At 53.1% G+C, this 57,671-nt stretch carries 52 protein-coding genes and 5 tRNA genes (1 of these 57 running past the window's edge); 42 read left to right on the top strand and 15 right to left on the bottom strand.

The window, feature by feature from the left end; translation table 11 throughout:
- The first annotated feature begins 125 nt into the window (after positions 1 to 125).
- Positions 126 to 201: transfer RNA gene (locus OGY09_RS01130), tRNA-Trp, on the top strand.
- 99 nt (positions 202 to 300) lie between these two features.
- On the opposite strand, the gene hdfR is transcribed toward OGY09_RS01130, so the two are convergent.
- The gene (hdfR, locus tag OGY09_RS01135; protein ID WP_095533172.1) at positions 301 to 1,146 is read right to left on the bottom strand and encodes an HTH-type transcriptional regulator HdfR; all 846 of its coding nucleotides are present in this window, start codon (positions 1,144 to 1,146) and stop codon (positions 301 to 303) included.
- Positions 1,147 to 1,252: 106 nt separating this feature from the next.
- Between hdfR and maoP the strand changes: the two genes are divergently transcribed.
- A complete protein-coding gene (maoP, locus tag OGY09_RS01140) occupies positions 1,253 to 1,591 on the top strand; it encodes a macrodomain Ori organization protein MaoP (RefSeq protein WP_003018025.1) in 339 nt (112 codons plus the stop codon).
- 24 nt (positions 1,592 to 1,615) lie between these two features.
- Here the strand turns inward: maoP and OGY09_RS01145 are convergent, their stop codons facing one another.
- Positions 1,616 to 3,136 (bottom strand): YifB family Mg chelatase-like AAA ATPase, encoded by a 1,521-nt coding sequence (locus tag OGY09_RS01145; RefSeq protein ID WP_032945675.1) that lies wholly within the window; start codon positions 3,134 to 3,136, stop codon positions 1,616 to 1,618.
- 352 nt (positions 3,137 to 3,488) lie between these two features.
- Between OGY09_RS01145 and ilvL the strand changes: the two genes are divergently transcribed.
- The 6 genes from ilvL (at position 3,489) to ilvA (ending at position 10,139) form a co-directional block, all read left to right on the top strand.
- Positions 3,489 to 3,587, top strand: a complete 99-nt coding sequence (ilvL, locus tag OGY09_RS01150; RefSeq protein ID WP_001311244.1) for an ilv operon leader peptide — start codon at positions 3,489 to 3,491, stop codon at positions 3,585 to 3,587.
- Between the two features lie 139 nt (positions 3,588 to 3,726).
- Positions 3,727 to 5,373, top strand: a complete 1,647-nt coding sequence (gene ilvG, locus OGY09_RS01155) for an acetolactate synthase 2 catalytic subunit (RefSeq protein WP_032945677.1) — start codon at positions 3,727 to 3,729, stop codon at positions 5,371 to 5,373.
- A complete protein-coding gene (gene ilvM, locus OGY09_RS01160; RefSeq protein ID WP_003018017.1) occupies positions 5,370 to 5,633 on the top strand; it encodes an acetolactate synthase 2 small subunit in 264 nt (87 codons plus the stop codon). The genes ilvG and ilvM overlap by 4 nt, the downstream gene beginning before the upstream one ends.
- Before the next feature lie 17 nt (positions 5,634 to 5,650).
- The gene (locus OGY09_RS01165; protein WP_003829030.1) at positions 5,651 to 6,580 is read left to right on the top strand and encodes a branched-chain amino acid transaminase; all 930 of its coding nucleotides are present in this window, start codon (positions 5,651 to 5,653) and stop codon (positions 6,578 to 6,580) included.
- 158 nt (positions 6,581 to 6,738) lie between these two features.
- Entirely contained in the window at positions 6,739 to 8,589 is a 1,851-nt protein-coding gene (gene ilvD / locus OGY09_RS01170) for a dihydroxy-acid dehydratase (RefSeq protein ID WP_003829028.1), read from the top strand.
- 5 nt (positions 8,590 to 8,594) lie between these two features.
- Positions 8,595 to 10,139, top strand: a complete 1,545-nt coding sequence (ilvA, locus tag OGY09_RS01175) for a threonine ammonia-lyase, biosynthetic (protein WP_032945726.1) — start codon at positions 8,595 to 8,597, stop codon at positions 10,137 to 10,139.
- Positions 10,140 to 10,202: 63 nt separating this feature from the next.
- Here ilvA and fabV read toward each other — a convergent pair whose 3' ends face one another.
- Positions 10,203 to 11,396 carry an enoyl-ACP reductase FabV gene (gene fabV / locus OGY09_RS01180; protein ID WP_008787067.1) on the bottom strand — a complete coding sequence of 398 codons (1,194 nt, stop codon included), beginning with the start codon at positions 11,394 to 11,396 and terminating at the stop codon, positions 10,203 to 10,205.
- A gap of 172 nt (positions 11,397 to 11,568) precedes the next feature.
- Complete coding sequence (ilvY, locus tag OGY09_RS01185; protein ID WP_003829023.1) at positions 11,569 to 12,471, bottom strand: HTH-type transcriptional activator IlvY; 903 nt, start codon at positions 12,469 to 12,471, stop codon at positions 11,569 to 11,571.
- Between the two features lie 164 nt (positions 12,472 to 12,635).
- On the opposite strand from ilvY, the gene ilvC reads away from it, so the two are divergent.
- Positions 12,636 to 14,111 (top strand): ketol-acid reductoisomerase, encoded by a 1,476-nt coding sequence (gene ilvC, locus OGY09_RS01190; protein WP_003829020.1) that lies wholly within the window; start codon positions 12,636 to 12,638, stop codon positions 14,109 to 14,111.
- 100 nt (positions 14,112 to 14,211) lie between these two features.
- Here the strand turns inward: ilvC and ppiC are convergent, their stop codons facing one another.
- Positions 14,212 to 14,493 (bottom strand): peptidylprolyl isomerase PpiC, encoded by a 282-nt coding sequence (ppiC, locus tag OGY09_RS01195; RefSeq protein ID WP_003017999.1) that lies wholly within the window; start codon positions 14,491 to 14,493, stop codon positions 14,212 to 14,214.
- Positions 14,494 to 14,577: 84 nt separating this feature from the next.
- Between ppiC and rep the strand changes: the two genes are divergently transcribed.
- Entirely contained in the window at positions 14,578 to 16,599 is a 2,022-nt protein-coding gene (gene rep / locus OGY09_RS01200; RefSeq protein WP_003829018.1) for a DNA helicase Rep, read from the top strand.
- A 51-nt stretch (positions 16,600 to 16,650) separates the two neighbouring features.
- Here the strand turns inward: rep and gppA are convergent, their stop codons facing one another.
- Complete coding sequence (gene gppA / locus OGY09_RS01205; protein WP_003829016.1) at positions 16,651 to 18,132, bottom strand: guanosine-5'-triphosphate,3'-diphosphate diphosphatase; 1,482 nt, start codon at positions 18,130 to 18,132, stop codon at positions 16,651 to 16,653.
- A 136-nt stretch (positions 18,133 to 18,268) separates the two neighbouring features.
- On the bottom strand, positions 18,269 to 19,537 hold the full coding sequence (rhlB, locus tag OGY09_RS01210; protein WP_003829013.1) for an ATP-dependent RNA helicase RhlB: 1,269 nt from the start codon (positions 19,535 to 19,537) through the stop codon (positions 18,269 to 18,271).
- 143 nt (positions 19,538 to 19,680) lie between these two features.
- Between rhlB and trxA the strand changes: the two genes are divergently transcribed.
- From trxA to OGY09_RS01310, 20 genes are all read left to right on the top strand, one after another.
- Positions 19,681 to 20,010 carry a thioredoxin TrxA gene (gene trxA / locus OGY09_RS01215; RefSeq protein ID WP_001280776.1) on the top strand — a complete coding sequence of 110 codons (330 nt, stop codon included), beginning with the start codon at positions 19,681 to 19,683 and terminating at the stop codon, positions 20,008 to 20,010.
- Positions 20,011 to 20,140: 130 nt separating this feature from the next.
- On the top strand, positions 20,141 to 20,260 hold the full coding sequence (locus OGY09_RS01220; RefSeq protein WP_049259789.1) for a rho operon leader peptide: 120 nt from the start codon (positions 20,141 to 20,143) through the stop codon (positions 20,258 to 20,260).
- Between the two features lie 87 nt (positions 20,261 to 20,347).
- Positions 20,348 to 21,607, top strand: a complete 1,260-nt coding sequence (gene rho, locus OGY09_RS01225; RefSeq protein WP_002437993.1) for a transcription termination factor Rho — start codon at positions 20,348 to 20,350, stop codon at positions 21,605 to 21,607.
- 238 nt (positions 21,608 to 21,845) lie between these two features.
- A complete protein-coding gene (gene wecA, locus OGY09_RS01230) occupies positions 21,846 to 22,949 on the top strand; it encodes a UDP-N-acetylglucosamine--undecaprenyl-phosphate N-acetylglucosaminephosphotransferase (protein ID WP_032945680.1) in 1,104 nt (367 codons plus the stop codon).
- A 12-nt stretch (positions 22,950 to 22,961) separates the two neighbouring features.
- Positions 22,962 to 24,008, top strand: a complete 1,047-nt coding sequence (gene wzzE / locus OGY09_RS01235; RefSeq protein ID WP_003829003.1) for an ECA polysaccharide chain length modulation protein — start codon at positions 22,962 to 22,964, stop codon at positions 24,006 to 24,008.
- A 55-nt stretch (positions 24,009 to 24,063) separates the two neighbouring features.
- A complete protein-coding gene (gene wecB / locus OGY09_RS01240; RefSeq protein ID WP_032934208.1) occupies positions 24,064 to 25,194 on the top strand; it encodes a non-hydrolyzing UDP-N-acetylglucosamine 2-epimerase in 1,131 nt (376 codons plus the stop codon).
- Entirely contained in the window at positions 25,191 to 26,453 is a 1,263-nt protein-coding gene (gene wecC, locus OGY09_RS01245; RefSeq protein WP_032945682.1) for a UDP-N-acetyl-D-mannosamine dehydrogenase, read from the top strand. The genes wecB and wecC overlap by 4 nt, the downstream gene beginning before the upstream one ends.
- Positions 26,453 to 27,520: a dTDP-glucose 4,6-dehydratase gene (gene rffG, locus OGY09_RS01250; protein WP_032945684.1), complete on the top strand. Its 1,068-nt coding sequence runs from the start codon at positions 26,453 to 26,455 to the stop codon at positions 27,518 to 27,520. The genes wecC and rffG overlap by 1 nt, the downstream gene beginning before the upstream one ends.
- 33 nt (positions 27,521 to 27,553) lie before the next feature.
- Positions 27,554 to 28,435 carry a glucose-1-phosphate thymidylyltransferase RfbA gene (gene rfbA, locus OGY09_RS01255; protein WP_032945685.1) on the top strand — a complete coding sequence of 294 codons (882 nt, stop codon included), beginning with the start codon at positions 27,554 to 27,556 and terminating at the stop codon, positions 28,433 to 28,435.
- Positions 28,413 to 29,090, top strand: coding sequence for a dTDP-4-amino-4,6-dideoxy-D-galactose acyltransferase (rffC, locus tag OGY09_RS01260; RefSeq protein WP_032945688.1), 678 nt, complete (start codon positions 28,413 to 28,415; stop codon positions 29,088 to 29,090). Before rfbA ends, rffC begins: the two co-directional genes overlap by 23 nt.
- A gap of 4 nt (positions 29,091 to 29,094) precedes the next feature.
- Positions 29,095 to 30,225 (top strand): dTDP-4-amino-4,6-dideoxygalactose transaminase, encoded by a 1,131-nt coding sequence (rffA, locus tag OGY09_RS01265; RefSeq protein ID WP_032945690.1) that lies wholly within the window; start codon positions 29,095 to 29,097, stop codon positions 30,223 to 30,225.
- Position 30,226: 1 nt separating this feature from the next.
- Positions 30,227 to 31,477 carry a lipid III flippase WzxE gene (wzxE, locus tag OGY09_RS01270; protein ID WP_003017971.1) on the top strand — a complete coding sequence of 417 codons (1,251 nt, stop codon included), beginning with the start codon at positions 30,227 to 30,229 and terminating at the stop codon, positions 31,475 to 31,477.
- A complete protein-coding gene (locus OGY09_RS01275; RefSeq protein WP_008787076.1) occupies positions 31,474 to 32,553 on the top strand; it encodes a TDP-N-acetylfucosamine:lipid II N-acetylfucosaminyltransferase in 1,080 nt (359 codons plus the stop codon). Before wzxE ends, OGY09_RS01275 begins: the two co-directional genes overlap by 4 nt.
- Complete coding sequence (gene wzyE / locus OGY09_RS01280) at positions 32,550 to 33,905, top strand: ECA oligosaccharide polymerase (protein ID WP_020996101.1); 1,356 nt, start codon at positions 32,550 to 32,552, stop codon at positions 33,903 to 33,905. The genes OGY09_RS01275 and wzyE overlap by 4 nt, the downstream gene beginning before the upstream one ends.
- Positions 33,905 to 34,645 carry a lipopolysaccharide N-acetylmannosaminouronosyltransferase gene (gene wecG, locus OGY09_RS01285; protein ID WP_032945695.1) on the top strand — a complete coding sequence of 247 codons (741 nt, stop codon included), beginning with the start codon at positions 33,905 to 33,907 and terminating at the stop codon, positions 34,643 to 34,645. The genes wzyE and wecG overlap by 1 nt, the downstream gene beginning before the upstream one ends.
- Before the next feature lie 278 nt (positions 34,646 to 34,923).
- A complete protein-coding gene (gene thrP / locus OGY09_RS01290; protein WP_003828980.1) occupies positions 34,924 to 36,309 on the top strand; it encodes a bifunctional threonine/serine APC transporter ThrP in 1,386 nt (461 codons plus the stop codon).
- 102 nt (positions 36,310 to 36,411) lie between these two features.
- A tRNA-Arg gene (locus OGY09_RS01295) sits at positions 36,412 to 36,488 on the top strand.
- 56 nt (positions 36,489 to 36,544) lie between these two features.
- A tRNA-His gene (locus OGY09_RS01300) sits at positions 36,545 to 36,620 on the top strand.
- Positions 36,621 to 36,640: 20 nt separating this feature from the next.
- Positions 36,641 to 36,726, top strand: a tRNA-Leu gene (locus tag OGY09_RS01305).
- A gap of 41 nt (positions 36,727 to 36,767) precedes the next feature.
- Positions 36,768 to 36,844: transfer RNA gene (locus tag OGY09_RS01310), tRNA-Pro, on the top strand.
- A 455-nt stretch (positions 36,845 to 37,299) separates the two neighbouring features.
- Here the strand turns inward: OGY09_RS01310 and hemY are convergent.
- The 4 genes from hemY to hemC are packed head-to-tail and all read right to left on the bottom strand — an operon-like array spanning position 37,300 to position 41,383.
- Positions 37,300 to 38,499 carry a protoheme IX biogenesis protein HemY gene (hemY, locus tag OGY09_RS01315; protein ID WP_008787079.1) on the bottom strand — a complete coding sequence of 400 codons (1,200 nt, stop codon included), beginning with the start codon at positions 38,497 to 38,499 and terminating at the stop codon, positions 37,300 to 37,302.
- 2 nt (positions 38,500 to 38,501) lie between these two features.
- A complete protein-coding gene (gene hemX / locus OGY09_RS01320) occupies positions 38,502 to 39,683 on the bottom strand; it encodes a uroporphyrinogen-III C-methyltransferase (protein WP_008787080.1) in 1,182 nt (393 codons plus the stop codon).
- 21 nt (positions 39,684 to 39,704) lie between these two features.
- A complete protein-coding gene (gene hemD / locus OGY09_RS01325) occupies positions 39,705 to 40,445 on the bottom strand; it encodes a uroporphyrinogen-III synthase (RefSeq protein WP_003828974.1) in 741 nt (246 codons plus the stop codon).
- Positions 40,442 to 41,383, bottom strand: coding sequence for a hydroxymethylbilane synthase (gene hemC / locus OGY09_RS01330; RefSeq protein WP_003828972.1), 942 nt, complete (start codon positions 41,381 to 41,383; stop codon positions 40,442 to 40,444). The genes hemD and hemC overlap by 4 nt, the downstream gene beginning before the upstream one ends.
- Before the next feature lie 394 nt (positions 41,384 to 41,777).
- On the opposite strand from hemC, the gene cyaA reads away from it, so the two are divergent.
- Positions 41,778 to 44,324 (top strand): class I adenylate cyclase, encoded by a 2,547-nt coding sequence (gene cyaA / locus OGY09_RS01335; protein WP_275399198.1) that lies wholly within the window; start codon positions 41,778 to 41,780, stop codon positions 44,322 to 44,324.
- A 76-nt stretch (positions 44,325 to 44,400) separates the two neighbouring features.
- Here cyaA and cyaY read toward each other — a convergent pair whose 3' ends face one another.
- A complete protein-coding gene (cyaY, locus tag OGY09_RS01340; RefSeq protein ID WP_032945697.1) occupies positions 44,401 to 44,721 on the bottom strand; it encodes an iron donor protein CyaY in 321 nt (106 codons plus the stop codon).
- A gap of 138 nt (positions 44,722 to 44,859) precedes the next feature.
- Between cyaY and lptM the strand changes: the two genes are divergently transcribed.
- From lptM to corA, 8 genes are all read left to right on the top strand, one after another.
- The gene (gene lptM / locus OGY09_RS01345) at positions 44,860 to 45,063 is read left to right on the top strand and encodes an LPS translocon maturation chaperone LptM (protein WP_003017937.1); all 204 of its coding nucleotides are present in this window, start codon (positions 44,860 to 44,862) and stop codon (positions 45,061 to 45,063) included.
- 49 nt (positions 45,064 to 45,112) lie between these two features.
- A complete protein-coding gene (dapF, locus tag OGY09_RS01350) occupies positions 45,113 to 45,937 on the top strand; it encodes a diaminopimelate epimerase (RefSeq protein WP_003017933.1) in 825 nt (274 codons plus the stop codon).
- On the top strand, positions 45,934 to 46,641 hold the full coding sequence (locus OGY09_RS01355; RefSeq protein ID WP_008787084.1) for a DUF484 domain-containing protein: 708 nt from the start codon (positions 45,934 to 45,936) through the stop codon (positions 46,639 to 46,641). Before dapF ends, OGY09_RS01355 begins: the two co-directional genes overlap by 4 nt.
- On the top strand, positions 46,638 to 47,540 hold the full coding sequence (xerC, locus tag OGY09_RS01360) for a tyrosine recombinase XerC (protein ID WP_032945700.1): 903 nt from the start codon (positions 46,638 to 46,640) through the stop codon (positions 47,538 to 47,540). Before OGY09_RS01355 ends, xerC begins: the two co-directional genes overlap by 4 nt.
- The gene (gene yigB / locus OGY09_RS01365; RefSeq protein WP_032945701.1) at positions 47,540 to 48,256 is read left to right on the top strand and encodes a 5-amino-6-(5-phospho-D-ribitylamino)uracil phosphatase YigB; all 717 of its coding nucleotides are present in this window, start codon (positions 47,540 to 47,542) and stop codon (positions 48,254 to 48,256) included. Before xerC ends, yigB begins: the two co-directional genes overlap by 1 nt.
- A gap of 88 nt (positions 48,257 to 48,344) precedes the next feature.
- Complete coding sequence (gene uvrD, locus OGY09_RS01370; RefSeq protein WP_003828957.1) at positions 48,345 to 50,507, top strand: DNA helicase II; 2,163 nt, start codon at positions 48,345 to 48,347, stop codon at positions 50,505 to 50,507.
- Positions 50,508 to 50,754: 247 nt separating this feature from the next.
- The gene (ysgD, locus tag OGY09_RS01375; RefSeq protein ID WP_212723238.1) at positions 50,755 to 50,811 is read left to right on the top strand and encodes a YsgD/CorL family protein; all 57 of its coding nucleotides are present in this window, start codon (positions 50,755 to 50,757) and stop codon (positions 50,809 to 50,811) included.
- 154 nt (positions 50,812 to 50,965) lie between these two features.
- On the top strand, positions 50,966 to 51,916 hold the full coding sequence (corA, locus tag OGY09_RS01380; RefSeq protein WP_003017920.1) for a magnesium/cobalt transporter CorA: 951 nt from the start codon (positions 50,966 to 50,968) through the stop codon (positions 51,914 to 51,916).
- Between the two features lie 73 nt (positions 51,917 to 51,989).
- On the opposite strand, the gene rarD is transcribed toward corA, so the two are convergent.
- Together rarD and yigI are read right to left on the bottom strand one after the other, a co-directional pair.
- Positions 51,990 to 52,883 (bottom strand): EamA family transporter RarD, encoded by an 894-nt coding sequence (rarD, locus tag OGY09_RS01385; RefSeq protein WP_003828953.1) that lies wholly within the window; start codon positions 52,881 to 52,883, stop codon positions 51,990 to 51,992.
- Positions 52,884 to 52,934: 51 nt separating this feature from the next.
- Positions 52,935 to 53,402 carry an acyl-CoA thioesterase YigI gene (yigI, locus tag OGY09_RS01390; RefSeq protein ID WP_003017917.1) on the bottom strand — a complete coding sequence of 156 codons (468 nt, stop codon included), beginning with the start codon at positions 53,400 to 53,402 and terminating at the stop codon, positions 52,935 to 52,937.
- A gap of 165 nt (positions 53,403 to 53,567) precedes the next feature.
- Here yigI and pldA point away from each other — a divergent pair, with 165 nt between their 5' ends.
- The 3 genes from pldA (at position 53,568) to rhtC (ending at position 57,039) form a co-directional block, all read left to right on the top strand.
- Positions 53,568 to 54,437, top strand: coding sequence for a phospholipase A (gene pldA, locus OGY09_RS01395; RefSeq protein WP_003828947.1), 870 nt, complete (start codon positions 53,568 to 53,570; stop codon positions 54,435 to 54,437).
- An 88-nt stretch (positions 54,438 to 54,525) separates the two neighbouring features.
- Positions 54,526 to 56,355, top strand: a complete 1,830-nt coding sequence (gene recQ, locus OGY09_RS01400; RefSeq protein WP_032945703.1) for an ATP-dependent DNA helicase RecQ — start codon at positions 54,526 to 54,528, stop codon at positions 56,353 to 56,355.
- Between the two features lie 63 nt (positions 56,356 to 56,418).
- Positions 56,419 to 57,039 carry a threonine export protein RhtC gene (gene rhtC, locus OGY09_RS01405; RefSeq protein ID WP_032945705.1) on the top strand — a complete coding sequence of 207 codons (621 nt, stop codon included), beginning with the start codon at positions 56,419 to 56,421 and terminating at the stop codon, positions 57,037 to 57,039.
- Between the two features lie 38 nt (positions 57,040 to 57,077).
- On the opposite strand, the gene OGY09_RS01410 is transcribed toward rhtC, so the two are convergent.
- Positions 57,078 to 57,671 carry the 3' portion of an Rpn family recombination-promoting nuclease/putative transposase gene (locus OGY09_RS01410; RefSeq protein ID WP_032945707.1) on the bottom strand. 291 nt of this gene lie beyond the right edge of the window, so 594 of the gene's 885 nt are visible here — the last part of the coding sequence; its start codon lies beyond the right edge, outside the window; its stop codon occupies positions 57,078 to 57,080.

Genomic DNA, 57,671 nt, shown 5'->3' on the forward strand with positions numbered 1-57,671 from the left:
CGGTAGTTCAGTTGGTTAGAATACCTGCCTGTCACGCAGGGGGTCGCGGGTTCGAGTCCCGTCCGTTCCGCCACTTATTAGAAAATTAAGCCTGCTACTAAGCAGGCTTAATGATAAGAAGATTTAGGGGCGTAGCTCAGTTGGTAGAGCACCGGTCTCCAAAACCGGGTGTCGCGAGTTCGAGTCTCTCCGCCCCTGCCAGAAACAATCCTTAGCATTCTTGCTAAGGATTTTTTTTACCTGTAATTTGAGTTTTTCCTTCTTTCTATTTTACTCCCGGCATCCTTGCCAGCGTTTTCCTTAATCTTCCAGAATATTCGTTCTCAGCAGATCGCAAATCAGCGCATGTTTATCGCTATTTTGCAGCCAAACTGCATATAACGGGCGTGAAAGCGTTGTACTGTCGGTAACCGTATGGAGATCGCTTTTACCTTTAGCCCAGTTGACCGGCAGCCAGCTAAAACCTTTGAGGACTGAAAGTTGCTGCCTGGCTAATTCTGCCGAACTGGTGGTAAGTACCGGCACTTCATCTCCCGCAATCAATCCAGCCTCGTGTTGCTGAAAGTCAGGTCCCCATTCCAGACGCAGATAATTCAGTTCATCTTTGGTTTGTGAAGGAGAACTGCAATAGAGCGCCAGCGTGAAATATCCCAACAGTTGGCTGCTAAATTCGTCCATTTTGGGCGTTTCGGTAGTAATCAATAGATCAAGCTGTCGTTCATGAAGCTGTTTTACTAACGACTGTCGCTGCGCGATCCTCGCTTCAAATTGCAGGCTGGATTGTGGCTCCTGGGATTGGTACAAACGCCCCAGCCAGCCATTAAGCATGCATTCCCAGAGGGATGCGCTGGCACCAATAGAAAACTCGTTATGCCGCGAGGTATTCGCAACCTCCTTACGTGCTGCTTGCCACGTATTCATCAGCGTTTCAGCGTAAGGTAATAATTTTTCACCTGCAGCGGTTAAACGGATATTGTTTCTGTGTCGGGTGAACAGGTTTACACCCAATTGATTTTCCAGTTGTCTGATCCGAAAACTAACCGCTGATTGGGTCAGATAGAGCGCTTCAGCAGCCCTGCCAAAGTGGCGTGTCCGGCTAACTTCCAGGAAAGTTTTTAACAATTCCGTATCCACAACTCGCTCCATAAAATTATTTGTCGTTATGATTTAAATCTTTTGTTTGACGCTCTGTCAAGCGTAACTAATACTCCGCGCCATAAATAGCTCGGCCAAAGAATTAGGAGCGTGCAGGATGGCGGAAAGCTTTACGACGACTAATCGATATTTCGATAATAAATATTATCCCCGCGGATTCTCCCGTCATGGTGATTTCACCATTAAAGAAGCACAACTGCTTGAGCGTCACGGTTATGCTTTCAACGAGCTGGATCTGGGCAAGCGTGAGCCGGTAACGGAAGAAGAAAAACTGTTTGTTGCGGTATGCCGTGGTGAGCGCGAACCGGTTACCGAAGCTGAACGTGTGTGGTCAAAATACATGACGCGCATTAAGCGTCCAAAACGCTTCCACACGCTGTCTGGCGGGAAACCTCAGGTGGAAGGTGCGGAAGACTACACCGAATCTGATGATTAATAAAAAAGGGCGAAAGCCCTTTTTTTATGCCAGTAGTTTCTGCAAATGAATGAGTAATCTGTCTATCGCCCGATACCCAACAGCTTCCTGTAAGTGCTGGCGAGAGATATGGTCAGATTGTTCTATATCCGCGATCGTTCGAGCGACCTTTATCAGGCGTAACCAGGCGCGGATGGATAATCCGAGATGCGCGAGCGTTTCTTCAAGCCACTGCGCATCGTCGCTACACAATGGACAGTATTTATGGATATCCTGACTGTCCAGGTGCGCATTTAACTTATTCTGCCGCCGATACTGACGCTCTCGTGCTGCCATAACGCGTTGCTTCACCGTTGCGCTATCTTCCCCTTTTACCTGGCTCTGGCTGAGTATGCCGGGAGGCGGTAAGGGGATTTCGAGGGAGAGATCGAAGCGGTCAAGAAATGGACCTGATAATCGATTGAGGTAGCGTAGCGTCTGCTCTGGGGTACAGCGGTTATGGTTCCCCTGATAATGTCCTGTTGGGCTGGGATTCATGGCAGCAATAAGCTGAAAACGCGCGGGGTAAGTTATTTTTGCCCGAGTGCGGGATAAATGAATCTGCCCGGACTCAATGGGCTCTCGCAGTGCATCCAGCGTGCGCCGCTCAAACTCGGGAAGTTCATCCAGAAACAGTATGCCGTTATGCGCCAGAGATATCTCGCCTGGCGCAGGAATAGAGCCGCCACCGACCATGGCAGTTAATGAAGCACTGTGATGCGGCGAACGAAAAGGGCGTTGTTTCCACTGTTTTTGTAGCGTGTCGGAATTGACCAGACTTAGAATCGCGGCGCTTTCCAGTGCTTCATCATTGCTTAGTGGCGGAAGCAATCCTCTCAGGCGACTGGCCAGCATGGTCTTACCCGTTCCCGGCGGCCCGATGAGTAAGAGGTTATGACCGCCAGCTGCGGTAAGTTCCAGTCCGCGTTTACCCTGTTCCTGGCCGATAACATCGCTCAGATCATCTGCTAATGCGCAGGGGGTAAAATCTGCCGATGATGGTCTGTCTAAATCATGCTTACCTTCGAGAAATGCGCATACGGCCTGTAGATGATCGGCTATCAGGCACCCTTCACCGTGTATCAGTCCCACTTCAGCTGCATTCTCTTTTGCGACAATAATTCTCCTGCCTGCGCGAATAGCTTCAGTTGCACTTGATATCGCACCGGGAACGCCGCGTAACGCGCCTGTAAGCGCTAATTCGCCTACCAGCTCATATGTATCGAGGTTATGGGTTGTAAGCTGCTCAGACGCTGCCAGAAGCGCAACTGCGATAGGTAAATCATATCGTCCCCCTTCTTTCGGGAGATCGGCCGGAGCGAGGTTTATGGTTATCTTCTTTGCCGGGAATTCATAACCGCTATTAATAATCGCACTGCGAACTCGATCGCGAGCCTCTTTTACCGTTGTTTCGGGTAATCCCACCATGGTTAAACCAGGCAAACCATTGCTGATATGTACCTCGATGGTAATGGCTGGCGCATTCACGCCCAGCGCAGCGCGTGTGTGAACAATCGATAGTGACATAAGCCCTCCTGATGAAAGCATTATGTCGCAATACATCGCGGCAAGATTTCACATAATTACGGTTTTTAGAGGCTTATTCCTGTGTTTTTATGTAGCTCAATACTGCTTGCATAAAGCCTGGAATAGCGCTCGCAAACGCTTTTGAATAACGTTTTTAGTAGGAAACGGGTTGCCGAGAATCACCTGAAACGTGAAATATTTTCACTTTTGATTTTTTGTATAAAAAACAACGATATTTATCTAATCCGTTAACGGCGTCAGAAAAACGAATAAAAAAATATCTTGTGTCATTTGCAAATTCTATGGTAACTCTTTAGGTATTCCTTCGAACAAGATGCAAGAAAATACAAAAATGACAGCCCTTCTACGAGTGATTAGCCTGGTCGTGATTAGCGTGGTGGTGATTATTATCCCACCGTGCGGGGCTGCACTTGGACGAGGAAAGGCTTAGAAAACAAGCCTTAACGAACTAAGACCCCCGCACCGAAAGGTCCGGGGGTTTTTTTTGACCTTAAAAACATACATGAGGAGCAGAAAGTGAACGGTAGCATAAAATTCTGTTTCTCAAGATTTACGGCGGGGATGTAACTATGAATGGGGCACAGTGGGTGGTACATGCGTTGCGTGCACAAGGGGTTCAAACCGTCTTTGGTTATCCTGGTGGCGCAATTATGCCGGTTTACGATGCGTTGTATGACGGCGGCGTAGAACACCTGTTGTGCCGACACGAGCAGGGTGCGGCAATGGCGGCAATTGGCTATGCCCGTGCGACCAGTAAAACCGGCGTGTGTATCGCCACTTCAGGTCCTGGCGCTACCAACCTGATCACCGGCCTTGCCGATGCGCTGTTAGATTCTGTTCCTGTTGTGGCGATCACCGGTCAGGTGGCCTCACCTTTCATCGGAACGGATGCGTTCCAGGAAGTGGACGTTCTGGGTATGTCTTTGTCCTGCACCAAACACAGTTTCCTGGTGCAGTCACTGGAAGAGCTGCCGCGCATCATGGCAGAGGCTTTCGCTGTGGCGAACTCCGGTCGTCCGGGTCCGGTTCTGGTTGATATCCCGAAAGACATCCAGCTGGCCAGCGGTACGCTGGAGCCGTATTTTACGACTGTCGAAAACGTAGAGGTTTTCCCGCACGCTGACGTTGAGCAGGCGCGTAAAATGCTGGCGCAGGCGCAAAAGCCGATCCTGTACGTTGGTGGCGGCGTTGGTATGGCGCAGGCGGTCCCGGCCCTGCGTGAATTTATCGCGGTAACCCAGATGCCGGTCGCCTGCACGCTGAAAGGTCTGGGCGCAGTAGAAGCTGACTACCCATACTATTTGGGCATGTTGGGGATGCACGGCACTAAAGCGGCAAATTTCGCAGTGCAAGAATGTGATTTATTGATTGCAGTGGGCGCGCGTTTTGATGACCGGGTGACCGGCAAGCTGAATACCTTCGCACCGAACGCCAGCGTGATCCACATGGATATCGACCCGGCGGAAATGAACAAACTGCGCCAGGCGCACGTTGCCCTGCAGGGTGATTTAAATTCTCTGCTGCCGGCATTGCAGCAATCTCTGAAGATTGACGCATGGCGTCAGCATAGCGCTGAACTGCGCACAGAGCATACCTGGCGCTATGATCATCCCGGTGAGGCTATCTACGCGCCACTGTTGTTGAAGCAGTTGTCCGATCGCAAACCCGCGGACAGCGTAGTGACAACGGATGTTGGTCAGCATCAGATGTGGTCGGCGCAGCATATGACCTACACCCGCCCGGAAAATTTCATCACCTCGAGCGGCCTGGGTACGATGGGCTTTGGCCTGCCAGCAGCGGTTGGCGCGCAGGTTGCTCGCCCGAACGATACGGTAATCTGTATCTCCGGTGACGGTTCCTTCATGATGAATGTACAGGAGCTGGGCACCGTAAAACGCAAGCAGTTGCCGCTGAAAATAGTCTTACTCGACAACCAGCGGTTAGGCATGGTGCGACAATGGCAGCAGCTGTTTTTCCAGGAACGTTATAGCGAAACCACCCTTACCGATAACCCCGATTTCCTCATGTTGGCCAGCGCCTTCGGCATACCAGGTCAACACATCACCCGTAAAGACCAGGTTGAAGCGGCACTCGACACCATGCTGAACAGCGAGGGGCCATACCTGCTTCATGTCTCAATCGACGAACTTGAGAATGTCTGGCCTCTGGTACCGCCAGGTGCCAGTAACTCAGAAATGCTGGAGAAATTATCATGATGCAACATCAGGTCGCCGTTGAGGCTCGTTTCAATCCGGAAACGTTAGAACGTGTTTTACGCGTGGTACGCCATCGTGGTTTTCAGGTGTGCTCCATGAATATGGAAGCCGCCAGCGATGCGCAAAATATAAATATCGAATTGACCGTTGCCAGCCCCCGGTCGGTCGACTTACTGTTTAGTCAGTTAAGTAAACTGGTAGACGTTGCACATGTTGCTATCTGCCAGAGCACAACCACATCACAACAAATCCGCGCCTGAGCGCAAAAGGAAGAAAAATGACGACGAAAAAAGCTGATTACATTTGGTCTAATGGCGAGATGATTCGTTGGGAAGACGCGAAGGTCCACGTGATGTCCCACGCGCTGCACTACGGTACTTCAGTATTCGAAGGCATCCGTTGCTACGATTCTCACAAAGGGCCGGTGGTGTTCCGTCATCGCGAACATATGCAGCGTCTGCGTGATTCAGCCAAGATCTATCGTTTTCCGGTTTCTCAGAGCGTTGATGAGCTGATGGAAGCTTGTCGCGAGGTGATTCGTAAAAACAATCTGACCAGCGCCTATATCCGTCCGCTGGTGTTTGTTGGCGACGTGGGGATGGGCGTTAACCCGCCAGCGGGATACACCACTGACGTGATCATCGCCGCGTTCCCGTGGGGCGCTTACCTCGGTGCTGAAGCACTGGAGCAGGGGATCGACGCGATGGTTTCTTCCTGGAACCGCGTTGCGCCGAACACCATCCCTACTGCTGCTAAAGCGGGCGGTAACTATCTGTCTTCGCTGCTGGTGGGTAGCGAAGCGCGTCGTCATGGCTATCAGGAAGGCATTGCGCTGGATGTGAATGGTTACATCTCCGAAGGTGCGGGCGAAAACCTGTTTGAAGTAAAAGACGGCATTCTGTTTACCCCGCCGTTTACCTCTTCTGCACTGCCGGGTATTACCCGTGACGCGATCATTAAGCTGGCGAAAGATCTCGATATCGAAGTACGTGAGCAGGTGTTGTCCCGTGAATCACTGTACCTGGCTGACGAAGTGTTCATGTCCGGTACCGCGGCTGAAATCACCCCAGTACGCAGTGTCGATGGTATTCAGGTGGGCGAAGGCCGCTGCGGTCCGGTCACCAAACGCATCCAGCAGGCCTTCTTTGGGCTCTTCACCGGTGAAACGGAAGATAAATACGGCTGGTTGGATTCAGTAAACCAATAACAAAATTAATATTTCCCCAAAATAATTCACGTTGCAGGAAGACGGCAACGCAGCAAGTCCCAGGAACTTACTGTAGTAAGTGACTGGGGTGAGCGAGGCGGCCAACGCACCTGCGGCGTGAAGTATGCAGGGGAAAGACAGACGGGAGTTAATCAAGCATGCCTAAGTATCGTTCTGCTACCACCACCCACGGCCGCAATATGGCGGGTGCCCGCGCACTGTGGCGCGCCACCGGGATGACCGATGATGACTTCGGTAAACCGATTATCGCTGTGGTGAACTCCTTTACCCAGTTTGTGCCGGGTCACGTCCACCTGCGCGATCTCGGTAAGCTGGTTGCCGAACAAATCGAAGCCTCAGGCGGCGTGGCGAAAGAGTTCAACACCATTGCTGTGGATGATGGTATCGCCATGGGTCATGGCGGCATGCTGTATTCACTGCCGTCGCGTGAGCTGATCGCTGACTCCGTTGAGTACATGGTTAACGCCCACTGCGCCGATGCGATGGTCTGCATCTCCAACTGCGACAAAATCACCCCCGGGATGTTAATGGCCTCTTTGCGCCTGAATATTCCGGTGATCTTTGTTTCCGGCGGTCCGATGGAAGCCGGGAAAACCAAGCTCTCTGACCAAATCATCAAGCTCGACCTGGTTGATGCGATGATTCAGGGTGCTGACCCGAAAGTTTCCGACTCACAAAGCGAGCAGGTTGAACGTTCCGCCTGTCCGACCTGTGGCTCTTGTTCCGGTATGTTCACCGCTAACTCGATGAACTGCCTGACTGAAGCGCTGGGCCTGTCGCAGCCGGGTAACGGTTCACTGCTGGCGACTCACGCCGACCGTAAAGAACTGTTCCTCAACGCAGGTAAGCGCATCGTCGAGCTGACCAAACGCTATTACGAGCAGGATGATGCCTCCGCCCTGCCGCGCAACATTGCCAGCAAGGCAGCGTTTGAGAACGCCATGACGCTGGATATCGCCATGGGCGGCTCCACCAATACCGTTCTGCACCTGCTGGCAGCCGCGCAGGAAGCGGAAATCGACTTCACCATGAGTGATATCGACAAGCTGTCCCGCAAAGTCCCGCAACTGTGTAAAGTGGCACCGAGCACGCAGAAATACCATATGGAAGATGTGCACCGCGCAGGCGGCGTACTGGGTATTTTAGGCGAACTGGATCGTGCTGGACTGCTGAACCGCGACGTGAAAAACGTGCTGGGGCTGACTCTGCCGCAAACGCTCGATCGGTATGACGTGATGTTGACCAAAGACGACGCGGTAAAAAAAATGTTCCGTGCTGGCCCGGCCGGCATTCGTACAACCCAGGCATTCTCACAGGATTGCCGTTGGGATACGCTGGATGACGACCGCGCTGAAGGCTGCATTCGCTCGCTGGAGCACGCTTACAGCAAAGACGGCGGTCTGGCAGTTCTGTACGGTAACTTCGCGGAAAACGGCTGTATTGTAAAAACCGCAGGCGTGGATGACAGCATCCTGAAATTCACCGGCCCGGCAAAAGTGTATGAAAGCCAGGACGATGCGGTTGAAGCCATCCTCGGCGGTAAAGTGGTGGCTGGCGACGTGGTTGTCATTCGCTACGAAGGGCCGAAAGGCGGGCCAGGCATGCAGGAAATGCTCTACCCAACCACTTTCCTTAAATCGATGGGCCTCGGTAAGGCTTGCGCGCTGATTACCGACGGTCGTTTCTCCGGCGGTACTTCGGGGCTTTCCATTGGTCACGTTTCTCCGGAAGCGGCCAGCGGCGGTAATATCGCGATTATCGAAGATGGAGACATGATTGCCATCGATATCCCGAATCGTGGTATTCAACTTCAACTGAGTGATGCGGAAATCGCTGCGCGCCGTGAAGCGCAGGAAGCTCGCGGTGACAAAGCCTGGACGCCAAAAGATCGTCAGCGTCAGGTCTCCTTTGCACTGCGCGCCTACGCCAGCCTGGCAACCAGTGCCGACAAAGGTGCGGTGCGCGATAAGTCGAAGCTCGGGGGATAATGACCATGGCGGATTCACAACCTCTATCCGGCGCTCCTGAGGGCGCCGAGTATCTCAGAGCGGTACTGCGTGCGCCGGTATACGAAGCGGCACAGGTAACGCCGCTACAGAAAATGGAAAAACTCTCTTCGCGCCTCGACAATGTCATTCTGGTGAAGCGCGAAGACCGTCAACCTGTTCACAGCTTCAAGCTACGCGGTGCCTATGCCATGATGGCGGGCTTGACCGAAGAGCAAAAAGCGCATGGCGTCATTACCGCATCGGCTGGTAATCATGCTCAGGGCGTCGCTTTCTCTTCTGCGCGATTAGGCGTGAAGGCGCTGATTGTCATGCCAACGGCTACCGCCGATATCAAAGTCGACGCCGTTCGCGGCTTCGGCGGAGAAGTGCTGCTGCACGGCGCGAACTTTGATGAAGCCAAAGCCAAAGCGATTGAATTGTCGCAGCAGCAGGGGTTTACCTGGGTGCCGCCGTTCGATCATCCGATGGTGATTGCCGGGCAGGGCACGCTGGCGCTGGAGCTGCTCCAGCAGGACGCGCATCTCGATCGCGTCTTTGTGCCAGTTGGCGGCGGTGGTCTGGCGGCAGGTGTTGCGGTGCTAATTAAACAGCTGATGCCGCAAATCAAAGTGATTGCCGTGGAAGCCGAAGATTCGGCCTGTCTGAAAGCGGCGCTGGATGCCGGTCATCCGGTGGATCTGCCGCGAGTGGGTCTCTTTGCCGAAGGCGTGGCGGTCAAACGTATTGGCGATGAAACCTTCCGTCTGTGCCAGGAATACCTCGACGATATTATTACCGTGGATAGCGATGCTATTTGCGCGGCAATGAAAGACCTGTTCGAGGATGTACGTGCGGTGGCGGAGCCTTCCGGGGCGCTGGCGCTGGCGGGGATGAAAAAATACATCGCCCAGCATAATATTCGCGGTGAGCGTCTGGCGCATGTTCTTTCCGGCGCTAACGTTAACTTCCACGGCCTGCGCTACGTTTCCGAACGTTGCGAGCTGGGGGAACAGCGCGAAGCCTTGCTGGCCGTGACCATCCCGGAAGAAAAGGGCAGCTTCCTGAAGTTTTGCCAACTGCTGGGCGGGCGCTCGGTGACCGAGTTTAACTACCGCTTTGCTGATGCGAAAGACGCCTGCATTTTTGTCGGCGTACGTCTGAGCCGTGGGCTGGAAGAGCGTAAGGAAATCCTGCAACTGCTCAATGAGGGCGGCTATAGCGTGGTGGATCTGTCTGATGACGAGATGGCGAAGCTACACGTGCGCTATATGGTCGGTGGACGTCCGTCGAAACCCTTACAGGAACGTCTTTATAGCTTCGAATTTCCGGAGTCGCCGGGGGCGTTGCTCAAATTCCTGCATACCCTGGGGACGCACTGGAATATTTCATTGTTCCACTATCGCAGTCACGGCACTGACTATGGTCGTGTGCTGGCGGCGTTTGAGTTGGGTGAACACGAGCCTGATTTCGAAACGCGGCTGAATGAACTGGGTTATGACTGTCATGATGAAACATATAACCCGGCGTTCAGGTTCTTCCTGGCGGGTTAACGACAGCCATTAAAAAAGGGTTCATGTAAAAACATGAACCCTTTTTGCTACTGTATCAGCAGATTACAGAGTGATAACGTCGAATTCGACTTCGGTATTCACGTCAGCATCGTAATCCACACCGTCGAGGGCAAAACCGAACAGGTTCAGGAATTCCTGCTTGTATCCTGCATAGTCAGTTTCTTGCGCCAGGTTTTCGGTAGTGATCAGCGGCCACAGATCGCGACATGCCTGCTGAATGTCGTCACGCAGTTCCCAGTCATCCATACGGATACGCTGGTTGTCATCAAGCGCCACTTTATCGCCGTACAGGCTGGTGGTCATCAGACGGTTGATCTGCTCAATACAACCTTCGTGAATCCCTTGCGCTTTCATCAGCTTGAAGACCATGGAGATGTACAGTGGCATTACCGGAATCGCAGAAGATGCCTGGGTGATGACGGACTTCAGTACGGCAACGTTAGCGGAACCGTTCAGCGGTGCCAGCTGGTTACGCAGTTCTCCCGCCGCGCGATCGAGGTCTTCTTTCGCTTTGCCCAGCGCGCCGTGCCAGTAGATTGGCCAGGTCAGGTCGGTACCGATGTAGGAGTAGGCTACGGTTTTCACGCCATCAGCCAGCACGCCCGCTTCGCTCAGCGCGCCCATCCACAGTTCCCAGTCTTCGCCGCCCATGACGGTGACGGTGTTCTGAACTTCTTCTTCGGTTGCCGGCTCAATGCTGGCGGTGATGATCTGATCTTTGTTGGTATCGATCGCTTTAGAGGTGTAAACCTCACCGATTGGCTTCAGCGCTGAACGGACGATTTCACCGGTTTTCGGCATTTTACGCACTGGGGAAGCCAGTGAGTAAACCACCAGGTCAATCTGACCCAGGTCTTCTTTGATCAGTTTGATCACTTCATCACGGCATTCGTCAGAGAACGCATCGCCGTTGATGCTTTTGGAGTACAGACCTTCACGCTTGGCCGCTTCGTCGAAAGCTGCAGAGTTATACCAGCCTGCGGAACCTGGTTTGGTATCCGTGCCCGGTTTTTCGAAAAATACGCCGATAGTGGCGGCACCGCTGCCAAAGGCGGCGGAAATTCTGGAAGCCAGACCGTAACCGGTGGAAGCACCGATCACCAGCACGCGAGACGGGCCGTTCTCGATTTTCCCGTTCTGCTTAACATACTCGATCTGCTTTTCCACGTTGACTTTGCAGCCAGTCGGATGGGTCGTTGTACAGATGAATCCACGAATTTTTGGTTTGATTATCATAATGATGGCTAATTAAGTTTGTATTTTCGCTGTCAAGTGCGCAATGACACCGTCTGTTCTGGCCTGCTTAACGCGATGGTTAACAAGCCCCCCACTACAATGGATCACGACATTATACAGAAAAGGAGCGCCAATACTGAATCTACCACTGATTTTAGACCTGACGCTGGTGCTACTCTGCGGATTTACGTTCCAGAACAATCTTCCAAAACGCGTCGATCAGTGGTTCATGCAGCCGCTTTTTCGGCGCGCAGACGCCAAGCTCGAACGGTGTTTTTTCGTCACTTCGCTCTAAAATCATCACGCGATTACGCACCGGCTCCGGGCTGTTTTCTAGCACCACTTCCGGCAGCAGCGCCACGCCGCAGCCCAGCGCCACCATTGAGACCATCGCTTCGTGGCCACCCACCGTGGCGTAAATCGATGGGTTGCTGATTTTGTGACGGCGGAACCACAGCTCGATACGGCGGCGTACTGGACCCTGATCGGCCATGATAAACGGCACCGTCGACCAGTCCGGCTTATCGACCGATACCTGATTACGCACCGGGCAGGGCAGCGCCGGAGCGATCAACACAACCGTCAGATTCTCCAGCATCGAGAACGCCACCGCGCCAGGCAGCGTTTCGGGCTTACCGGCAATTGCCAGATCGGCTTCACCAGTGACCACTTTATCCATCGCATCGGCGGCGTCGCCGGTGGTGAGCTTAATTTCCACTGACGGATGCTCGGCGCGGAAACGGTCAAGGATTGGCGGCAGATGGCTGTAGGCGGCAGTTACCGAACAGAAGATATGCAGTTCGCCCGACAGCGACGGCCCTTGTTGATCTAAGGTGTGGCGTAACTGCTGGTACTGCAACAGCGTCTGTTGGGCAAACACGCGCAGCTCTTCACCTGCTTCGGTCAGCGTAACCGTACGGTTATCGCGCACAAACAGCGGCTGGCCGAGGTCTTCTTCGAGGCGCTGAATCTGCCGGGAAAGCGTGGATGGGCTGACGTGCATTGCCCGCGCGCTGCGGCCAAAGTGACGACTTTCAGCCAAATGCAGGAACATTTTCAGATCGCGTAAATCCACAGACGAGCCTCCGATTTTCTACGTTGCATAAATTGCAATGTGACGTTGTGAATATATCAATTTCCGCAATAAATTTCCTGTTGTAATGTGGATTCAATCTCGCAAATACAAATCTGCGAACCGAATAATAAGCACCACAACACAACATCACGGAGTACACCATCATGGCTAACTACTTTAATACACTGAACCTGCGCCAGCAGCTGGCACAGCTGGGTAAATGTCGCTTTATGGGTCGCGACGAATTCGCCGATGGTGCGAGCTACCTTCAGGGTAAAAAAGTGGTCATCGTCGGCTGTGGCGCCCAGGGTCTGAACCAGGGCCTGAACATGCGTGACTCCGGTCTGGATATCTCCTACGCACTGCGTAAAGAAGCCATTGCTGAGAAGCGTGCTTCCTGGCGTAAAGCGACCGAAAACGGCTTCAAAGTGGGTACCTACGAAGAGCTGATCCCGCAGGCTGATCTGGTGGTTAACCTGACTCCGGACAAGCAGCACTCCGACGTTGTGCGTTCTGTACAGCCGCTGATGAAAGACGGTGCAGCGCTGGGTTACTCCCACGGCTTCAACATCGTGGAAGTTGGCGAGCAGATCCGTAAAGACATCACTGTTGTGATGGTGGCACCGAAATGTCCGGGTACAGAAGTGCGTGAAGAGTACAAACGTGGTTTCGGCGTACCGACCCTGATCGCCGTTCACCCGGAAAACGATCCGAAAGGCGAAGGCATGGCGATTGCTAAAGCCTGGGCTGCGGCCACCGGCGGTCACCGTGCTGGCGTACTGGAGTCCTCCTTCGTTGCGGAAGTGAAATCTGACCTGATGGGTGAGCAGACTATCCTGTGCGGTATGCTGCAGGCCGGTTCTCTGCTGTGCTTCGATAAGCTGGTGGAAGAGGGTACTGACCCGGCATATGCTGAAAAACTGATTCAGTTCGGCTGGGAAACCATCACCGAAGCGCTGAAGCAGGGCGGCATCACTCTGATGATGGACCGTCTTTCTAACCCGGCGAAACTGCGTGCTTACGCGCTGTCTGAACAGCTGAAAGAGATCATGGCACCGCTGTTCCAGAAACACATGGACGACATCATCTCCGGTGAATTCTCTTCCGGCATGATGGCTGACTGGGCCAACGACGATAAGAAACTGCTGACCTGGCGTGAAGAGACCGGCAAAACCGCGTTCGAAACCGCTGCCCAGTTCGACGGTAAAATCGGCGAGCAGGAATACTTTGATAAAGGCGTTCTGATGATTGCGATGGTGAAAGCGGGCGTTGAGCTGGCGTTCGAAACCATGGTGGATTCCGGCATCATCGAAGAATCTGCTTACTACGAATCACTGCACGAACTGCCGCTGATCGCCAACACTATTGCCCGTAAGCGTCTGTACGAAATGAACGTGGTTATCTCTGATACCGCAGAATACGGCAACTACCTGTTCTCTTACGCTTGCGTACCGCTGCTGAAAGAGTTCATGACCACCCTGCAGACCGGCGACCTGGGCAAAGCGATTGCTGAAGGCGCGGTAGACAACGCGCAGCTGCGTGACGTGAACGATGCGATTCGCGGCCATGCTATCGAGAAAGTGGGCCAGAAACTGCGTGGCTACATGACCGATATGAAGCGCATTGCGGTCGCAGGATAATTCCTCATAGAGGAATGGCATATCAACAGCGCTTCGTAGGCCGGATAAGCGAAGCGCTATCCGGCAAAAAAAGCCCGGTGTTTAAACACCGGGCTTTCTATTAGTTACGGTACAGCACTTTAATGATGTGGTAACCGAACTGAGTGTGCAGCGGGCCGGTTGGCTCCAGCACAGGGCAGGAAAAGACCACTTTATCGAACGCCGGAACCATCTGGCCCTGACGGAATTCGCCTAAATCACCGCCGCGTTTGCCTGATGGGCAGATGGAGTGTTTCTTCGCCAGTTTGCCGAAGTCGGCGCCGTTTTTAATCTGTTCCAGAAGATCCAGTGCCAGTTTCTCTTCTTTAACAAGGATATGCACTGCTGCTGCTGTTTTTGCCATGATCGTGCCTTGAGTGGGGTGGTTAAGGCTGGCTATACTACCACGCTGTTATTCTCCCCTCCCGACTTTCATGAGTGACCCTTTATGCGTTTGAACCCCGGACAACAACAAGCCGTCGAATTCGTCACCGGACCTTGCCTGGTGCTGGCGGGAGCGGGTTCCGGCAAGACGCGTGTTATCACCAACAAAATAGCCCATCTGATCCGTGAATGTGGCTATCAGGCACGACATATTGCGGCAGTGACCTTTACCAATAAGGCTGCGCGCGAGATGAAAGAGCGCGTGGCGCAAACGCTGGGTCGTAAAGAGGCGCGTGGGTTGATGATCTCCACCTTCCACACCCTGGGACTGGATATCATTAAGCGTGAATACGCGGCGCTGGGGATGAAATCTAACTTCTCGTTGTTTGACGATACTGACCAGGTGGCCTTGCTTAAGGAACTGACCGAAGGGCTAATCGAAGACGATAAGCTTATTCTCCAGCAGCTGATCTCGACGATCTCCAACTGGAAAAACGATCTGATGACTCCGGCGCAGGCGGCAGCCAGCGCAAAGGGCGAGCGCGATCGTATTTTTGCCCACTGCTATGGTCTGTATGACGCGCATATGAAGGCGTGTAACGTCCTCGATTTTGACGATCTTATCCTGCTGCCCACTCTGCTGCTACAGCGCAATGAAGAAGTGCGTGAGCGCTGGCAAAACAGAATCCGCTACCTGCTGGTGGATGAATATCAGGATACCAACACCAGCCAGTACGAGCTGGTGAAGTTGCTGGTAGGGAAACGTGCGCGCTTTACCGTCGTGGGCGATGACGATCAGTCGATCTACTCCTGGCGCGGCGCCCGTCCGCAGAACCTGGTACTGTTGAGCAAAGATTTTCCGGCTTTGCAGGTGGTGAAGCTGGAGCAAAACTACCGTTCATCAGGTCGCATCCTGAAAGCGGCGAACATCCTCATTGCGAACAATCCACACGTCTTTGAAAAGCGGCTCTTTTCCGAGTTGGGTTACGGTGCTGAGCTGAAGGTACTAAGTGCCAATAATGAAGAGCACGAAGCCGAACGTGTGACCGGGGAATTAATTGCCCATCACTTTGTGAACAAGACGCAATATAAAGACTACGCCATCCTTTATCGCGGTAATCATCAGTCGCGCGTGTTCGAAAAGTTTCTGATGCAGAACCGTATCCCGTACAAAATTTCCGGCGGAACATCGTTCTTCTCGCGTCCGGAGATTAAAGATCTGCTGGCCTACCTGCGCGTGCTGAGCAACCCGGATGACGACAGCGCATTTTTGCGCATCGTAAACACGCCAAAGCGTGAAATCGGTCCGGCCACGCTGCAAAAGTTGGGTGAATGGGCGATGACGCGTAATAAAAGCCTGTTTACCGCCAGCTTTGATATGGGGCTTAGCCAGACACTGACCGGGCGCGGGTATGACTCTCTGACCCGCTTTACGCACTGGCTGGGTGAAATTCAGCGCCTGGCGGAGCGCGAACCGGTTGCCGCTGTGCGCGATCTGATCCACGGTATTGATTACGAATCCTGGCTGTATGAAACCTCGCCGAGCCCGAAAGCGGCTGAAATGCGTATGAAAAACGTCAATACGTTGTTCAGCTGGATGACGGAGATGCTGGAAGGCAGTGAGCTGGAAGAGCCGATGACCCTGACCCAGGTCGTTACCCGCTTTACTCTGCGCGACATGATGGAGCGTGGAGAGAGTGAAGAAGAGCTGGATCAGGTGCAGTTGATGACGCTGCATGCCTCAAAAGGGCTGGAGTTCCCTTACGTGTTTATGGTGGGAATGGAAGAAGGATTTTTGCCGCACCAGAGCAGTATCGATGAAGACAATATCGACGAAGAACGTCGTCTGGCTTACGTAGGGATTACGCGTGCACAGAAAGAACTCATCTTCACTCTGTGCAAAGAGCGTCGTCAGTATGGTGAGCTGGTGCGTCCGGAACCGAGTCGTTTCCTGCTGGAGCTGCCACAGGATGACGTTATCTGGGAACAAGAGCGTAAAGTGGTGAGCGCTGAGGAGCGGATGCAAAAAGGGCAGGCCAGCATTGCTAATATTCGGGCAATGATGGCGAAAGCCAAAGCGAAGTAGGTATTTTGTAGGCCGGATACGTGTAAACGCGCGCTATCCGGCAACCAACATCTAATGAACGTCCAGCGGCCAGTGGACATAGCTTTGCCACTGACTTTCCTGATCGATTAACTCTTTACCCAGCGGATGATGTTCCAGCCAGCCTTCTGGTAGCGTGACCGTCAGGTGCTCGTTTCTTGCATCCATTTGAATTTCCGGCACAAGATCGTCACGGCGACGGCTGGCGAAGATGATCGCCAAACGTAGCAAACGGCAAAGATGCTCCGCGATGCGCGGTGGCACTGCGTTTTGCTGGTGGAGCGAAGAGAGATCGACGGGGTTGGTCTGGTTGAGTAACAGCGTTGCTAGCAGTTTCTTTTGCGCAGGGGTAAAACCCGGGAGATCGAGATTGCGCACCAGATAAGCGGCATGCTGTGGTGCCTGTTTAAAATCAACGCTCAGGCCAATTTCATGCAGCTGACAGGCACTAATCAGTAGTTCGCGGCTAATCGGTTCAAGATGCCACTTTTTTTCTACCTGATCGAGAAATTTAGTCGCTAAATTGGCAACGCGATGTGCTTGCTCTGTATCGACCATAAAGCGACGCTGGATATTGCGTAATGTGCGGCTACGAATATCCTGATCCACCGCCAGATGCAGCATGCCGTAGACCAGACCTTCACGTAATGCGCCGCCGGCCAGGGTCATGCATTGAATGTTCAGTTCGGTGAAAATAGCAATCAGAATGGCCAGCCCGCTGGGGAATACCAGCGCACGTTCCAGCGTTAACCCTTCGATTTCCAGCTCTTCCAGACGACCGCAGTGAATGGCGCGCTGCTTAAGCTGCTGCAGTTTGGCCAACGTAATGCGCTCATCCATACCCTGCGCCATCATGATTTCCTGCAACGCCTGGACGGTACCAGAGGCACCAACGCAAACTTTCCAGCCATGAAAACGCAGTTTGTCGGCGACCGGGCGCAGAACTTCACGTGCGGCCTTCTCTGCCTCGTCAAAGTTTTCCTGTGCCAGATTACGATCGGTAAAATAACGTTCGAGCCAGGTGACGCAGCCCATCGACAGGCTGAACAGAGAGGTGGTTTGTGCGCCGGAACCGGTGACTAATTCAGTGCTGGCGCCACCAATATCCACAACCAGACGCTGATCGGCACCGCCGGTTGTGTGGGCCACACCTTGATAAATCAGTCGCGCTTCTTCTTCACCGCTAATTACCTGGACAGGGCAGCCAAGGATCTCTTGCGCTTTAGCAATAAACACATCGGCATTTACGGCGATGCGTAATGTTGCCGTGGCGACCACGCGGATTTGAGGATGCGGAATATCCTGCAGACGTTCTGCAAACAAGCGCAAGCATTGCCAGCCGCGCTCCATCGCTTCAACAGAGAGCTCGTTGTCACCGTTGAGTCCAGCGGCCAGACGCACTTTGCGTTTGATACGCGTGAGCGTCTGGATGCTTCCTGCCACCTCGCGTACAACCAGCATATGAAAACTATTCGAGCCGAGATCGATTGCCGCATACAGCGAAGTAGAATTCATACACTTCATCCTTCAACCTGTATCTGTGTTGGCTGCGTTCTCTCACCCGAATCATTTACTATAATAAGCTCATCGGGATTCGTTTTCTTGCCGCCTTGATACAGGCTGAATGATTTTGTGTATGGCATAACTTTTCTTAACCTGAACGACGACGATTACGCGGAGCACCACCGGTACGGCGTGGGCCATTGCCTGTACGCGGGCGCGTTAAGCGCAACGGCTTCGGCAGATCGGTCATCAGCGCATCCGGGTTATATTTGCTGACCGGAATCGAATGGCCGATATAGGTCTCGATTGCGGGTAAATTCAGCGCGTACTCTTCACAAGCCAGGCTGATAGAGTGACCGCTTGCGCCAGCACGTCCGGTACGACCGATTCGGTGAACGTAATCTTCACAGTCATCCGGCAGGTCATAGTTAAATACGTGCGTTACTGCTGGGATATGCAGGCCACGCGCAGCGACATCCGTCGCAACGAGAATGTCGAGATCGCCACGGGTGAACTCATCAAGAATACGCAGACGTTTTTTCTGTGCTACGTCACCGGTCAGCAGACCGACGCGATGACCGTCCGCAGCAAGGCTGCCCCAGATATCTTCACAACGATGCTTGGTGTTAGCAAAAACAATGGCGCGATCTGGCCACTCTTCTTCAATCAGCGTTTGCAGCAAACGCATTTTCTCTTCGTTGGAAGGGTAGAAGAGCTCTTCTTTAATGCGGTGGCCAGTTTTCTGTTCCGGTTCGACTTCAACGTACTCAGCGTTATTCATCTGTTCGAACGCCAGTTCGCGAACGCGGTAAGAGAGGGTTGCAGAAAACAGCATGTTCAGACGTTGGGTGGTTGGCGGCATACGACGGAACAGCCAACGGATATCTTTAATAAAGCCCAGATCGTACATACGATCGGCTTCATCCAGCACCACGACCTGAATCGCGCCCAGATTAATGTGGTTCTGTTTTGCATAGTCGATGAGACGACCGGTCGTGCCGATAAGAATATCGACGCCGCTTTCCAGCACTTTCAGCTGTTTATCGTAACCGTCGCCGCCATACGCCAGGCCTAATTTCAGACCAGTGGTCTGTGCCAGCGGCTCGGCATCGGCGTGGATCTGCACGGCTAACTCACGCGTTGGCGCCATAATTAACGCACGCGGTTGGTTCACCTTGCGATCGGCAATCGCGGGATGAGAGAGAAGATAATGAAACGTTGACGTCAGGAACGCCATCGTTTTTCCGGTACCGGTTTGCGCCTGCCCGGCAACATCACGACCAGCCAGCGTTAGCGGCAGCGCGAGGGCCTGAATGGGCGTACAGTTATGAAAGCCTTTATTTTCAAGGGCTTCTATCACCTTTGGGTGCAGGGCGAAGTCGGAAAACTTCTGTTCTGTTAAATGTGTTTTGCTCATAGTGTGGTAGAATATCAGCTTACTATTGCTTTACGAAAGCGTATCCGGTGAAATAAAGTCAACCTTTAGTTGGTTAATGCTACATCAACACGTCGTTGATTAATGCTACACCAATGCACCAGGCTTATTCCTGTGGAGTTATTATGAGCGATAAAATTATTCACCTGACTGACGACAGTTTTGACACGGATGTACTCAAAGCGGACGGAGCAATCCTCGTTGATTTCTGGGCAGAGTGGTGCGGTCCGTGCAAAATGATCGCTCCGATTCTGGATGAAATCGCTGACGAATATCAGGGCAAACTGACGGTTGCTAAACTGAACATTGACCAAAACCCAGGCACCGCGCCGAAGTATGGTATCCGTGGCATCCCGACCCTGCTGCTGTTTAAAAACGGCGAAGTTGCGGCGACGAAAGTCGGCGCGCTGTCCAAAGGTCAGTTGAAAGAATTCCTCGACGCTAATTTAGCGTAAGGAAGTCTCATGATCGGGCGACCCTACTTCGAAATGATTCGGATGACTGGACGCCCGACTTGAGTCGTGCTAAGTTAGTGTTGACTTCGTATTAAACATACCTTATTAAGTTTGAATCTAGTTATATCCAATACTTCCCGTTGTTTCTCGCGCGAGAAGTGGACAGATTCCTGGCTTGTCACTCAATCCGTCTTGTCGTTTCAGTTCTGCGTACTTTCCTGTGACCAGACAGCGAACAGACATGAGTTGATGGCCGTAAACAGGCATGGATGACCCTGCCATACCATTCACAACATTAAGTTCGAGATTTACCCCAAGTTTAAGAACTCACACCATTATGAATCTTACCGAATTAAAGAATACGCCGGTTTCTGAGCTGATCACTCTCGGCGAAAATATGGGCCTTGAAAACCTGGCTCGTATGCGCAAGCAGGACATTATTTTTGCCATCCTGAAGCAGCACGCAAAGAGTGGCGAAGATATCTTTGGTGACGGTGTGCTGGAGATATTGCAGGATGGATTTGGTTTCCTCCGCTCTGCAGACAGCTCCTACCTCGCCGGTCCTGATGACATCTACGTTTCTCCCAGCCAAATCCGCCGTTTCAACCTCCGCACTGGTGATACCATTTCTGGTAAGATTCGCCCGCCGAAAGAAGGTGAACGCTACTTTGCGCTGTTGAAAGTTAACGAAGTTAACTACGACAAACCAGAAAACGCCCGTAACAAAATCCTCTTTGAGAACTTAACGCCTCTGCACGCAAACTCTCGTCTGCGTATGGAACGTGGTAACGGTTCTACTGAAGACTTAACGGCGCGTGTACTGGATCTGGCATCGCCGATCGGTCGTGGCCAACGTGGTCTGATTGTTGCTCCGCCGAAAGCGGGTAAAACCATGCTGCTGCAGAACATCGCGCAGAGCATTGCATACAATCATCCTGACTGCGTGCTGATGGTGCTGCTGATTGACGAACGTCCGGAAGAAGTTACCGAGATGCAGCGTCTGGTGAAAGGTGAAGTGGTTGCCTCTACCTTTGACGAACCAGCCTCCCGCCACGTTCAGGTTGCGGAAATGGTTATCGAGAAGGCGAAACGTCTGGTTGAACACAAGAAAGACGTTATCATTCTGCTTGACTCCATCACCCGTCTGGCGCGTGCATATAACACCGTGGTTCCGGCTTCCGGTAAAGTACTGACCGGTGGTGTGGACGCCAACGCCCTGCATCGTCCGAAGCGTTTCTTTGGTGCTGCACGTAACGTGGAAGAGGGCGGTAGCCTGACCATCATCGCGACTGCGCTGATTGATACCGGCTCTAAAATGGATGAAGTTATCTACGAAGAGTTTAAAGGTACCGGCAACATGGAACTGCATCTCTCTCGTAAGATTGCTGAAAAACGCGTCTTCCCGGCTATCGACTACAACCGTTCCGGTACCCGTAAAGAAGAGCTGCTCACCACCCAGGAAGAGCTGCAGAAAATGTGGATCCTGCGCAAAATCATCCATCCGATGGGTGAAATCGATGCAATGGAATTCCTCATTAACAAACTGGCGATGACCAAGACCAACGACGACTTCTTCGATATGATGAAGCGTTCCTGATTCGGGCATCATCTGAAAACGCCACGTTTTTACGTGGCGTTTTGCTTTTGTGGATGTAATCTTAACGACACAATAATAATAATCCGGTATGACATACCGCCTGGCGATGAAGGGTTGTAATTCGTATTTTGTGGTTAATAATCATACAGAACCACCTGATATGGAATCGGGTTTCTCTTCTGAATAATCGCCTGGATGGTTATACTTCATATATTGATATTCTTTGAGAGTATGTATAGTGAATTTACTGACAGCAAGTACTGATCTCATCAGTATTTTTTTATTCACAACGCTGTTTCTTTTCTTTGCCCGCAAGGTTGCGAAAAAGATAGGATTGGTGGATAAACCCAACTTCCGCAAACGTCATCAGGGACTGATTCCGTTGGTTGGGGGGATTTCGGTTTACGCAGGCATTTGCTTTACGTTCCTCATCGCCGATTATTATATCCCGCACGCAACTCTCTACCTGGCTTGTGCCGGTGTATTGGTGTTTATCGGTGCACTGGACGACCGCTTTGATATCAGTGTAAAAATCCGTGCGACCATCCAGGCTATCATCGGCATCATTATGATGGCGGTAGGTAAGCTCTATCTGTTGAGCCTTGGGTTCATTTTTGGCCCTTGGGAGATGGTGCTCGGTCCTTTTGGCTATTTCCTTACCCTTTTCGCCGTTTGGGCTGCAATTAACGCCTTTAACATGGTGGATGGGATTGATGGTCTGTTAGGCGGGCTATCCAGCGTATCATTCGCCGCAATGGGGCTTATCTTGTGGTTTGACGGCCAGACAAGCCTGGCTATCTGGTGTTTTGCCATGATCGCCGCCATTCTGCCTTACATCATGCTGAACCTGGGTATTCTCGGACGTCGCTATAAGGTCTTTATGGGTGATGCGGGGAGTACGCTGATTGGCTTTACGGTCATCTGGATCCTGCTGGAGACCACTCAAGGTAAAACGCATCCTATTAGCCCGGTCACCGCACTGTGGATTATTGCCATTCCGTTAATGGATATGGTGGCGATCATGTATCGTCGTTTACGTAAAGGTATGAGCCCTTTCTCCCCGGACCGCCAACATATTCACCATTTAATTATGCGCGCCGGGTTTACTTCCCGACAGGCTTTTGTCCTGATTACGCTGGCTGCTGCGATCCTGGCTTCTATCGGCGTGTTGGCTGAATATTCTCGGGTCGTTCCGGAATGGGTGATGCTGGTGCTCTTTTTACTGGCATTTGTCTTGTACGACTATTGTATTAAACGTGCCTGGAAGGTAGCGAGATTTATCAAACGCTGGAAGCGCAAGTTGCGTAGAAACCGTGACAGTAAACCAAACTTAACCAAATAAATTGAGGGTACGATGACACAACCATTACCGGGGGAACATGCCATGAGCGCTGAAAATGAACTGGACATCCGTGGGTTGTTTCGTACTTTGTGGACAGGGAAGGTGTGGATCGTCGGTATGGCTCTCGCCTTCGCGTTAGTCGCTCTCGCCTATACGTTTTTTGCTCGTCAGGAGTGGAGCGCGACGGCGATTTCAGACAGGCCAACGGTTAATATGTTGGGCGGCTATTACTCTCAGCAGCAGTTCTTACGTAACCTGGACATCAAGGCCAGTCTCGCATCTGCGGATCAGCCGTCAGTGATGGATGAGGCCTATAAAGAATTTATCATGCAGCTTGCCTCATGGGATACGCGCCGTGAATTCTGGCAGCAGACTGATTACTACAAGCAACGTATGGTGGGGAACAGTAAAGCCGATGCGGCGATGCTGGATGAACTGATTAATAACATTCAGTTTATGCCCGGCGATGCGGTTCGTAATACCAATGACAGCGTGAAGCTGATTGCCGAAACGGCACCTGATGCCAACAATCTGTTGCGTCAGTACGTCGCGTTTGCCAGCCAGCGTGCGGCGCGTCATCTGAACGACGAGTTAAAGGGAGCCTGGGCTGCGCGCACTGTGCAGATGAAGGCGCAGGTTAAACGCCAGGAAGAAGTGGCGAAATCGATTTTCTCTCGCCGAGTTCACAACATTGAGCAGGCTCTCAAAATTGCTGAACAGCATAATATTTCGCGTACTTCCACTGACGTTCCGGCTGAAGAGCTACCCGATTCTGAACTGTTTTTGCTTGGACGTCCTATGCTGCAGGCGCGACTCGAAAACCTGCAATCTGTTGGTCCCGATTTCGATCTGGACTACTTCCAAAACCGAGCCATGCTTAACACACTGAACGTTGGGCCAACTCTGGATCCGCGTTTTCAGACCTATCGTTATTTGCGTACGCCGGAGGAACCGGTAAAACGTGACAGCCCTCGTCGTGCCTTCCTGATGATTATGTGGGGCATCGTTGGGGCTCTGATCGGTGCTGGTGTCGCGTTAACCCGTCGCCGCACGATTTAGCAATATCGTTGCAGTGAGGGGCTGGGCCCTCACTGCCAATCCGAAGAGAATCGATGTGAAAGTACTGACTGTATTTGGCACGCGACCGGAGGCCATAAAAATGGCACCTCTGGTTCATGCGCTGGCAAAAGATCCTGATTTTGAGGCAAAAGTTTGCGTCACGGCGCAGCATCGGGAGATGCTCGATCAGGTGTTGAACCTCTTTTCCATTGTACCTGACTACGATCTCAATATTATGCAGCCAGGTCAGGGGCTAACAGAAATTACCTGCCGAATACTGGAAGGATTAAAGCCAATTCTGGCTGATTTTAAACCTGACGTTGTGTTAGTTCACGGCGATACCACAACCACCATTGCTACTAGCCTGGCCGCGTTCTATCAGCGCATCCCGGTAGGGCATGTGGAGGCAGGCTTACGTACAGGCGATCTCTACTCTCCCTGGCCGGAAGAGGCGAACCGTACGCTAACCGGGCATCTGGCGATGTATCATTTTGCACCAACAGAAAACTCGCGCCAAAACCTGTTACGGGAAAACATTTCTGATAGCCGTATCTTCGTTACAGGTAATACGGTTATTGATGCGTTGATCTGGGTACGCGATCGCGTACTGGCGAGCGATGCATTACGAGCTGAACTGGCAGAGCATTACCCATTCCTGAGCTCGGATAAAAAGATGATACTGGTGACCGGTCATCGTCGGGAAAGCTTCGGTCGTGGTTTTGAACACATTTGTCATGCGCTGGCGGAAATTGCCGCGGCCAATCAGAACGTACAGATTGTCTATCCGGTGCACCTGAATCCTAACGTCAGCGAACCGGTTAATCGCATTCTGGGGCACGTTGAAAACGTCATCCTGATTGAACCGCAGGATTATATGCCGTTTGTCTGGCTGATGAATCACGCCTGGCTGATCCTTACCGACTCTGGCGGGATTCAGGAAGAAGCCCCATCTCTGGGGAAACCGGTACTGGTGATGCGCGAAACGACGGAACGTCCGGAAGCGATTACTGCAGGCACAGTACGTCTGGTAGGGACCGACCCGCAGCGTATTGTCGAAGAAGTCACGCGTTTGCTGCATGACGACAATGAATATCAAACCATGAGCCGCGCCCATAATCCGTATGGTGACGGGCAGGCATGTGGCCGCATTTTACACGCGTTAAAAAATAATCGGATATCGCTATGAGTTTTACGACCATTTCTGTCATTGGGCTGGGTTATATCGGACTGCCGACGGCGGCTGCCTTTGCTTCCCGTCAAAAGCATGTGATTGGCGTAGATGTAAATCAACACGCGGTGGATACCATTAATCGCGGTGAAATTCATATCGTTGAGCCAGATTTGGGCGCCGTGGTGAAAACGGCGGTCGAAAATGGATTTCTGCGTGCGACCACAACCCCTGTAGATGCGGATGCCTATCTGATTGCTGTGCCTACTCCGTTTAAGGGGGAGCACGAACCCGATATGGTTTATGTGGAAGCCGCGGCTAAATCTCTTGCACCGGTGCTGAAAAAAGGCGCGTTGGTGATCCTTGAATCGACGTCGCCTGTCGGGGCCACTGAACAGATGGCCACATGGCTGGCTGAAATGCGTCCTGACCTGACTTTCCCACAGCAAGTCGGTGAACACGCGGACGTTAACATTGCTTATTGCCCAGAGCGAGTGCTGCCGGGCCAGGTGATGGTTGAACTGATTAAAAACGACCGCGTGATTGGGGGAATGACCCCCGTCTGTTCCGCGCGTGCTAGCGAACTGTACAACATTTTCCTGGAGGGCGAATGTGTCGTGACCAACGCCCGTACGGCGGAAATGTGCAAACTGACTGAAAATAGCTTCCGCGACGTCAATATCGCTTTCGCCAATGAGCTGTCGCTGATTTGCGCTGATCAGGGGATCAACGTCTGGGAACTGATTCGACTGGCAAATCGCCATCCGCGCGTGAATATTTTACAACCGGGTCCGGGGGTTGGCGGGCACTGTATCGCGGTCGATCCGTGGTTTATCGTGGCGCAGAACCCGCAGCAGGCGAAATTGATTCGCACCGCGCGTGAGGTAAACGACGGTAAACCTCATTGGGTGGTTGATCAGGTAAAAGCTGCCGTGGCCGACTGTCTGGCGGATACCAATAAACGGGCCAGCGAAGTGAAAATTGCCTGTTTTGGTCTGGCATTTAAACCGAATATTGATGACTTACGTGAAAGCCCGGCGATGGGAATTGCGCAAAGCATCGCGCATTGGCACAAAGGCGAAACATTGGTAGTGGAACCGAACATCCATCAACTGCCGAAAAAACTGGACGGTCTGTGCCAACTGGCAGCGCTGGACGATGCCCTGGCTAGCGCCGATGTGCTGGTCTTGCTGGTCGACCATAATGAATTTAAAGCCATTAAAGGCGATGCGGTTCACCAGCAATATATCGTTGATACCAAAGGGGTCTGGCGCTAATGAAACGAATTCTGGTTACCGGTGGAGCGGGATTCATCGGCTCGGCGGTTGTACGGCATATCATTCAGGAGACTCAGGATGCGGCAATTGTGGTCGATAAGCTGACCTATGCCGGAAACCTGATGTCGCTGGAGCCGGTTGCACAGAATCCTCGTTTTACCTTTGAGAAAGTCGATATCTGCGATCGAGCTTCGCTCGACAGGGTGTTTCAACACTATCAGCCGGACTGCGTGATGCATCTGGCGGCAGAAAGCCACGTCGATCGCTCAATTGATGGTCCGGCCGCCTTTATCGAAACTAACATCGTGGGAACCTACACGCTGTTGGAAGCGGCGCGCGCTTACTGGAGTGATTTAACCAGCGAGAAAAAATCAGCGTTTCGTTTCCACCATATCTCGACTGACGAGGTGTATGGCGACCTGCATTCTACGGATGATTTCTTCACTGAAACCACACCGTATGCACCGAGCAGCCCTTATTCCGCGTCGAAAGCCAGCAGCGATCATCTGGTTCGCGCCTGGCTGCGTACCTACGGTCTGCCAACGCTGATAACCAACTGTTCTAACAACTATGGTCCGTACCATTTCCCGGAAAAACTGATTCCGCTGATGATCCTCAACGCATTGGCGGGGAAGCCGTTGCCGGTTTACGGCAATGGGCAACAGATCCGTGATTGGTTGTATGTAGAAGATCACGCCAGGGCGCTCTATTGTGTGGCGACAACGGGCGCGGTGGGAGAAACCTATAATATCGGTGGCCATAACGAGCGTAAAAACCTGGAAGTTGTCGAAACGGTTTGCAGCCTGTTGGAAGAGCTGGCACCGCAAAAGCCGCAGGGTATCGCGCAGTACCGCGACTTGATCGCTTTTGTGGACGATCGCCCGGGTCATGATTTGCGTTATGCCATTGACGCGTCGAAAATTGCGCGTGAACTAGGCTGGATGCCGCAAGAAACGTTTGAAAGCGGAATGCGCAAAACCGTGCAGTGGTATCTGGCTAATCAGGCATGGTGGAAACCCGTGCAGGACGGCAGTTACCAGGGCGAACGTTTAGGTCTGAAGGGCTAACAGCCTGGTTTTGGCTCCCGGAGGAGACAACGCATGAAAGGTATCATTCTGGCGGGTGGCTCAGGTACTCGCCTGTATCCCATTACGCGTGGCGTATCGAAGCAGCTATTGCCTATATACGATAAGCCGATGATTTACTACCCGTTATCAGTATTGATGCTGGCGGGAATTCGCGAAATCCTGATTATCACTACACCGGAAGATAAAGGCTATTTCCAGCGCTTACTGGGCGATGGATCTGAGTTCGGCATTGAATTGCACTATGCTGAGCAACCCAGTCCGGATGGATTAGCACAGGCGTTTATCATTGGTGAAACGTTCCTTAACGGTGAACCATCATGTCTGGTGTTAGGAGACAATATCTTCTTTGGTCAGGGATTCAGTCCAAAACTGCGTCACGTAGCCGCCAGAACGCAAGGCGCGACGGTGTTTGGTTACCAGGTGATGGATCCTGAACGTTTTGGTGTCGTGGAGTTTGACGACAATTTTCGAGCTATTTCGCTGGAAGAGAAGCCGAAAGCACCAAAATCCAACTGGGCAGTGACTGGTCTCTATTTCTATGACAGCAAGGTGGTGGAATATGCAAAACGCGTAAAACCTTCTGAGCGTGGGGAGCTGGAGATTACGTCTATCAACCAGATGTATCTTGATGACGGACATCTGACGGTAGAATTGCTCGGGCGTGGCTTTGCCTGGCTGGATACCGGTACGCACGACAGTCTTATCGAAGCGAGTACTTTTGTGCAGACGGTGGAAAAACGCCAGGGCTTTAAAATAGCCTGTCTGGAAGAAATCGCCTGGCGTAACGGTTGGCTGGATGACGAAGGCGTGAAGCGTGCTGCCAGTTCACTGGCCAAAACGGGTTATGGTCAATACCTGCTGGAGCTGCTCCGTGCTCGTCCGCGCCAGTATTGAGCCGCTTAGCTGGGAAAATACGTTCTTTGGCGTGAATAGCGCCATTGTGCGTTTTGACCAACACGCGCCGGTTCTGACTGCGGATGTGTTGCAGCCCTGGTCGCGGGTACAGGCAAAAATTCCTGCCGCCAATACCCATGAATTAGATGCCCTGCAACAGTTGGGCTTCTCACTGGTTGAAGGTGAAGTGGATTTTGTGCTGCCGGTGATGTGTGCGCATGGCGACCCCGGTGCGCAGGTAGCACAAACTACGGATATCCCGGCATTACGCCAACTGGCAGGACAGGCGTTCGCGCAAAGTCGTTTTCGCGCCCCATGGTATGCAGCAGATGCCAGCACGCGTTTTTATGCGCAGTGGATTGAAAACGCGGTGCTGGGGACGTTCGATCATCAATGCCTCGTTTTTCGTACACCGGCAGGTGATATTCGTGGCTATGTCTCGCTGCGTGAACTGAATGCGACCGATGCGCGAATTGGCCTGCTGGCCGGGCGTGGGGCGGGAGCAGAACTGATGCAGGCTGCCCTTTGCTGGGCGCAGGCTCGCGGTAAAACAACATTGCGCGTGGCGACCCAAATGGGCAATACCGCCGCGCTTAAACGTTATATACACAGTGGTGCGAATGTGGAAAGCACCGCGTATTGGTTATACAGGTGACACGATGATTCCATTTAACGCACCGCCGGTGGTGGGCACTGAACTCGATTACATGCAGTCTGCGATGAACAGCGGCAAACTGTGTGGCGACGGTGGTTTTACCCGTCGCTGCCAACAGTGGCTGGAACAGCATTTTGGCAGCGAGAAAGTATTGCTGACGCCTTCCTGCACCGCATCGCTTGAGATGGCGGCATTGCTGCTGGATATCCAGCCTGGCGATGAAGTCATTATGCCGAGCTATACGTTTGTCTCCACGGCCAATGCTTTCGTGCTGCGCGGCGCGAAAATTGTCTTTGTTGATATCCGGCCGGATACCATGAACATTGACGAAACGCTGATTGAAGCGGCGATCACCGACAAGACCCGCGCTATCGTTCCGGTGCATTACGCGGGCGTAGCCTGTGAAATGGATACCATCATGGCGCTGGCGACCAAACATAACCTGTTTGTCGTGGAAGATGCGGCCCAGGGCGTCATGTCGACTTACAAAGGTCGTGCGCTGGGGACGATTGGTCACATCGGTTGCTTTAGCTTCCATGAGACCAAAAACTATACCGCAGGCGGTGAAGGTGGTGCGACGCTGATTAATGATAAAAAATTAGTGGAACGTGCAGAGATCATCCGTGAAAAAGGAACTAACCGCAGCCAGTTTTTCCGCGGTCAGGTGGATAAGTATACCTGGCGTGATATTGGCTCCAGCTATCTGATGTCCGATCTGCAGGCTGCCTATCTGTGGGCACAACTGGAAGCGGCTGACCGTATTAACCAGCAGCGTCTGGCGCTGTGGCAGAACTACTATGATGCTCTCGAACCGCTGGCGCGTGCCGGACGCATTGATCTGCCTTCTGTCCCGGAAAACTGCGTGCAGAATGCCCATATGTTTTATATCAAGCTGCGCGATATCGACGATCGCACGGCGTTGATTAACTTCTTGAAAGAAGCTGAAATTATGGCGGTGTTCCACTATATCCCGCTACATGATTGTCCGGCTGGCGATAAATTCGGCGTATTTGCCGGTGTTGATCGTTTCACCACTAAAGAGAGCGAGCGTCTGCTGCGCTTGCCGCTGTTTTACAACCTGTCGCCAGTAAACCAGCGAACGGTCATTTCGACCTTACTCAACTACTTCGCCTGATATGTCGCTTGCTAAAGCGTCCTTATGGACGGCAGCCAGTACGCTGGTAAAAATTGGTGCAGGTTTGCTGGTCGTGAAGCTGCTGGCGGTGTCGTTTGGCCCGGCAGGCGTGGGGCAGGCGGGTAACTTCCGCCAGATGGTCACCGTGCTTGGTGTTCTGGCGGGGGCCGGCATTTTCAACGGCGTCACGAAATATGTTGCGCAGCACCATGACGATCCGACCCGGCTCCGTAAGGTAGTCGGTACATCTTCCGCGATGGTGCTGGGATTCTCTACGCTGATGGCGGTGATTTTTCTGCTGGCGGCCGCGCCAATCAGTCAGGGATTGTTTGGCCATACTCATTATCAGGGGCTGGTAAGACTGGTTGCGCTGGTGCAAATGGGTATTGCCTGGGCGAACCTGCTGCTGGCGTTGATGAAGGGCTTTCGCGATGCGGCGGGTAACGCGCTGTCGCTGATTGTGGGTAGCCTGGTGGGCGTAGTGGCTTATTATGGCTGTTATCGCCTGGGAGGGTATGAAGGCGCTTTGCTGGGTCTGGCGTTAGTGCCCGCGTTGGTCGTTATCCCCGCCGCTATTATGCTGATTAAGCGTGGGGCGATTCCCCTGCATTACCTGAAACCCTCGTGGGATAACGGTCTGGCTGGACAGCTAAGCAAGTTTACCCTGATGGCGCTGATTACCTCCGTAACGCTGCCTGTGGCATACGTGATGATGCGAAACCTGCTGGCGGCGCAGTACAGTTGGGATGATGTGGGGATTTGGCAGGGAGTAAGCAGTATCTCTGATGCTTATCTGCAATTCATTACCGCCTCATTCAGCGTTTACTTGCTTCCGACGTTGTCTCGACTGACCGAAAAGCGCGACATTACGCGCGAGGTGGTTAAGTCGCTGAAGTTCGTGTTACCGGCGGTTGCCGCAGCGAGCTTTACTGTTTGGTTGCTGCGTGATTTTGCGATCTGGCTGCTTTTCTCCGCAAAATTCACCGCCATGCGCGATCTGTTTGCCTGGCAACTGGTCGGCGATGTACTGAAAGTTGGGGCGTATGTCTTTGGGTATCTGGTGATCGCGAAAGCATCGCTGCGGTTTTATATTTTGGCTGAAATTAGCCAGTTCATGTTATTGACGGTGTTTGCTCACTGGCTGATCCCTGCACACGGTGCGCTGGGAGCGGCACAGGCTTATATGGCAACGTACATCGTCTATTTTTCTCTTTGTTGTGGCGTGTTTTTACTCTGGCGTAGGCGGGCATGACTGTACTGATTCACGTTCTGGGATCGGATATCCCTCACCATAACCAAACCGTGTTGCGGTTTTTCAACGACTCGCTGGCCGCGACGAGCGAGCATGCGCGCACGTTTATGGTTGCCGGTCAGGATGCGGGACTCAGTGAGAGCTGCCCGGCGTTATCGCTAAGCTTCTACAGCGGGAAAAAGGCGCTTGCTGACGCTGTGATCGCGAAAGCAAAAGCGGATCGCCAACAGCGTTTCTTCTTCCACGGTCAGTTCAACACCAGCCTGTGGCTGGCGCTGCTGAGTGGCGGGATTAAACCGGCGCAGTTTTACTGGCATATCTGGGGCGCTGATTTATACGAAGTCTCCAGTGGGCTGAAATTCCGCCTGTTTTACCCGATTCGCCGCATGGCGCAGAATCGTGTGGGCTGCGTGTTTGCCACACGGGGCGATTTACGTTATTTCGCCGAGCAACATCCCCGTGTGCGGGGTGAGTTGCTCTATTTCCCAACGCGAATGGATCCTTCACTCAATAACATGAGCAATGATTGCCAGCGCAGCGGCAAGATGACGGTGATGGTTGGCAACTCTGGCGATCGCAGCAATGAGCATGTTGCCGCGCTTCGCGCCGTTCATCAGCAGTTTGGCGACACGGTGAATGTGATTGTGCCGATGGGTTATCCCGCCAATAATGCGGCCTATATCGACGAGGTTCGCCAGGCCGGCCTGGCGTTATTTAGCGCTGATAATCTGCAAATTTTGAGTGAAAAGCTGGAATTTGACGCTTATCTTGCGTTATTGCGTCAATGCGATTTGGGTTACTTTATTTTTGCCCGTCAACAGGGAATCGGTACACTGTGTTTGCTGATCCAGGCTGGTATCCCATGCGTGCTCAACCGTGACAATCCCTTCTGGCAGGATATGGTGGAACAAAATCTTCCGGTGTTATTTACCACTGATGATCTCAATGAAGGCGTCGTACGTGAAGCGCAGCGCCAGTTGGCATCGGTAGATAAAAATACTATTACCTTCTTTAGCCCGAATTATCTGCAGCCGTGGCACAACGCGCTGCGCATTGCTTCAGGAGAAACCGTATGAGCCTGATGCAATTCAGCGGTCTTCTGGTGGTCTGGCTGCTCTCCACCTTGTTTATCGCCACGCTGACCTGGTTTGAGTTCCGCCGCGTGCGTTTTAACTTCAATGTTTTCTTCTCATTGTTGTTCTTGCTGACGTTCTTCTTCGGATTCCCGTTAACCAGCATCCTGGTGTTCCGCTTTGATGTGGCAGTGGCTCCGCCGGAGATCCTGCTGCAGGCCTTGCTGTCAGCCGCCTGTTTCTATGCCGTCTACTACGTGACGTATAAAACGCGCTTACGCAAACGAGTAGATGATAAGCCGCGCAGGCCGCTGTTTACCATCAATCGCGTTGAAGCCCATTTGACCTGGGTTATCCTGATGGCGATTGCGCTGGTGAGCGTGGGCATCTTCTTTATGCACAACGGATTCCTGCTGTTCAGACTGCAATCCTATAGCCAGATTTTTTCCAGTGAAGTCTCTGGCGTCGCTCTGAAGCGTTTCTTCTACTTCTTCATTCCGGCAATGCTGGTGGTTTATTTCTTGCGTCAGGACAGCAAAGCGTGGGTGTTCTTCCTCGTGAGTACCGTCGCGTTTGGTTTGCTGACCTATATGATTGTGGGTGGGACGCGCGCCAATATCATTATCGCGTTTGCCATCTTCTTGTTTATCGGCATTATTCGCGGCTGGATTTCGCTGTGGATGTTGGCCGCTGCAGGCGTGTTGGGCATTGTCGGGATGTTCTGGCTGGCGTTGAAGCGCTACGGAATGAGCGTTAGCGGCGATGAGGCGTTCTATACGTTCCTGTACCTTACGCGCGACACCTTCTCACCGTGGGAGAATCTGGCGCTGTTGCTGCAGAATTACCACAATATTGAGTTCCAGGGGCTGGCACCGATTGTCCGTGACTTCTACGTCTTTATTCCCTCCTGGCTGTGGCCTGGGCGGCCGAGTATTGTACTCAACTCAGCGAACTACTTTACCTGGGAAGTGTTGAACAACCACTCAGGACTGGCGATTTCGCCGACGTTAATTGGTTCACTGGTGGTGATGGGCGGGGCGCTGTTTATACCATTAGGCGCGATTGTTGTTGGGCTCATTATCAAGTGGTTCGACTGGCTGTATGAGCTTGGCAATCGCGAAACCAATCGCTATAAGGCGGCGATTTTGCACAGTTTCTGTTTTGGCGCCATTTTCAATATGATCGTTTTGGCACGTGAAGGGCTGGATTCGTTTGTCTCACGAGTGGTCTTTTTCCTCGTGATTTTCGGCGTTTGCCTACTGGTGGCAAAATTGTTGTTCTGGCTGTTTGATAGCGCGGGACTCATTCATAAACGAATCAAATCGCTGCCCCGGACACAGATTGAAGGATCGTAATGACTGATAACACAACTGCGCCGCTGTATTCGCTGCGCGGATTACAACTGATTGGCTGGCGAGATATGCAACATGCGCTGAATTACCTGTTTGCCGAAGGACACCTCAGGTCAGGAACGCTGGTGGCTATTAACGCTGAGAAGATGCTGACAGCAGAAGATAATCCTGAAGTGAGGGAGCTGATCAACGCCGCGGAGTTCAAGTATGCGGATGGGATTAGCGTGGTGCGTTCGGTGCGCAAAAAATTCCCACAGGCGCAGGTTTCACGCGTGGCCGGAGCTGACCTTTGGGAAGCACTGATGGCGCGAGCTGGGCAAAACGGAACGCCTGTTTTCCTGGTTGGTGGCAAGCCTGAAGTTCTGGCACAAACAGAAGCAAAACTACGTGTGCAGTGGCGCGTGAACATTGTGGGTAGTCAGGACGGTTATTTTACCCCAGAGCAGCGTCAGGCGTTGTTTGAGCGTATTCACGCCAGCGGTGCGCAAATTGTGACGGTGGCGATGGGCTCGCCAAAACAAGAGATCTTTATGCGTGATTGCCGCAAGACTCACCCTGACGCGCTGTATATGGGCGTAGGGGGCACCTACGACGTCTTTACCGGTCACGTTAAGCGTGCGCCTAAAATCTGGCAAAATCTGGGGCTGGAGTGGCTGTATCGCTTATTGTCGCAGCCGAGCCGTATTACTCGGCAACTTCGCTTATTACGCTATCTCCGCTGGTACTATACCGGCAACCTCTGACGCCCTCTCTCCTCTGATAAGTAGCGTGATCTGCTAATTACGCTACTTATTCACAACATAATCGCTGCTTTCTCGCACAATCTATTCATTTTTTGAATGCTTTAATTGCCATTTAAGCGATTTTAGGAAACCATTCGCAACAATCATTGCAGTGCCGTGGTGTTTTTGGCGCCAACCGTAAAGCGGTCGGTGCCGCATGGCCTGTTATGGCATAACAAGATGTACCCATAACGAGAACCGGTAATACCGGACAGCATGCAAACACATCAAGAGGATTTATGGCTGAGAACAAACCTGAGCTACAGCGTGGGCTGGAGGCTCGTCACATCGAATTAATTGCCCTTGGGGGCACTATTGGCGTTGGGCTATTTATGGGGGCCGCCAGTACCCTTAAATGGGCGGGACCTTCGGTTCTGCTGGCGTATATCGTCGCCGGGCTGTTTGTGTTTTTCATTATGCGTTCTATGGGGGAGATGTTATTCCTCGAGCCGGTTGCAGGTTCATTCGCTGTTTACGCTCACCGTTATATGAGCCCCTTCTTTGGCTATCTCACCGCCTGGTCATACTGGTTTATGTGGATGGCTGTGGGGATCTCAGAGATTACCGCCATCGGGGTGTATGTGCAGTTCTGGTTTCCGGAAATGGCGCAATGGATACCCGCACTGATCGCGGTCGGACTGGTTGCGTTGGCAAACCTCGCTGCGGTTCGCCTGTATGGTGAAATTGAGTTCTGGTTTGCCATGATCAAAGTGACCACCATCATTGTGATGATAGTCATTGGGGTTGGGGTGATTTTCTTCGGCTTCGGCAATGGCGGCCAGGCGATTGGTTTTGGCAACCTGACCGAGCACGGTGGCTTCTTTGCTGGGGGCTGGAAGGGCTTCCTGACGGCATTGTGTATTGTTGTGGCGTCTTACCAGGGCGTGGAGCTGATCGGCATCACTGCAGGGGAAGCGAAGAATCCACAGGTCACGCTGCGTAGCGCGGTGGGTAAGGTGCTGTGGCGCATTCTGATTTTCTACGTTGGTGCGATTTTTGTCATCGTCACTATTTTCCCGTGGAATGAGATTGGCAGCAACGGCAGCCCGTTTGTTCTCACCTTTGCCAAGATTGGTATTACTGCTGCGGCAGGGATTATTAACTTTGTGGTGCTGACGGCGGCGCTGTCTGGCTGTAACAGCGGCATGTACAGCTGTGGGCGTATGCTCTACGCGCTGGCAAAGAATCGCCAGCTTCCTGCCGTTGTTGGAAAAGTATCACGCCATGGCGTGCCGGTTGCCGGAGTGGCTATTTCTATCGCGATCCTGCTGATTGGCTCATGCCTGAACTACATTATTCCTAACCCGCAGCGCGTGTTTGTTTATGTCTATAGCGCCAGCGTGTTGCCGGGGATGGTACCGTGGTTTGTGATCCTGATAAGCCAGCTGCGTTTCCGTCAGGCGCATAAAGCGGCGATTGCCAGTCATCCATTCCGCTCCATTCTGTTCCCGTGGGCGAATTATTTGACGATGGCGTTCCTGATTTGCGTATTAATTGGCATGTACTTTAATGAAGATACCCGAATGTCGCTTTTTGTTGGCATGGGTTTCTTACTGGCCGTGACGCTCATTTATAAGGTTTTTGGTCTGAATCGTCATGGCACAGCCCATAAATTGCGGGAATAAGCGACAAAACGCACAAACCATGACCAAACGATAATTTATTTTAAAAAAGCACTAGACAGAAGACCGAGACCTCCGTAATATCCAGCCCCGCAACGGCGCTAAGCGCCCGTAGCTCAGCTGGATAGAGCGCTGCCCTCCGGAGGCAGAGGTCTCAGGTTCGAATCCTGTCGGGCGCACCATTTAGTAGGGTGCCAGAGCTGCGGTGGTTTTAATACCGCGTAAAAGATTTGCAGTGGTGGCTATAGCTCAGTTGGTAGAGCCCTGGATTGTGATTCCAGTTGTCGTGGGTTCGAATCCCATTAGCCACCCCATTAATTTAAAGTTGTGAAATGCGAAGGTGGCGGAATTGGTAGACGCGCTAGCTTCAGGTGTTAGTGTCCTTAGGATGTGGGGGTTCGAGTCCCCCCCCTCGCACCACGACTTAAAGAATTGAACTAAAAATTCAAAAAGCAGTAAAACGGCGAGTAGCGCAGCTTGGTAGCGCAACTGGTTTGGGACCAGTGGGTCGGAGGTTCGAATCCTCTCTCGCCGACCAATTTTGAACCCCGCTTCGGCGGGGTTTTTTGTTTTCAGATTTTCCCTTCTTAGCCTGCGCATCTGCGAATTTCCTGAAGTCTTAAAAAGTCCGAATACCTGGTTTTTGCAGTGCAATCGTGGCATGCGTTGTGCAATAATATGCGGGTAGATGCTCATTCCATCTCTTATGTTCGCCATCTGGCCTCATAAACTCAGGAATGATGCAGAGCCGTTTACGGTGCTTATCGTCCACAGACAGATGTCGCTCAGGCCTCATCAAACACCATGGACATAACGTTGAGTGAAGCACCCATTTATGTTGTCATACAGACCTGTTTAACGCCTGCTCCTTACCGAGCGGGCGTTTTTTTATGCATAAACATAATCCTTCGAGCGACTTCTCGAAGGATTTTGTTTATACGATTGAAAAATATGTAGGCCCGGTAAGCGAAAGCGCCACCGGGCATTCAGGAGTTACTGCGGGGGATTGTTGTTCTGCAGCGTCAACATCAGGCCATCACGGCGCATGGTGGCGGCTTCTTCCGGCTGGTGCAATCTGTCCAGCGCGTCAGCAAGCCAGGCGTAGTCATAGGCATCCGGGCGCTGTTTGAGAGCGGCACGGAAGGCGAGCGTAGCTTCCTGCCATTCCCCATGCTTCATTAACGACTGACCCAGCGTACTCCACAGCAACGGGCGATCGCCCACGGCTTTAATCTGCTGGCGCAGCACTTTTTCTATCTGTTCCGGATTATTGGTTTTCAGACGCGGGATCGGCAGCACCAGGCGGTCATCGTACTGACGTTTCAAACCATCAATGATGACCTGCTGCGCCGTATCGTGATCGTCACACTCAATCAGATGTTCAGCCATCGCTACCTGCAAAGCAACCTGATGACGGGTTTTACGGCTCTGGTTTTTCCACCATGCACGCAGCCCCTCGCTGCCCTGATCGGCGCGGACTTGATCCATCAAGCCAACCCATGCCTGTTGTTCCAGCATAGCGCGGTGCTCGTCATCACCCACGCGCGCTTTCGCCATGGATGGAATGATATCCAGTAGCGAACTCCATGCGCCGGTACGAATGTAGGCCTGTTCAGCCAGACGCAGCACTTCCGGATGACGTGGCGTCACTTCCAGCAGTTTATCTACACTGTGGCGTGCGGCGTGATTTTCATTACGCGCCAGTTGCAGGCGAACGCGAGCGATTTCTACCGGGATCGTATCATTTCCGGCCAGTTCGGCAGCACGCTCAAGGTGTTGGTTGGCGCGCGCTTCGTCACCGCGCTGCTGAGCCGCTTCTGCCGCCAGCAGGTAATTCACTACCGGCTGTTCTGCATGATCGGCGTTTTTCGACATCAGCTTTTCAACCTGCTGATAATCGCCTTCTGCCAGCTTGAGCAGCGCCTGCTCGGTTTGCTTACGGGCGCGACGACGCTTCCGACCGACAAACCATCCGCGGGTATGCGCGCCTGTGCGGAAAATTCGGCGCAGTAGCCATTCAATCGCGAACAGGACGACCATGGCGACGATCAGGATGATCACCAGGCCCGTCACGCTGGTTTCGATATTGTAATTATCCGTCTGGATCAGCACGTAGCCCTGATGACCGGCAATCATCGGACCGACGACGATCCCGGCGATCAACAGCACAAAGAGCAACAATACTTTTAGCATCATTATTCTCCTTGCGGCGCGGTTGCCGGAGCGTCTGTCGAAGGCGCTGGCGCAGGCGCTGCTGCTACTGGTGCTGTGGCAGGCTGCGCCAGTAAATTACGTACGCGGGTCTGCATTAACTTGTCGAGAATAGCCTGGCTCTGCAGCGTTTCCGGAACATCCATACTGATGCTTTGCTGGCTCAGCTGGTCTACTTCTTCAAGGAACGCTTTGGTCGCTGCATCGTCGGTGTCGTAGTAAGCACGCACCCATGTGGAGACATTTTCCAGCGCCTGGCGGTATGTCTCTTCCTGATGACGTGGCACGGCCTGTGCGGCCACTAACAGACGAGAACGGATGTTCTCACGTAAGTACACGTCCTGGTTCGGCGCCAGCAGCGGGACGGCGGTTTCATCACGACGGCGAATAGTGATGAAGCTGTCCATAAAGTTCTGCCAGCTTTTTTGCAGATTGACGCGCCATTCGCTAATCGAGCTGGAAAGCTCGCTGCTGTCGGAGTCCATTGGAGAATCGTCGGTGTCGTTGTCGGCCAGACGCAGGTTATCAATCTGATTAGAGAGCTGATTCACTTTCAGGATAATGCCGTCATAGTCGACCTGAGTCACCGCGGACAGGCTCGCGATGTCGTCAGTAATCGCACGTCGCGCGGTAATTAAGCTCGGGTCGTTCATATCCGCCAGGCTCGCGTCGGCGCTTTTCAACAGCGCAGCGGCGGTGGTGACGTCCTGATCGCTCCATAATTTACGACCGGCCAGTTTCACCAGAAAATCAGCCTGCGCCAGCAGCCATGTGCCCGCATCGCTGCCGGAGATGGTGGCGACTTTTTGCTGGACCTCATCAAGCTGTTTGACCAGCGCGGCCTGCTGGCGAGTGGCTTCATCCAGCTGTGTTGCCTGCTGTTTAATAATGCCTTCCAGCTCAGCTTTTTGGCTTTCCTGCGCTTTTTGCAGCGCCGTCAGCTGGTTCGCCAGCGCATCGCTGGTTGCCGTTTGTGTTGTTGCCTGTTGTTTCCCCCAGCCGTACAGCCCAACGCCTGCAGCCAGCGCAATAGCAATCGCCACAGCGCTCAGAATCAGCGCCGTGCTGTTCTTACTCTTTTTTTCAGTATTGACTGGCTGTGACGTGGTTTCCACGGCCTCCCTGGTCTCTTCAACCACGGCGGAGGATTTTTCTTGTTCCGTCATTATGGCATCCCATTATGAGAGTTATTGTAATGCGCGTAGTAGCGCATCGTTGTCGGCGTTATCAGCGACCTTAATATCTTGCCAGCCCAGTTCCCGGGCGAGGTGCGCCAGACGCTCACTGACGACCAACAGCCGACAGCGTAGTAACCAGTGCTCACGATACCACTGCGGAATGAGCGACCAGAGCTGTTGTAGCATCTCTCCGCTGGTGACAACCACCGTGGTTACGCCACGGGATTGCCAGCGCATAGCTTCTTCCGCACCATCGTAATGTTTTGCACTGCGTTGATAACATTCACAAAAATCGACATCGGCTCCGCGTGCCGTCAGGGTTTCACCTATCAGCTCCCGGCCACCGTTGCCGCGTAATATAAGCGCGCGTTTTCCCGCAATATTTTGTAATTCAGGTAATTGTAGCAAGACTTCGCTAATTTCCCGATCCAGAGGGTAGTGAATATTGAAGCCGCTAACAGTATGCAGCGCCAGCGCCGTTGTACGGCCAATGGCAAAATAACGCGGAAGGGATGGCCAGCTTTTCTCTTGCTGGCGAAGCTCGGCATCTGCAAAGGTGACGGCGTGCTGCGAGAGAGCGAAGACCAGATCGTTCTCCGTCAGCGCCGACAGTCGGGAAGCAACCGTTGCCAGTTCCCGACCAGGTGAAAACTCGATGAGCGGAAAACTCCAGGCCACCTGCCCCAGTGTGCGCAGTCGGCTCACTAACTCTTCCCCTGCGGGAGACGGGCGGGTGACCAGAATACTCATGCGGGGGCTTCTCCGTTATAAACTTCCGCCAGAATGGCGCGCGCACCGTTCTCCAGCAGTTCTTCTGCCAGAGAGATGCCCATCTGTTCGGCATCTTGTGTAGCGCCGCGACGTTCTCCGCATACCATCTGTGAACCGTCTGGCGCGCCGACCAGCGCACGTAGCCAAATCTCACCGTCGATGATTTCGGCATAGCTACCAATAGGTACCTGACATCCCCCTTCCAGGCGGGTGTTCATAGCGCGTTCTGCTTTGACGCGTAGCGCGGTCTCTTCATGGTTGAGCGGCGCTAACAGCGCCTGAGTGCGCATATCATCCAGTCGACATTCTATGCCTACTGCGCCTTGCCCGACAGCGGGCAGGGAGACTTCCGGCGGCAGAGCGGTGCGGACTCGCGACTCAAGACCTAAACGTTTTAATCCGGCGACCGCCAGAATAATGGCGTCATAATCGCCGTTATCCAGTTTGCTGAGGCGCGTGCCTACGTTGCCGCGCAGCGAACGGATGACGAGATCCGGGCGACGCTTCGCCAACTGGCACTGGCGGCGCAAACTGGATGTCCCGACGATGCTGCCTGCGGGGAGTTCATCCAGCGAGTTGTACTTATTTGATACGAAAGCATCACGCGGATCCTCTCGCTCACAAATGGTGACCAGCCCAAGACCGTCAGGGAATTCAACCGGCACATCCTTCATGGAATGCACAGCGATATCGGCGCGTTTTTCCAGCAGCGCGACTTCCAGCTCTTTAACAAACAACCCTTTCCCCCCGACCTTCGCCAGCGGGGTATCAAGGATCACATCGCCACGGGTTACCATAGGAACCAGTTCCACGATCAGACCGGGGTGGTTTGCCATTAAGGCGTCTTTGACATAATGTGCCTGCCAGAGCGCAAGGGGGCTTTGGCGTGTGGCAATTCTCAAAACATTGTCTAACATGCTTGTTACCGTCATTATCAATCATTGACCATCCTAACATCCTTATCAAAGGGATGTCAGCGTTACGCTCAAACGTAAGTGAGAGGAAAAGGCGCTGCATCATCACTGGCAGTGAATAATGACGAGAAACCTCCCGACCGTATGAAGGAATTTACACGTAACGAACGGTGCTACACTTGTATGTAGCGCATCTTTCTTTACGGTCAATGAGCAAGGTGTTAAATTGATCACGTTTTAGACCATTTTTTCGGCTGAACAGCATAAAAAAATATGGGCGAAAAACAGGTAACGGTTATTTTTGACATACGGTTTATCCGAATTGATGGCGATTATTGTGAGCGCTTGCGCCGCGGCAATCGACAACATGACGGATAGCAACATCAGGCGATACGTCTTGTACCTCTATATTGAGACTCTGAAACAGAGACTGGATGCCATAAATCAACTGCGTGTGGATCGCGCGCTTGCTGCCATGGGACCTGCCTTCCAGCAGGTATACAGTCTGCTGCCGACATTATTGCACTACCACCATCCGCTGATGCCGGGTTACCTCAATGGTAACGTTCCCAAAGGCATATGCTTTTACACGCCTGATGAAACCCAACGCCACTACCTGAACGAACTGGAACTGTACCGCGGTATGTCGCCGCAGGATCCTCCCAAGGGCGAACTGCCGATCACCGGCGTTTACTCAATGGGTAGCACCTCTTCGGTAGGGCAAAGCTGTTCCTCTGACCTTGATATCTGGGTCTGCCATCAATCCTGGCTGGATAGCGAAGAGCGCCAGCTGCTGCAGCGAAAATGTAGCCTGCTGGAAAGCTGGGCCGCCTCGTTGGGCGTGGAAGTCAGCTTCTTCCTGATTGATGAAAACCGTTTCCGTCACAATGAAAGCGGCAGTCTCGGTGGCGAAGACTGTGGCTCGACGCAGCATATCCTGTTGCTTGATGAATTCTATCGCACCGCTGTGCGCCTCGCGGGTAAACGTATTCTGTGGAATATGGTGCCGGGAGATGAAGAAGAGCATTACGACGATTACGTCATGACGCTCTACGCTCAGGGGGTGTTAACGCCAAATGAATGGCTGGATCTCGGCGGACTCAGTTCGCTCTCCGCCGAAGAATACTTTGGCGCCAGCCTGTGGCAGCTGTACAAGAGTATCGACTCCCCTTACAAGGCGGTGCTGAAAACGCTGCTGCTGGAAGCCTATTCCTGGGAATACCCCAATCCGCGCCTGTTGGCGAAAGATATAAAACAGCGCCTGCACGATGGCGAGATCGTCTCTTTTGGTCTCGATCCTTACTGCATGATGCTGGAGCGCGTTACCGAGTACCTCACGGCGATCGAAGATCCGACGCGCCTGGATTTAGTGCGTCGATGTTTCTACTTAAAAGTGTGTGAGAAACTGAGCCGTGAGCGCGCCTGCGTGGGCTGGCGTCGTGAAGTATTAAGTCAGTTAGTGAAAGAGTGGGGCTGGGATGACGCCCGTCTGACCATGCTGGATAACCGCGCTAACTGGAAGATTGACCAGGTACGCGAAGCGCATAACGAACTGCTCGATGCGATGATGCAGAGCTATCGTAATCTGATCCGCTTTGCGCGGCGCAATAACCTCAGCGTCAGCGCCAGCCCGCAGGATATCGGCGTGCTGACCCGTAAGCTGTATGCCGCGTTTGAAGCGTTGCCGGGTAAAGTCACGCTGGTGAACCCGCAGATATCTCCGGATCTCTCGGAACCGAATCTGACCTTTATCCATGTACCGCCGGGTCGTGCTAACCGTTCAGGTTGGTATCTCTACAACCGCGCGCCGAACATGGACTCGATCATCAGCCATCAGCCGCTGGAATATAACCGCTATCTAAATAAGCTGGTGGCGTGGGCCTGGTTCAACGGCCTGCTGACCTCGCGTACGCATTTGTTTATTAAGGGCAACGGCATTGTTGATTTGCCGAAGCTGCAGGAAATGGTCGCCGACGTATCGCACCACTTCCCGCTGCGGCTGCCTGCACCAACGCCGAAAGCGCTCTATAGCCCATGCGAAATTCGCCATCTGGCGATTATCGTTAACCTCGAATATGACCCAACGGCAGCGTTTCGCAATCAGGTGGTACATTTTGACTTCCGTAAGCTGGACGTCTTCAGCTTTGGCGAAGAGCAAAATTGCCTGGTGGGTAGCGTCGACCTGCTGTACCGCAACTCGTGGAATGAAGTGCGTACGCTGCACTTCAACGGCGAGCAGGCGATGATTGAAGCGTTAAAAACGATTCTGGGCAAAATGCACCAGGATGCCGCGCCGCCAGATAGCGTCGAGGTCTTCTGCTATAGCCAGCATCTGCGCGGTTTAATTCGCACCCGCGTGCAGCAACTGGTGTCTGAGTGCATCGAATTACGCCTCTCCAGCACCCGTCAGGAAACCGGACGTTTCAAAGCGCTGCGTGTTTCCGGCCAGACGTGGGGATTGTTCTTCGAGCGCCTGAACGTTTCGGTACAGAAGCTGGAAAACGCAATTGAATTCTATGGCGCGATTTCACATAACAAACTGCACGGGCTTTCCGTCCAGGTTGAGACCAACCATGTGAAACTGCCGTCGGTGGTCGACGGTTTTGCCAGCGAAGGGATTATTCAGTTCTTTTTCGAAGAAACGGGTGATGAGCAGGGCTTTAATATCTACATTCTGGACGAAAGCAATCGGGCCGAGGTGTATCACCACTGCGAAGGTAGCAAAGAGGAGTTGGTACGCGACGTCAGCCGTTTCTACTCATCGTCGCACGATCGTTTTACCTACGGCTCCAGCTTCATCAACTTTAACCTGCCGCAGTTCTATCAGATTGTGAAAACCGACGGGCGCGCGCAGGTGATTCCGTTCCGCACCCAGCCGATTAGCGCCGTTCCGCCAGCCAGTCAGGACAACGACACGCCGCTGTTACAGCAGTATTTCTCGTGAGTTAACTTGCCCGGTGACGCCATGTTTACCGGGCCTACAGTAGGCCGGATAAGCGAAGCGCATCCGGCACTAAAGCTTAGCGGAAGCTCACCTCTTCACCCGCCTGCTGCGTTGCCGCTTGTTCCAACAGATCCCAGAACGTTTCGCCGCTTCGGTCGCAGATCCACTCGTCGCCTTTCAGGTCAAAGTGGTAGCCGCCCTGTTTGGTCGCCAGCCACACCTGGTGCAGCGGCTCCTGACGGTTAATGATAATTTTGCTGCCGTTATCGAAGCTGATGGTCAGCACGCCGCCGTTGATCTCACAATCGATATCGCTGTCGCCATCCCAGTCATCCAGACGTTCTTCAATGGTCATCCACAGGGTGTCAGCAAGGCGATGAAATTCACTGTCGTTCATTTTCTTATCCTATTTTTCGTGATGCCCGCAGTATAACGTGGAATAAATCGCGATGCAGTTTTTAGCCAAACTCTTGCTTTTACGCCTTCTCCTGCGATGATAGAAAACAGAAAGCATGAACTTTACAGGCAATCCATAATGAAAAACGTGTTAAAGCCACTCGCTGTCATTTTTACTCTGTTCAGCCTTACGGGCTGTGGGCTAAAAGGCCCGCTCTATTTCCCGCCAGCTGATAAAACCGCGCCGCCTCCGACCAAGAGCGTTCAGCCGCAATCGCAATCCACCACGCCTGAGAAAAACGATCGTGGGATTAGTGATGGGCCTTCTCAGGTGAATTACTAACGGCAGGAATAGATTTTACATTTCTGTACCCGCGTGAACGGAGTGAATGATGCAATTCTCTAAAATGCATGGCCTTGGCAACGATTTTATGGTCGTCGACGCGGTAACGCAGAATGTCTTTTTCTCACCAGAGCTGATCCGCCGCCTGGCCGACAGACATCTCGGCGTTGGATTTGATCAGCTGCTGGTGGTTGAGCCTCCGTATGATCCGGAGCTGGATTTCCACTACCGTATTTTTAATGCCGACGGCAGTGAAGTGTCACAGTGTGGCAATGGCGCCCGCTGTTTTGCCCGTTTTGTTCGTCTGAAAGGGCTGACCAATAAACGTGATATTCGCGTCAGTACCGCGAATGGTCGTATGGTATTAACCGTCACCGACGACGAGCTGGTGCGGGTGAATATGGGCGAACCCAATTTTGAACCCTCGCAGGTTCCTTTTCGCGCTAACAAAGCAGAGAAGACCTATATTATGCGCGCGGCTGAACAGACAGTATTGTGCGGCGTGGTTTCAATGGGGAACCCGCACTGCGTGATTCAGGTTGATGATGTTGATACGGCCACGGTAGAAACACTGGGACCGGTTCTGGAAAGCCACGAACGCTTCCCTGAACGCGCCAATATCGGATTTATGCAGGTGGTAAAACGCGAGCATATCCGACTGCGCGTCTATGAGCGCGGCGCGGGTGAAACGCAGGCCTGCGGCAGCGGTGCGTGCGCTGCCGTTGCGGTCGGTATCCAGCAGGGTCTGCTGGCGGAAGAAGTGAGGGTGGAATTACCGGGCGGTCGACTTGATATCGCCTGGAAAGGTCCGGGTCATCCGCTGTATATGACTGGCCCGGCGGCACATGTCTACGACGGATTTATTCACTTATGAAGCAACCAGGGGAAGAACTACAGGAAACGCTCATGGAGCTGGACGACCGGGCGGTCGTCGATTACCTGCAACGTAATCCTGAGTTTTTTATCCGTAATGCCCAGGCCGTTGAAGCGATGCGAGTTCCGCACCCAGTGCGGGGCACGGTCTCTTTAGTGGAATGGCATATGGCGCGGGCACGTAATCATATTAACGTGCTGGAAGAGAACATGGCGTTGTTGATGGAACAAGCCAACGCCAATGAAAGCCTGTTCTATCGTCTGTTAAATCTGCAAGGACGGCTGGTGTCGGCCAGCAGTCTTGACGACATGCTGATGCGATTTCATCGCTGGGCGCGTGAGTTAGGGCTGGCCGGAGCGACGGTTCGTCTGTTCCCGGATCGCTGGCGACTTGGCGCGCCATCAAAATTCACCCATCTGGCATTAAGCCGTCAGGCTTTCGAACCGCTGCGTATCCAGCGTCTGGGTCAGTCACAGCACTATCTTGGGCCGCTCAATGGTCCGGAATTGCTGGTCATGATGCCGGAGGCGAAAGCCATAGGCTCGGTGGCGATGTCGATGCTCGGGCAAGATGGCTCTCTGGGCGTGATGCTGTTCAGCAGCCGTGACGTTAATCATTACCAGCAGGGGCAAGGCACGCAATTGCTGCAGGAAATCTCGCTGATGTTGCCGGAACTGCTGGAGCGCTGGATTGAACGCGTATGACCGATTCACCCCTTTCTCAGGATGTGGCGCGCTTTTTGCGCTATCTGGGCGTTGAGCGTCAGCTTAGCCCGATCACATTGCTTAATTATCAGCGTCAGCTTGATGCCATCATTGCGTTAGCCGGAGAGACCGGTCTGCAAAGCTGGCAACAATGTGATGCTGCGATGGTACGTAGTTTTGCCGTGCGCAGCCGTCGTAAGGGACTGGGGCCGGCGAGTCTGGCGCTGCGTCTCTCCGCGTTACGCAGTTTCTTCGACTGGCTGGTTAATCAGGGCGAGCTGAAAGCCAATCCGGCAAAAAGCGTTTCCGCGCCGAAAGCACCGCGTCATCTCCCTAAAAATATCGATGTCGATGACGTTAATCGTCTGCTGGATATCGATCTCAACGATCCCCTTGCCGTGCGCGATAGAGCAATGCTGGAAGTGATGTACGGCGCGGGGCTGCGTTTATCTGAGTTGGTTGGGCTGGATATTAAACATCTCGACCTCGACACCGGCGAAGTGTGGGTGATGGGTAAGGGCAGTAAAGAGCGTCGCCTGCCGATTGGCCGCAACGCGGTGGCGTGGATTGAGCACTGGCTGGATCTGCGCGGGCTATTTGGCAGCGATGACGATGCGCTATTTCTGTCCAAACTGGGCAAACGCATCTCGGCGCGTAATGTGCAGAAACGCTTTGCTGAATGGGGTATCAAGCAGGGGCTGAACAGCCACGTACATCCCCACAAATTGCGTCACTCCTTTGCGACGCATATGCTGGAGTCGAGCGGCGATCTGCGCGGAGTGCAGGAGTTATTGGGTCATGCCAATCTCTCCACGACTCAAATCTATACCCATCTTGATTTTCAACACCTGGCTTCAGTGTACGATGCGGCGCATCCGCGCGCCAAACGGGGGAAATAATGCGTTTTTACCGGCCTTTGGGGCGCATTTCTGCGCTCACCTTTGACCTTGATGACACCCTTTACGATAACCGTCCCGTTATCACACGCACCGAGCAGGAAGCGCTCGCGTTTGTACAGAATTACCATCCGGCGTTGAATTCGCTGCAAAATAGCGACCTACAGCGCTTACGTCAGGCCGTTCGCGACGCCGAGCCGGAAATCTACCACGATGTTACCCAATGGCGTCACCGTGCCGTAGAGCGCGCTATGCTGGAGGCGGGGTTGTCAGCGGCAGAAGCCAGAATGGGGGCGAATGCGGCGATGATGAATTTTGCCAAATGGCGTAGCCGCATTGAAGTCCCGCAGACGACGCATGACACGCTGAAGGCGCTGGCCCGCAAATGGCCGCTGGTGGCGATCACCAACGGTAACGCGCAGCCGGAACTGTTTGGCCTGGGTGATTACTTTGAGTTTGTGCTGCGCGCCGGTCCAGACGGACGATCAAAACCGTTTAGCGACATGTACACGTTGGCGGCGGAAAAACTGAAAATGCCTGTGGGTGAGATTCTGCACGTGGGTGATGACCTGACGACGGACGTCGCGGGCGCCATCCGTTGTGGTATGCAGGCCTGCTGGATCAAACCGGAAAATGCCGACCTGATGCAAACCGCAGACAGTCGTTTGCTTCCGCATATCGAAATTTCACAGTTGGCATCTCTGACCTCGCTGATATAATCACCAGCAGAACTCTGTATATATACCCAGCTTTTTGGCGGATGGCGCTACGCTAATCCGCCTTACCTACTTTTACGCGGCGGTGCCAATGGACGTTTCTTACCTGCTCGACAGCCTTAATGATAAACAGCGTGAAGCGGTGGCCGCGCCACGCAGCAACATGCTGGTTCTGGCAGGCGCGGGGAGTGGTAAAACGCGCGTGCTGGTGCACCGTATCGCCTGGTTACTGACGGTTGAGAATAACTCGCCGTACTCCATTATGGCGGTGACCTTTACCAACAAAGCGGCGGCGGAAATGCGCCACCGTATCGGCCAGATCATGGGAACCAGCCAGGGCGGTATGTGGGTGGGGACATTCCACGGTCTGGCCCACCGCCTGCTGCGCGCGCACCATATGGATGCGAACCTGCCGCAGGATTTTCAGATCCTCGACAGTGAAGACCAACTGCGTTTGCTCAAGCGTCTGATCAAAGCGATGAACCTTGATGAGAAGCAGTGGCCACCGCGTCAGGCGATGTGGTTCATCAACAGCCAGAAAGACGAAGGGCTGCGTCCGCATCATCTGCAAAGCTACGGCAACCCGGTTGAGCAAACCTGGCAGAAAGTGTATCAGGCTTACCAGGAAGCGTGTGACCGCGCGGGGCTGGTGGATTTCGCCGAGCTGCTGCTGCGCGCCCACGAGCTGTGGCTCAACAAACCGCATATCCTGCAGCACTACCGCGAACGTTTTACCAATATCCTGGTGGACGAATTTCAGGATACCAACAACATTCAGTACGCGTGGATCCGCCTGCTGGCGGGCGATACCGGCAAGGTAATGATCGTCGGTGATGACGATCAGTCAATCTACGGCTGGCGCGGAGCGCAGGTGGAGAACATCCAGCGCTTTCTCACGGATTTCCCCGGCGCAGAAACCATTCGTCTGGAGCAGAACTACCGTTCGACCAACAATATCCTCAGCGCGGCTAACGCCCTGATTGAAAACAATAATGGGCGTCTGGGTAAAAAGCTGTGGACCGATGGCGTCGACGGCGAACCGATCTCGCTGTACTGCGCGTTCAACGAACTCGATGAAGCGCGCTTTGTGGTCAATCGTATCAAGACCTGGCAGGACAACGGTGGTGCGCTGGAGCAATGCGCTATTCTTTATCGCAGCAACGCCCAGTCGCGCGTACTGGAAGAGGCGTTGTTACAGGCCAGCATGCCGTATCGGATTTATGGCGGGATGCGCTTCTTCGAACGCCAGGAAATCAAAGATGCGCTTTCCTACCTGCGTCTGATCGCCAACCGCAATGACGACGCCGCGTTTGAGCGCGTGGTGAATACGCCCACCCGCGGGATTGGCGATCGTACTTTAGATGTTGTGCGTCAGACCTCCCGTGACCGCCAGCTAACGTTGTGGCAGGCCTGTCGTGAGCTGTTGCAGGAAAAAGCCCTCGCTGGTCGCGCCGCCAGCGCCTTACAGCGCTTTATGGAGCTGATTGACGCACTGGCGCAGGAGACCGCCGATATGCCGCTGCACGTGCAGACTGACCGGGTGATTAAAGACTCCGGCCTGCGCATGATGTACGAGCAGGAAAAAGGCGAGAAAGGCCAGACGCGTATCGAAAACTTAGACGAACTGGTGACGGCAACGCGCCAGTTCAGCTACAACGAAGAAGACGAAGACTTAATGCCGCTGCAGGCATTCCTGTCTCACGCTGCGCTGGAAGCGGGCGAAGGGCAGGCGGATACCTGGCAGGACGCGGTACAACTGATGACGCTGCACTCGGCGAAAGGTCTGGAGTTCCCGCAGGTGTTTATCGTCGGGATGGAAGAAGGCATGTTCCCCAGCCAGATGTCGCTGGACGAAGGCGGTCGCCTCGAAGAAGAGCGCCGCCTGGCTTACGTAGGCGTGACCCGCGCAATGCAAAAGCTGACGCTGACCTACGCCGAAACGCGTCGTCTGTACGGCAAAGAGGTTTACCATCGTCCGTCGCGCTTTATCGGCGAACTGCCGGAAGCGTGCGTTGAAGAGGTTCGCCTGCGCGCCACTGTCAGCCGCCCGGTGAGCCATCAGCGGATGGGCACGCCAATGGCGGAAAATGATACCGGCTACAAGCTCGGCCAACGCGTGCGCCACGCTAAATTTGGCGAGGGCACCATCGTCAACCTGGAAGGAAGCGGCGAACACAGTCGTTTGCAGGTCGCGTTCCAGGGGCAGGGAATCAAATGGCTGGTTGCCGCCTACGCCAGACTGGAAACGGTATGATCGCCTGATGTCGCTGCGCTTATCAGGCCTACGCGGAACGTAATATTTTGATTTGTAGGCCGGTTAAGGCGAAGCCGCCATCCGGCTATCTGTCGGTTAATATTCTGAAATCATAGATAAATAATTCCCCTCTGCTAACCTTTCTGTATAAGGGGAAATTATTACTTTTTCGCCATCCGTTGCGTGTTGACGTCAAAATTTTGCTGGCGTAACATGCGCGCACGATTACGCTAAGAGGACATTCGCCTTGGACACACCCAGTAGATACTGGCTCATTATCCTGTCATCCAGGATCAACTCCTAAGGCTATCCCTTTTTGCTGATAGCCTTCGCGGTTGTCAGCGACCTTCTGTTTTTTCCCGTCGCGCTGAGTCAGGCTGTTTAATGGTCTGAAACCCAATTTGTTTCTGTGTGCCCTCCGAACTGTCCGATAATTTTTTGCATTGGGAGTCCCGGTCATGCTGAGCGCATTTCAACTGGAAAACAATCGTTTAACTCGCCTTGAGGCAGACGAGATCGAGCACCTGGCCAGTTCGGTTTGGGTCGATTTAGTCGAGCCGGATGACGAAGAACGAAACCGTGTGCAAAAGGACTTGGGCCAGAATCTGGCTACGCGCCCTGAACTGGAAGACATCGAAGCATCCGCACGTTTTTTTGAAGACGAAGACGGTCTGCACATCCACTCCTTCTTCTTTTACGAAGACGCCGACGATCACGCGGGTAACTCAACCGTCGCATTTACCATTCGCGAAGGCCGCCTGTTTACTCTGCGCGAGCGCGAACTGCCGGCTTTCCGCCTGTACCGCATGCGTGCGCGTAACCAGGCGATGGTGGATGGCAACGCCTACGAGCTGTTGCTCGACCTGTTCGAAACCAAAATTGAACAGCTGGCGGATGAGATCGAAAACATCTACAGCGACCTGGAAAAACTCAGCCGTGTGATCATGGAAGGGCGTCAGGGCGATGAATATGATGAAGCGCTGTCGACGCTGGCGGAACTGGAAGATATCGGCTGGAAAGTACGTCTGTGTCTGATGGATACCCAGCGCGCGCTGAACTTCCTGGTGCGTAAAGCGCGTTTGCCGGGCAGTCAGCTGGAGCAGGCGCGTGAGATCCTGCGCGATATCGAGTCACTGCTGCCGCATAATGAATCGCTGTTCCAGAAGGTTAACTTCCTGATGCAGGCGGCGATGGGCTTTATCAACATCGAGCAGAACCGCATCATCAAGATCTTCTCGGTAGTTTCTGTGGTATTCCTGCCGCCGACGCTGGTGGCTTCCAGCTACGGGATGAACTTTGAGTTTATGCCGGAATTGCACTGGAGCTTCGGTTACCCGGGCGCGATTGTCTTTATGATGCTCGCGGGACTGGCGCCGTATCTGTACTTTAAGCGCAAGAACTGGCTGTAATCACTGTACTTTATCCGGCCTACGGCGATGTGCTTTTGTAGGCCGGATAAGCGAAGCGCCATCCGGCACTCCCCTAGCTCCGACGAACCCGTCGTTGCGTATAAATCGCATCCATCACGAAAATCGCCAGTGCCACCCAGATAAACGCAAACGTGACCATTTTATCCGTTCCCGGGACTTCACCGTAGAAGGTGACGGCCAACAGGAACATCAGCGTAGGCCCGATATACTGGAAGAATCCCAGCGTGGACAGACGCAGGCGGGTTGCCGCGCCGGTAAAGCACAGCAGTGGAATGGTGGTCACGACACCCGCGGCAATCAGCAGCAGGTTGAGCGACATGGGGTTTTGCCCCATATGGCTGGTTGAGCTGTCCGCAATGCCAAACAGATAGATGGCGGCGACAGGTAAAAGCCACAGGGTTTCGATCAGCATGCCGGTTTGTGCTTCGACGGCAATCTTCTTGCGCACCAGCCCATAGAACGCAAAGCTGAACGCCAGTCCCAGCGCGATTATTGGCAGCGATCCGAAGGTCCACAGCTGTACCAGCACGCCGCAGGCGGCTAACAGTACCGCCAGCCACTGCATTCGACGAAAGCGCTCACCGAGGAATAGCATTCCCAGCACAATATTCACCAGTGGGTTAATAAAATAGCCGAGGCTGGCTTCCAGCATATGGTGATTATTGACCGCCCAAATGAACAGCAGCCAGTTTCCGCCGATGAGCACTGCAGAGAGCGCCAGCAGGAAGATCTTCTTTGGCGTTTGTAGCAGCGTTTTGACGCCTGACCACTGGCGGCTGATGCTCATCAGTACCACCATAAAGAAAAATGACCAGATGACGCGGTGCGTCAGGATCTCATCCGCCGGAACATAGTAAATCAGCTTGAAGTAGGCGGGAGCGATACCCCAAATAAAATAAGCAGCAAGAGCGAGTAGCACGCCCTGCCGCGTTTGTTTAGCATCCATCGGGAAAACTCATTGCAGAAATGTAACAGCAGTTTACCTTTTTTTAGGCGCTTACCCCACCATATAAGTGGCGGTTGCGCTGGCAATATAAAGCTGTTCTTCGTTATGCAATTCCACGCGCGCAACAGCGACTTTATTACCCGCCCGCAGCAGGCTACTGGTGGCGGTAAAGCGATTCCCTCTTCCGGGGCGCAGATAATCAACACGCAAATCGATTGTACCCATGCGTGACATCCGCTGACGCAGTTCGTCCTCGCTGATCGTTTCATGGCGGGTCAGCGTACTCCCAACGCATACCAGCCCGGCGGCGACGTCCAGCGCCGAGGCGATCACGCCGCCATGCAGAATGCTTTGCGCCCAGTTTCCGACCATCATCGGTTGGTTATTAAAGGCTAATTGAGCAAATTCTTTCTCATAGCGTTCGAGCTCTAGTCCCAGCGCCCGGTTAAACGGCATATGATAGACAAACATTTCACCCACTAACTTCAGCGCTTCCTCAGCAGTAAGTACGGCAGACATACGATCCCTACATCTCGGTGGTTAATGAAATGTTGATGTTATGCTTATTATTTGTTGTTTTCTACTTTAGGACGGGATAACTAACGAGGAACTAGCTAAGTATGTAGAATACTTGCCAGATAATTATACAATTCATCAATATTTTGGTTCAGGAGAACATTACCGATGCGGGCGATTCTGGGATGGTTACTACCAGCAATTATGCTGCCGTTGACCGCGTATGCGCAGGAAGCGACAGTGAAAGAGATTCATGATGCACCGGCGGTTCGTGGCAGTATTATCGCTAATATGCTGCAGGAACATGACAACCCTTTCACGCTTTATCCTTATGACACCAACTATCTTATTTACACCAATACCAGCGACATGAACAAAGAGGCGATCAGCAGTTATAGCTGGTCCGAAAATGCGCGCAAAGATGAGGTTAAGTTTCAGTTAAGCCTGGCGTTTCCGCTCTGGCGCGGGATATTAGGCCCAAACTCGGTACTTGGTGGTTCCTATACCCAGAAGTCCTGGTGGCAGCTTTCGAACAGTGAAGAGTCTTCACCGTTTCGCGAAACCAACTACGAACCGCAATTATTCCTCGGTTTCGCTACCGACTATCGCTTTGCCGGTTGGACTCTTCGTGATGTCGAAATGGGTTATAACCATGACTCCAACGGCCGATCCGATCCCACGTCACGTAGCTGGAACCGTCTTTATACCCGTCTGATGGCTGAAAATGGTAACTGGCTGGTGGAAGTTAAGCCGTGGTACGTGATTGGTAGCACCGACGATAACCCTGATATCACTAAATACATGGGCTACTATCAGCTGAAAATGGGGTATCACCTGGGTGACGCGGTTATCAGCGTGAAAGGCCAGTACAACTGGAATACTGGCTACGGTGGTGCAGAGCTGGGTGCCAGTTATCCCATCACGAAGCATGTGCGTCTATACACTCAGGTCTACAGTGGTTACGGCGAATCGCTGATTGACTACAACTTCAATCAGACGCGTGTCGGTGTGGGCGTGATGCTCAACGATATCTTCTGATAAGTATTGAGAGTATTTTAATCATTGCAGTTTCTCTCTCAGGCGCTGAAAATAGCGCCTGTTTTTATTTCGGGCGAATGGGGTTAATGTGGCGCAGGCGGAAGTGTTGAATCTGGAAATGGGCGCTAAACAGGTTTTGCAGGAAACCTTTGGCTACCAACAGTTTCGCCCCGGTCAGGAAGAAATCATTGATACCGTGCTCTCTGGTCGCGACTGCCTGGTCGTTATGCCGACCGGCGGCGGTAAATCCCTGTGCTATCAAATTCCCGCATTATTGCTAAACGGACTCACCGTTGTTGTTTCCCCGCTGATTTCCCTGATGAAAGATCAGGTCGATCAACTGCTGGCCAACGGCGTGGCGGCGGCGTGCCTGAATTCTACTCAAAGTCGTGAACAGCAGCTTGAGGTGATGACGGGCTGTCGCAGCGGGCAGATTCGCTTACTGTATATTGCGCCCGAACGACTGATGCTGGATAACTTCCTTGAGCATCTGGCGCACTGGAATCCGGTGCTGCTGGCGGTTGATGAAGCACACTGTATTTCGCAGTGGGGGCATGATTTCCGCCCCGAGTACGCTGCGCTGGGCCAGCTGCGCCAGCGTTTCCCGACGCTGCCGTTTGTGGCGCTGACCGCGACCGCGGATGAGACAACCCGGCTGGACATTGTGCGTCTGCTGGGACTGAACGATCCGTTAATTCAAATCAACAGCTTTGACCGACCGAACATTCGCTACATGCTGATGGAGAAGTTTAAGCCGCTCGATCAGCTGATGCGCTACGTGCAAGAGCAGCGCGGTAAGTCTGGCATTATCTATTGTAACAGTCGCGCCAAAGTCGAAGACACCGCCGCGCGTCTGCAAAGCCGTGGCATCAGCGCCGGGGCTTATCATGCCGGGCTGGAAAATGCCGTACGCGCCGAGGTGCAGGAGAAATTCCAGCGTGATGACCTGCAAATCGTAGTGGCGACCGTGGCGTTCGGTATGGGGATCAACAAACCTAACGTACGCTTCGTGGTGCATTTCGATATTCCGCGTAACATCGAATCCTATTACCAGGAAACCGGCCGCGCCGGGCGTGATGGCCTGCCGGCGGAAGCGATGCTGTTTTACGATCCGGCTGATATGGCATGGCTACGCCGTTGCCTCGAAGAGAAACCCGCCGGGCAACTGCTGGATATCGAACGTCATAAGCTCAATGCGATGGGGGCGTTTGCCGAGGCGCAGACCTGTCGTCGTCTGGTGTTGCTGAACTATTTTGGCGAAGGGCGCCAGGAGCCGTGTGGCAACTGCGATATCTGTCTCGACCCGCCAAAACAGTACGACGGACTTATGGATGCGCGCAAAGCGCTGTCGACGATTTACCGTGTTAACCAACGCTTCGGCATGGGGTACGTCGTGGAAGTGCTGCGCGGAGCGAATAACCAGCGTATTCGCGAACTGGCTCATGACAAACTGCCGGTCTATGGCATTGGTCGCGAGCAAAGCCACGAACACTGGGTGAGCGTTATTCGCCAGCTTATTCACCTGGGCCTGGTGACGCAGAATATTGCTCATCACTCCGCGTTACAGCTAACCGAAGCCGCGCGTCCGGTGTTGCGCGGTGACGTTGCGTTACAGCTTGCTGTACCACGTATTGTGGCGCTGAAACCGCGTGCGATGCAGAAATCCTTCGGTGGTAACTACGACCGCAAACTGTTCGCCAAATTGCGTAAGCTGCGTAAAGCCATTGCCGACGAAGAGAACATTCCGCCGTACGTGGTGTTCAACGACGCCACACTGATTGAAATGGCAGAGCAGATGCCGGTTTCACCGAGTGAAATGCTAAGCGTCAACGGTGTGGGGATGCGTAAACTTGAGCGTTTCGGTAAAGAGTTTATGGCGCTTATTCGCGCACACGTTGATGGTGACGACGAAGAGTAGTCAGCCGGGCAAAAAAGTGCCAGGATGGTGACTCACTGAACTATTCCCCCGCGAGTCATTTTTATGTTAACGCTATTTTTCACCGTTGCGTTGGTGCATATCGTTGCGCTGATGAGCCCCGGTCCCGATTTCTTTTTTGTTTCTCAAACTGCGGTTAGCCGTTCGCGCAAAGAAGCTATGATGGGCGTGCTGGGCATTACCTGCGGTGTCATGGTCTGGGCTGGCGTGGCACTGCTCGGCCTGCATCTGATTATCGAAAAAATGGCCTGGCTGCATACCATTATTATGGTCGGCGGGGGGCTGTATCTGTGCTGGATGGGTTATCAGATGCTGCGCGGCGCGTTTAAAAAACAGGATGTTGCAGAGCCCACTCCGCAGGTGGAGTTGGCGCAGAGCGGACGCAGCTTTTTGAAAGGTCTGCTGACCAACCTGGCGAACCCTAAAGCCATTATCTATTTTGGCTCTGTCTTCTCATTGTTCGTTGGCGACAACGTGGGAACGGGCGCGCGTTGGGGGATCTTTGCTCTGATTATCGTGGAAACGCTGGCGTGGTTTACCGTGGTCGCCAGCCTGTTTGCTCTGCCGAAAATGCGTCGTGGCTATCAGCGTCTGGCGAAGTGGATTGATGGTTTTGCCGGTGCGCTGTTCGCAGGCTTTGGTATCCATCTGATTATTTCGCGCTAAGTTTGTTGCCCGCCTGGGAGTCCCAGGCGGTATGCGGCTTATTGCGCAAGCTTCTGTAGCTCATCCTTCGAAAGGCCGGTCATTTCCATAATCGCGTCGGTATCAAGACCTCGCTTGAGCATCGCTTTTGCTACATCAGTAAGGGCAATGCGCCTCCCTTCTTCACGGCCTATCTGCTTTAGTTGATCCGCCATTGTCATCAGTTTTTCTCCATGCTGCGGCACCCGCTGTGCCAGCTTATACAATAATGTCTGAACATCTTGTGTATTCCCTGCTTGCACCATGTAGTTTACCAGCACGGTTATTTGTTGTCCGCTCATCTTCTCCAGCATAAACAGGCGGGTAAGTTTATCCAGCAACTGCGCCATGTCGCGCTGGCGAATGTGTTTTTGTACTAATGTCAGCGCTGCCATACTGCGATGCTGCATGATCTCATCATCTGGAATAACCGTCACATCCACCAACGGAAATGGTGTGCTGTAAAGTTGAAGGGCGGTTCCAGAATCCTCAAAGTGATCCAGCCAGTTCATTGAGCCTTGCCATGGGCTTTGCTTGCCATGGTAAAAGAGAACAGGAATAACCAGCGGCAGAGTGTCGTTTCCAGCCTCAAGATGACGCTGCATCGCTGCGAT

It is taken from the genome of Citrobacter sp. Cpo071 (assembly GCF_030332765.1).
In the GTDB taxonomy this organism is placed as follows: Bacteria; Pseudomonadota; Gammaproteobacteria; order Enterobacterales; family Enterobacteriaceae; genus Citrobacter; species Citrobacter portucalensis.

Coding starts and splice junctions, on each gene's coding strand:
- hdfR (WP_095533172.1), bottom strand. CDS start 1,146: ATGGAGCGAGTTGTGGATACGGAATTGTTAAAAACTTTCCTGGAAGTT.
- maoP (WP_003018025.1), top strand. CDS start 1,253: ATGGCGGAAAGCTTTACGACGACTAATCGATATTTCGATAATAAATAT.
- OGY09_RS01145 (WP_032945675.1), bottom strand. CDS start 3,136: ATGTCACTATCGATTGTTCACACACGCGCTGCGCTGGGCGTGAATGCG.
- ilvL (WP_001311244.1), top strand. CDS start 3,489: ATGACAGCCCTTCTACGAGTGATTAGCCTGGTCGTGATTAGCGTGGTG.
- ilvG (WP_032945677.1), top strand. CDS start 3,727: ATGAATGGGGCACAGTGGGTGGTACATGCGTTGCGTGCACAAGGGGTT.
- ilvM (WP_003018017.1), top strand. CDS start 5,370: ATGATGCAACATCAGGTCGCCGTTGAGGCTCGTTTCAATCCGGAAACG.
- OGY09_RS01165 (WP_003829030.1), top strand. CDS start 5,651: ATGACGACGAAAAAAGCTGATTACATTTGGTCTAATGGCGAGATGATT.
- ilvD (WP_003829028.1), top strand. CDS start 6,739: ATGCCTAAGTATCGTTCTGCTACCACCACCCACGGCCGCAATATGGCG.
- ilvA (WP_032945726.1), top strand. CDS start 8,595: ATGGCGGATTCACAACCTCTATCCGGCGCTCCTGAGGGCGCCGAGTAT.
- fabV (WP_008787067.1), bottom strand. CDS start 11,396: ATGATAATCAAACCAAAAATTCGTGGATTCATCTGTACAACGACCCAT.
- ilvC (WP_003829020.1), top strand. CDS start 12,636: ATGGCTAACTACTTTAATACACTGAACCTGCGCCAGCAGCTGGCACAG.
- ppiC (WP_003017999.1), bottom strand. CDS start 14,493: ATGGCAAAAACAGCAGCAGCAGTGCATATCCTTGTTAAAGAAGAGAAA.
- rep (WP_003829018.1), top strand. CDS start 14,578: ATGCGTTTGAACCCCGGACAACAACAAGCCGTCGAATTCGTCACCGGA.
- gppA (WP_003829016.1), bottom strand. CDS start 18,132: ATGAATTCTACTTCGCTGTATGCGGCAATCGATCTCGGCTCGAATAGT.
- rhlB (WP_003829013.1), bottom strand. CDS start 19,537: ATGAGCAAAACACATTTAACAGAACAGAAGTTTTCCGACTTCGCCCTG.
- trxA (WP_001280776.1), top strand. CDS start 19,681: ATGAGCGATAAAATTATTCACCTGACTGACGACAGTTTTGACACGGAT.
- rho (WP_002437993.1), top strand. CDS start 20,348: ATGAATCTTACCGAATTAAAGAATACGCCGGTTTCTGAGCTGATCACT.
- wzzE (WP_003829003.1), top strand. CDS start 22,962: ATGACACAACCATTACCGGGGGAACATGCCATGAGCGCTGAAAATGAA.
- wecC (WP_032945682.1), top strand. CDS start 25,191: ATGAGTTTTACGACCATTTCTGTCATTGGGCTGGGTTATATCGGACTG.
- rffG (WP_032945684.1), top strand. CDS start 26,453: ATGAAACGAATTCTGGTTACCGGTGGAGCGGGATTCATCGGCTCGGCG.
- rfbA (WP_032945685.1), top strand. CDS start 27,554: ATGAAAGGTATCATTCTGGCGGGTGGCTCAGGTACTCGCCTGTATCCC.
- rffA (WP_032945690.1), top strand. CDS start 29,095: ATGATTCCATTTAACGCACCGCCGGTGGTGGGCACTGAACTCGATTAC.
- wzxE (WP_003017971.1), top strand. CDS start 30,227: ATGTCGCTTGCTAAAGCGTCCTTATGGACGGCAGCCAGTACGCTGGTA.
- OGY09_RS01275 (WP_008787076.1), top strand. CDS start 31,474: ATGACTGTACTGATTCACGTTCTGGGATCGGATATCCCTCACCATAAC.
- wzyE (WP_020996101.1), top strand. CDS start 32,550: ATGAGCCTGATGCAATTCAGCGGTCTTCTGGTGGTCTGGCTGCTCTCC.
- wecG (WP_032945695.1), top strand. CDS start 33,905: ATGACTGATAACACAACTGCGCCGCTGTATTCGCTGCGCGGATTACAA.
- thrP (WP_003828980.1), top strand. CDS start 34,924: ATGGCTGAGAACAAACCTGAGCTACAGCGTGGGCTGGAGGCTCGTCAC.
- hemY (WP_008787079.1), bottom strand. CDS start 38,499: ATGCTAAAAGTATTGTTGCTCTTTGTGCTGTTGATCGCCGGGATCGTC.
- hemX (WP_008787080.1), bottom strand. CDS start 39,683: ATGACGGAACAAGAAAAATCCTCCGCCGTGGTTGAAGAGACCAGGGAG.
- hemD (WP_003828974.1), bottom strand. CDS start 40,445: ATGAGTATTCTGGTCACCCGCCCGTCTCCCGCAGGGGAAGAGTTAGTG.
- hemC (WP_003828972.1), bottom strand. CDS start 41,383: ATGTTAGACAATGTTTTGAGAATTGCCACACGCCAAAGCCCCCTTGCG.
- cyaY (WP_032945697.1), bottom strand. CDS start 44,721: ATGAACGACAGTGAATTTCATCGCCTTGCTGACACCCTGTGGATGACC.
- lptM (WP_003017937.1), top strand. CDS start 44,860: ATGAAAAACGTGTTAAAGCCACTCGCTGTCATTTTTACTCTGTTCAGC.
- dapF (WP_003017933.1), top strand. CDS start 45,113: ATGCAATTCTCTAAAATGCATGGCCTTGGCAACGATTTTATGGTCGTC.
- OGY09_RS01355 (WP_008787084.1), top strand. CDS start 45,934: ATGAAGCAACCAGGGGAAGAACTACAGGAAACGCTCATGGAGCTGGAC.
- xerC (WP_032945700.1), top strand. CDS start 46,638: ATGACCGATTCACCCCTTTCTCAGGATGTGGCGCGCTTTTTGCGCTAT.
- yigB (WP_032945701.1), top strand. CDS start 47,540: ATGCGTTTTTACCGGCCTTTGGGGCGCATTTCTGCGCTCACCTTTGAC.
- uvrD (WP_003828957.1), top strand. CDS start 48,345: ATGGACGTTTCTTACCTGCTCGACAGCCTTAATGATAAACAGCGTGAA.
- corA (WP_003017920.1), top strand. CDS start 50,966: ATGCTGAGCGCATTTCAACTGGAAAACAATCGTTTAACTCGCCTTGAG.
- rarD (WP_003828953.1), bottom strand. CDS start 52,883: ATGGATGCTAAACAAACGCGGCAGGGCGTGCTACTCGCTCTTGCTGCT.
- yigI (WP_003017917.1), bottom strand. CDS start 53,402: ATGTCTGCCGTACTTACTGCTGAGGAAGCGCTGAAGTTAGTGGGTGAA.
- pldA (WP_003828947.1), top strand. CDS start 53,568: ATGCGGGCGATTCTGGGATGGTTACTACCAGCAATTATGCTGCCGTTG.
- rhtC (WP_032945705.1), top strand. CDS start 56,419: ATGTTAACGCTATTTTTCACCGTTGCGTTGGTGCATATCGTTGCGCTG.